Source organism: Shewanella frigidimarina (assembly GCF_003797125.1).
GTDB lineage: Bacteria > Pseudomonadota > Gammaproteobacteria > Enterobacterales > Shewanellaceae > Shewanella > Shewanella frigidimarina.
This window is the reverse complement of record NZ_RKKE01000001.1, coordinates 1,095,755-1,149,890: the sequence shown is the minus strand read 5'-3', so window position 1 is coordinate 1,149,890 and position 54,136 is coordinate 1,095,755. Positions and strand designations below refer to the sequence as shown.

Below are 54,136 nucleotides of genomic sequence, written 5' to 3'. Positions count from 1 at the left end.
CTGATCCCATTCCGAACTCAGAAGTGAAACACAGTATCGCCGATGGTAGTGTGGGGTCTCCCCATGCGAGAGTAGGTCATTTCCAGGCGCCTAATTGACTTGCAAGAGTCGTGAAACAGCCCGCTATCATGTAGCGGGCTTTTTTACGTCTGTTATTTGTTGAATTACGGTTTGGTTAATATGAGCATAATGCTTGTGTGGACGATATGCCCATGCGAAATAGGTCATTTTCAGGCGCCTAATTGACTTGAAAGAGTCGTGAAACAGCCCGCTATTATGTAGCGGGCTTTTTTACGTCTGTATTTTGAGGGGCTGATTGTTGATTGCATCACATTGTTGTATAGATGGCATCAAAAAGGCTACCGCTCTCTTATACCAATTACAGTAAATATATGATCTAATTAATCGTCATTTTCTTATTTCAGTATCTATGAATAATACCAATCTTGTAGCATTAATTAAATTTGAAAAAAACGCTCGTAAACGTATCCGTTATCTCGCCTTACTTCATTTTACCGAAGGTCATTCTCGTACTGCTATTGCCAACATGTTGAAGGTCAGTAGAACCATTGTAAATGGTTGGGTTACTAACTATTTAACTCATGGCATAGTGGCCTAGATTATAAACATAATCCAGGTAGACCCGCTCAATTATCAGCGAAACAACAGTAAGTCTGAAAGAGTGTGTACAACGTCAAAGCTTGTCTGAGAGTGGGCGCGAGTGTCCGGCAACTGGCGTGATAGAGGCCATTATTACCCCGCATGCCAACAGTGAGTATATGTCAGCGCATTTAACATTAATTTCAGAGGCTACCGAATTTGGACGCTATGCTCTGGTCATCATGGACGGCGCAGGTTGGCATCAACAAGAACTGACTGAAGACTCTGATAACCTTAGTATCCTTAAGCTTCTCCCCCCTTATTCCCCAGAACTCAACCCCATAGAACAAGTGTGGCAATGTCTTCGTCAGAATGAACTCGTCAATCGTTGTTCTAGTGGATATGACGATATTGTTGAGCAGTGCTCCATTGCATGGAATCGCTTTATTGCAAAACCTGAAAGGGTGATTCAATTATGTTCTAGGCGGTGGGCAATACTGATCAATTAATGTAAATGGTATTATTTCTAATTTGAAGTGGTCAACAAAAAGAAGATCATTTTTATACTGCTATTTTAGCCGCTGTTGGACCCATGTCATTGCTATGATCTATTACCATTTATCTTGATTCAGTTTTTAATTGATTAAATAATATGGTATTCGTGGCAATGAATTATGGCTAAATGAATATACATACTAATATGCAATGAGTATTCAAAGAGAAGGAGTATTTGTGATTGTGAAAAAAAACAGGTTTAAGTCCATTACCTTATTAGCAATGGACTTATTGTTTCAAATCGTTTTTAGATAGACAGGAGCAATATCAGAGTTCAGCTAATATCTTTTCTACGATAGGTTTATTAGCTTCAGGGAAATCATATTCCGCAATTCTATCGATCTGCACCCATTCAATTTGTTGCTGCTCCATACCTTTAGCTTGGTTTGAAAACTCAGTAATTAAATGAATGTCGAGTCTGACATGTTTATCTGGATAATCATGACTGATGTCCATGAAGGGCGTTGAATTAGATACATCAAGATTAACTTCCTCTTTGAGCTCTCTAATTAACGCTTCAGTAACCGTTTCATTTGTTTCTACCTTACCGCCTGGGAATTCCCACTTTCCTCCTTGATGAAGGTGTCCGAGCCTTTTAGCCAGTAAAATGTGTTTATCTTGATTAATGATGACACCGACAGCAACATGTATTCTTTTTTGCAAGTTTTGCCCCTTATAATTTGAACTTATTGTTTGAAGAAGTCACCTTCATCAAAACCAGCATCATCCAACAGATCTAGGTCTATATCGTGCTTAACCGGAATAGCATGTTTCTCGCTGGCCCAGTCGCCAAGATCGATCAGTTTACAGCGCTCACTGCAAAAAGGTTTAAATAGGGATTCGTCTTTCCATTCAACTTTGGTACTGCAAATTGGGCAGTTTACAATTGTTAAAGGCATAATCATTCTTGGTTATTAATATTATTAGTGATGTTAAAGTGTTTATGTGCAGGTTGCTAGTGAGAACTGAACAGTTTCACTGGTATGACGGTGTAAATCGAAATCTACAAAATGAATTGCATAACGATTTCGATTTCCGCTGACGGTAGGGTAGCAGTTTTGATTGGAATTTATTTGCACTCGAATTAATGACAACGGTTGTACAGAGTTGCCTTGATAGAAACCCACTGGAGCTTGGTATAAACCAAAATCTGCTGTCGTTCGAATGAGTTCCAGAAGTAATGCTATTGGGGCGAGTAGAGGCTGGTATTGAATAAGCCAACTTTTAATATCTTGCTGTCGATGTTGCCAGTCTTTGCCAAGCCAAAAGTGCAGTTGAGGAAAGTCAAAATTACAGTATGCTCCAGTCATATTGAAACGCTGTCGTAAGGCTGAGATAAATTTGTCTTGTTTGAGGCTGCAGCCAATTCTTTCTTGTGCTTGCAGTGGCGATTTTAATGCGATTAGCTTTTGGGTGAGTTGATCCACTTGAGCGTTATCTACATTTGAGTGAGTACGCCAATGAGAAATTATCTGAATCTGTTTTTCAATATCTTTTAAAATATCGGTGCGATAATCACAACGTTCAGTTAGTTCGGCAAGAGCAAATAAGGGACTAAAACATTGATGTTGATTATCTTGTTCGGCATGCTGTTGCAACTGTAGGGCAAGGTTTTCTATACGTAAATAACTGCGTATTTTTTCATTTAATGGTTGTTCATAAATTAATTCAGTCATTGACGTTAGTTTCTAAATCGGCAGCCTGTTGTAAGTATTGTTGGTGCAGACGGAGTACTTGACTGCGCAACAGCTCATATTCTCCTTGATTATCAATAATGTTATCAGCTTTAGCGAGTCGTTGCTCTCGAGTCATTTGACTCGCCAGAATATGCTCTACCTGTTGTTTACTGACACCATCACGTTGCATCGTCCTTGAAATCTGTAACTCTGGTGCTATATCTACAACCAAAGTAGTATCAACTAAACTATCTAAATGATTCTCAAATAGCAAGGGCACTACCATTATTACATATGCAGAAGTCGATGCTTGCACTTGGTCGAGCATCTTTTGGCGGATCATTGGATGGAGTAAATTATTGAGCCACAGGCGTTGTTGAGGATTATCGAATACTTGTGCCCGCAGAGCTGCTCTATCGAGGCTACCATCGGTTAATAGCAGTGACTGACCAAAGTGTTGCGCTATTGCTTTTAATCCATCAGAGCCGATTGAGACCACTTCTCGGGCAATAACATCGGCATCCACTAAGTCTATGCCAAATTCTGCAAATAAGTTAGCCACGGTGGTTTTGCCACTGGCAATGCCGCCAGTTAAACCCACAACATACTTGTTTAAGCTCATAACGTACTAAGATACCAATTGAGAATGTCATGTCCCCATACTAACGCTATCCAGCCTGCTGCAGCAATATAAGGACCAAAGGGGATAGGGTTACCTTTGTTGAGCTGTTTAGCCATAATCATGGTAATGCCCACTACCGCGCCTACCAGTGAAGATAATAGAATAATTAGAGGTAACATTTGCCAGCCTAACCAGGCACCGAAAACGGCTAATAGTTTAAAGTCACCGTAACCCATGCCTTCTTTGCCAGTGACTAATTTAAATAACCAGAATACCGACCACAAACTTAAATACCCTGCAGCTGCGCCGATAATCGCGTCTTCCGGACTGGTATAAATGCCTTTAAGATTAATGATTAATCCTAACCAAAGGATCGGTAACGTGAGTTGGTCCGGTAATAGCATTTCATCTAAATCGATGCCTGTTAACGCCACTAACACAAACGTTAGAATGCTGGCATAAACAAATTGCCATGTTGGGCCAAAATGCCATGCTAATGCGGCAATTAATACGCCGGTTAAGAGTTCAATAATGGGATAGCGGCTTGAAATACTGGTTTTGCAATCGACACATTTACCCTTAAGCATCAGCCAACCTAATATTGGCAGATTATGCCAAGGCTTTATATTGGCCTTGCATTTAGGGCATGCAGAGCCTGGCACTACCAGATTGTATTTTTCAGGAAAGGGATCGATGGCTTTCTGTAAACGCTCACTGCCTACTTGTTTGACAATGTCAGGATGATATTCATTGAGATAAAAGTTACATTCACTTTGCCATTCACGTTTCATCATCACCGGTAAACGGTGGATAACGACGTTGAGAAAGCTGCCAATGGTGGCAGCAAAAATAAAGCTAATCGCAACAAAGACCCAAGGGTATTGAGTCATTGTGGCAATAAAAGTTGAGATAAATTCAGTCATTATTCTTCTTATACTTATGATAACTTGATCATGCTTGCTTAGCCGACAATATTACCCATTTGGAAAATTGGCAAGTACATTGCTACAATCAACCCACCGACAACAGTGCCAATAACAACCATCATAATCGGTTCAATTAGGCTCGATAGTCCATCAACAGCATCATCTACTTGCATTTCATATATGTTTGCTACTTTATTGAGCATTTCATCCAAACCGCCAGATTCCTCGCCAATCATGACCATTTGAATTAACATATCAGGGAATAATTTGGTCGTGCGCATTGCTACATTCATCTGCATACCCGCCATCACTTCTTGGCGAACCTTCAACAGCGCACTACGATAAACATAGTTACCAGATGCACCCGCTGCAGATTCTAAACCATCTATTAATGGTACGCCTGCTGCAAAGGTAGTTGATAAAGTGCGTGCGAAACGAGCCATAGCTGCTTTATGGAGAATATCCCCAATAGCTGGGATTTTTAAAACCATTTCATCTATTCGATTACGGAATGCCTGAGAGGTTCGATGAGCCCTTTTGAATAGCCAAATACTAACAACAATAGCTATAGCAAAAAAATACCAGGAGGCTTGTAACCCTCTAGAAAGACCTACAACAATTTGGGTAAATGCAGGCAGTTCAGCACCAAATCCTTTAAAAATATCTTCAAATTGTGGTACTACAAAAAGTAAAAGCAGAACAGTAACAGCAATAGCAACTATAACCACAGCAGCTGGGTAAAACATGGCTTTTTTGATTTTAGATTTTAATTGTTCAGCTTTTTCGCGATATGTTGCTATACGATCAAATACTGCATCGAGAGAGCCGGAATGCTCACCCGCTGCAACTAAGTCAACATATAAATCATCGAAATATAGTCTATGCGGTCTTAATGCGTCTGAAAGCGGAATGCCGGATTGAACATCAGATAAAATCGTACCTAATAATTCGCGTACTTTGGCTTTCTCATGACCGCGGCCAAGAAGTTCAATAGTGGTTACTAATGGAACGCCAGCCGCAAGCATAGTTGCTATTTGGCGAGTGATCATAGCAATGTCCATTGCCGTTATCTTTTTTTCAGACTTAAATAATGGTGGAGATTTTTTGCGTACAGCTTTAGGGGTTACACCCTGAGATTTTAATACACTGCGAACTTCAGCAATAGTAGATCCTTTCAACTCACCAGAGGTGCGTTGTCCATCACGGTTAATACCCTTCCATTGATAGGTGAATACCTTAGGTTGATGTTTGATTTTTTTTTTCGCCTTTGGCTTTTTTCTTGCTGTTATTGTGGCCATTTAACCAATCCTTTTATTTTTTCGCTGCACCACGTTAACCCATTATTGTTAATAGAGAATAATCAATTAAATAGTAGATTTACTATAATTGATTTGACTATAGCTGAATTAAAAGCTGGTTACACGGTTAATTTCCGCGATGCTAGTTACGCCGTGAATGACTTTGAGCAATCCTGATTGACGTAAATCCCGCATACCTTGCTGCTTGGCAAGGGTGGCAATTTGGAGTGAGTTACCGCCTTCCATAATTGTACGCGCTATTTCATCGCTCATTTTCATCACTTCGTAAATACCGACTCGGCCTTTATAACCACCTGAGCATAGCTCACAACCGATTGGTTTGAATACGGTAAAACCTTTGGTGATATTAGCTTCACTAAAGCCTAAGCGCTGCATCTCAGCAACAGGAATTTCTTCTTCATGTTTACATGCAGGGCATAGGCGCCTGGCAAGTCGTTGGGCAATAATTAAATTGACTGAGCTAGCAATGTTATAACCTGGTACACCCATATTGATTAAACGAGTTAAGGTTTCCGCTGCCGAGTTTGTATGCAGTGTCGATAACACTAAGTGACCGGTTTGGGCAGCTTTAATAGCAATTTCGGCAGTTTCTAAATCGCGGATTTCACCGACCATCACCACATCAGGATCTTGACGTAAGAATGAGCGTAGTGCAGATGCGAAAGTTAAACCGGCTTTTAAATTAATGTGAACCTGATTAACCCCTTCAAGGTTAATTTCGACAGGGTCTTCAGCGGTAGAGATATTACGCTCTTCAGTATTAAGAATATTGAGGCCAGTATATAAGGAGACTGTTTTACCAGAACCAGTGGGACCAGTCACTAGGATCATACCTTGAGGTTTGGCGAGCATTTCTTCGTACAATAGTCGTTGGTCATCTTCATAACCGAGCTTTTCGATCCCTAGTTGGGCGGAAGATGAGTCCAATATACGCATCACAATCTTCTCGCCCCAAATTGTAGGCAAGGTACTGACACGGAAATCGATTGACTTGGTTCGCGACAGTTTCATTTTAATGCGGCCATCTTGTGGCACTCGACGCTCAGCAATATCGAGTTTAGACATTACCTTTAAACGAGCGGATATTCGATTTGATAAATTAACCGGTGGTTCTGATACTTCATGCAAAATACCATCGATACGAAAACGAATCCGATAACGCTTTTCATAGGGTTCAAAATGTAAGTCTGAGGCGCCTTTACGTATGGCATCGGTAAGAATTTTATTAATATAAATAACAATCGGAGCATCATCACTGCTATCTCCGCTTGGTTCGTCACGCCTTTCATTATCAGCAACTTCCATATTGGCCAGTGCTTCTTCATCTGCACCACCTAAGTCTAGGCCAGAAATATCATCTTCGATTATTTTTTCTAGTACCTTTAGGAGTTTGTCATCCTCAACTAAAATGGCTTCAGCATGTAAACCTAAACTAAATTGAAAATCTTCAAGGGCTGCAATGTTAGTGGGATCTGATGTCGCTATATAGAGGCGATTACCGCGTTTAAATAAAGGCAAGCATTTATGCTTTTCAATCAGTTTTTTATTTAGAATATCTTCTGGAATACTGAGTATATCGAATTCAGCTAAATCAAGTAAAGGAGTACCATACTCTTCATAACATAACTCTGAAATTTCGCGCGATGATAAAATTTTTGATAGCACAAGCGTACTTACTAAAGAACGTTTTGATTTTCTCGATTCTGAAATCGCACTCGACAGCTGCTCTTCGCTAAGCAGACCTTTGCGAATAAAAAGTGTTGATAATCCCAAATGTAGGCTAGTAGAAGACATGGGGGCTCCAGTTGTACCCAAATGCTAAAATGATCACTTATTCTTAGAAAAAGGTGATTTTAGTCGATTTAGTAAATTATCATTTGTAGCACTAAATAGATATGTGCCAGAATTAGTTTTTAAGATGACATACTTAAAAAGTTGCTAAATATTAACAGTATAACAATTAGTTTCGGTCCTTAATTATCATTGTCTATAGCTTAGTTGTATATCTACTGGCTCTTTTTATCAATATATTAAATGCACGCATATTAAAAGTTTGATTTCATACTCACGAGCATGGAATCTTGGAATCACTTGGCCGTAAAGATTAAAGTGTGAAAAAGTGGATAATTTGAAATGGATAGCGAGGAATGAGCGTGCAATTAAAAACATATTCTAGAGGGCTGTTAATTGTCAGTACATGCTTTTTTCTACTTGGAACTGTGTTTGCCGTCAAATTTGCTCGTCTTGTTGGTGTTGAGAGTGAATACGATATAAAGCGCATTATTTTGATTGGTTGTGTTTGGTTGTTCTCATTGGGCCTATGTTTTGTAAAGGATATTGAATTTATAAGGTTTTCAACTGCGACTAAAGCGTTTGTCGGCATTTTTTTCACATTGGCGGTTTGCTCTGCATTACTCAGTAAACATCCATTTTGGAGTGGAATTGAAATTGCTAATATCGCACTCCTAATTTGCGCTTTTATCTTTTTCGTAATCAGTATGAGAACTTTCGAAAAGGATATTATCTACTTTTGGGTTTATACCAGCTTCTTATTATTTTCTGTATTTACGTTTGTTAAGTACATTCTTTTTTTGTTGTTTTCTTATGCTGATGCGCAAAGCTTTGACATTCACGGGCTCATTTCTGGTTATGTTAATGTGCGATTTTTTAATCAATTACAAGTGATGGTAATACCACTGCTATTTTTGCCATTCTTTAAGCAAGACTTAGCTAAGTTCAGAAGTGTTTCTTTTATCGTCATATCATTACATTGGATGGTGTTGTTACAGACAGAAGCGAGAGGAGGATTTCTGTCTCTGATTCTCGCATCGAGCATGATCATGTTATTTTTAGGTAAAGCTAGTCGTAGACAATTTATTTTTACTCTATTACGAACCATATTACTGGGGATTTTTTTGTGGTTAGTGTTTATTATTGCTATTCCGTATTGGCTTATGGAGAGTGCAAACTTCCAGTTTAGAACAACCAGTTCGGGACGTTTAGATTTATGGCTTTTTGTTTTAAAAAATATTCCAGAAAACCTTTTACTTGGATTTGGACCGATGAGCTTTACGTGGGCAGAAGGTAAACCATTACCGAATGCTCACCCGCACAATGCAATTATTCAATTACTTTATGAGTATGGGATTATAACATGCTTAGTCACTAGCTCATGGGTAATAACTAGAATTTACAGTAGATTACGAATGTTAAAGTTGGCTGGGAATTCTTCGGGAATATCGATTGTTTGTGCTGTTTTGTCAGGTCTAATTTACTCATTATTTAGTGGTGTTGCTGTGATGCCATTTGCGCAAATCCTGTTTATATTTTTGCTTTCTATGATGATGCAATACGGAGGGAATGATGTCTATAAGCTTGGAATACTTACCAGAATAGGGTTGTTTTTGCTGATATCTGCTATCAGTTGTTTACTACTAGCTACATATCAGTATCAAGAGTTGCTACCAGGCATGTTTCCCAGAATTTGGGTTCATGGGCTAATAAGTTACTAATAATATTAGCTTAGTTAATATTATTTTTTAATGATTAACATCATGAACTTATTTAAAAGTTTAGGTGGATTTGTACTTAAGCTATGGTTTGCATTCGTTTTGAGTATTATGAGTAAAAAAAACACCCTACGAGGAAGGTGTTTTTTCGATAATTAAATTGTACTTATTTAGCTGCCAGCTTTACATGTGGAAGTTGTCATATCACAAGTAATTGTTGTAGGTTTTGCATCTAATGCAGTGAATGTAGCATTGCCTGTTAATTTGGCTAGTCCTTCAGCTTTAGTAGGAAGTTCAGAACCAGATCCAGAAGCACAAGCAACTGGTGCGTATAATTTAACTGTGTCTAACTCTGCAATGATAGCCGCTGCATTTGCTTTGGTCGCAGCAGCAGCTTCACCTAAACAAGAGTTGATTTTACTTTTGTTTACATATTCTTGATAAGCAGGCAATGCGATTGCTGCAAGAATACCGATGATCGCAACTACGATCATTAATTCGATAAGAGTAAAACCCTTAGCGTTTTTGATTTGGTTAATACCTTTCATTTTTCTCTCCGTAAAATAGGCTGTGGCAATTTCAATCCTAGATGTTTAGCACACTTGTTTATAGTTGAGTGTGCTAAGTGGCAATCCATATGCCTAACGCCTTACAGACACAAATATGTGACATTAATTGTCACGATGTCGTTTATGTCGTCGCTTGTGCATATTACTTATACCACTGCGTGCAATGATTTAAGCTTTATGTGTCCATGATGACAAGGTTTGTTAATGCTTTCTTTCTAAAATGTGCTTTAGAGGACTAAACCTATGAAACATATTCAGTATAGCAAGTTTTATAGTTTAGCCATCGCTATGTTTGTTATCCATTTGACAGTGAATTCTGTCATTTATGGATAATAACCAGCTACTTACTTTATTGTGTCAGTATAGCATTTCGGCTGAGCTGCGATACTAGTGTAAAACGCATGTTTTATTAATTCGTAATATCGATATCAATAAGAAAGCGTTGAATCAATGTTACACAATTGATAAAGCATAGATGTTTTTTACAACTTTATTATTGCAGTACATGACCGAAAGGCCAACTCGCCTACGCTAAACGTTAGTATAAAAGGCTTAGGAAAGGAATAGTTTTATGATACAAATTAAAAATAAATGTCTAAAAAGGCTCTGTTTTCACATTTTCCGCACATTATACCCTATATGTATTTTGACGTGTTAGGTGTGTGGGAGATTTTATTTGACAATACTGCAACAAACGCCATTTTGCTGGCGCTTTTTTGATGGCCAATGTGACTGGTTTATACCCAAATTATTTCAACATCTCTGCTTTAGCGTTGTCGCAGGATAAAAACTAAAAGGCCTAGGTTCTAGAACGCTGCGCTGTTAGATGCTATAAAATCTTAGCAGCAAAGCGCTTGCATACGGTGACGAGAGATAGCAAGCTGTGGCAAGTGATGAGATACGAGTTAAAAGCCTAGGTTCTAGAAGCGCAGCGACCTAGCAGGACGAAGTCCGCTCTAGAACCTAAAAAATATAAGTATTAAGCCTTTAATCTCAACGATAAATCTAATGCTTTGACATGCTTCGTCAAGGCACCTACTGAAATATAATCAACGCCAGTTTGTGCAAAGGTGGCTAGGGTGTCTAAAGTGACATTACCTGAAACTTCTAACTTAGCGCCTTTATCTTGATCTTTATAACGATTATTAAGGCTCACTGCATCGACCATCATGGTGACGTCAAAGTTGTCGAGCATAATGATATCGGCTCCGCCATCGAGTGCTTGGGTTAGCTCTTCAAGTGACTCTACTTCGACTTCTACCGGCTTGTTACTATCTAAAGCGCGCGCTGCTGTAATGGCTTGTGAGATACCGCCACAAGCCATAATGTGGTTTTCTTTGATTAAGAACGCATCGAATAAACCAATGCGATGGTTTTTGCCGCCACCGCAGGTTACTGCATATTTTTGGGCCGTGCGAAGACCTGGAATAGTTTTACGGGTATCGAGCAATTGAGTATGGGTACCTGCAAGTTTATTAACGTACAGTTTGGTTAAGCTGGCTACCCCTGACAAGGTTTGAATGAAGTTCATTGCTGTTCGTTCGCCAGTTAAAATGGCGCGTGCTGGGCCAGATAGTTCGCATAACAATTGATTGGCTACAATTAAATCACCGTCATCAACATGCCAATGCAGCACGACTTCACTGCCTAGTTGATTAAATACTTGCTCTGCCCACGCTTTACCGCAAAAAACCCCATCTTCGCGGGTGATTAACGCACCGGAAACGTGTTTGTCTGCTGGGATAAGCTGAGCGGTAATATCAGCATTGAGCATATCGTGAATGGTATTATGGGCTGTGTGACCTAAGTCTTCATCAAGCGCTGTTTGCACTGCATGGCGGATGTCGTTTTCTAACATAAGCAAAGTCCTTGCTAAAGAGTGTGATAAGGCTAAACAGTATCTGCATTCAACGGAGTGTTTGTTACAGAAAGCATTTGTTAAAGATTACCATAACTTGGCTATATACTGACACTATCAAGTCGGCAATTTTCAGCGTTGGTTTTTCTATTTTATGCTGTTAAATTCAGATTGAGAATGGTTAAAGATGCTTAACTCGGGATATATAGGTGGTGATCAAATAATTCTTTGCTCCGCTAACTGTATTGCATTGACTTACAATAAGCTTAGTACTCACATTACGAGTGACAAGTGGTCGCACCTAGTTAGCAAAGCGAATGACAAGTTTGATATCCAATAGGCCAAACATTCTGATTTTGGCTTACAATCTCATCTCTTCACTCTTGTTGAAGTTATCTAGTTATGTTTAGAAGGATGGATATGCCAAAAGGCTTATTAAAACAAGGCTGGTTAGCCAGCGCTAGAAAGTGTATTTCGCCACATTTTAATTCACGGCCAACAGATGAGGTGAGTTTGTTGGTGATCCACAATATTAGTTTACCGGCGGGTTGTTTTGGCTTACCGCACATTGATGCACTTTTTCAAGGCTGCTTAGATACTGAGGCTGACGACAGTTTTGCTGAGTTGGCAGGCTTGCAAGTCTCGGCACACTTTTTAATTCGCCGCGATGGTGAAGTAGTGCAGTATGTGAGCTGTGATGATAGAGCATGGCATGCTGGTATCTCTGAATTCAACGGGCGTACGGGCTGTAACGACTTTGCGATTGGTATTGAGCTGGAAGGCACCGATAGTAGTGGTTATACCGATGAGCAATATCATCAATTAATGCTGTTAACATTGGAGTTAATGGCGCAATATCCTATGATTAACATAAATAATATTGTCGGCCATTGTGATATCGCACCAGGGCGTAAAACTGACCCCGGGTTTAGCTTTGATTGGCCTCGATATAAGCAAGCCATTGCCGTGGCTTAGGCTAATCTTGTGGCCATAGCTGTAGTTGGATTGTATTTGTTGATCGCATTTGCTGAGAGCATTTGTAGCTATCGCCCACGTAAGCACTGTTCTTTAATGGCGACAGCAGCAACTGAATAGAAGTTAAAAGGATATTCATGGCGTTATTTTCATTATTAGTGGCAATTCTAGTTGAGCGTATGAAACTTCTGCCGAGTGGTTGGCAGTTCGATAGTGTGATGATGCGTTACCAAAAGCAGTTTTGGGATAGCCAATCATTAAAGTCAGCAGTTGGTGTCGTGATTGCAATCGTGTTGCCTGCCTTATTAGTCCTGTTAATCAGTTTTCTGCTTGATGGCATTTTTTTTGATTTATTGAGCTTATTATTTTGGGTGTTGATATCGATTATTTGTTTTAGTCACCAAACATTACGAAGTGTGTTTAAGCAGTATATTCAAGCGGCATGCCGCGGCGATGTGCAAGCCTGTTATCGTTACGCTAGCGAGTTGGACCCTACAGAGTCTTTAGATGTCGTGGATGAACAGGATTTAGGCCGAAAAGTAGGCCAAACGGTGGCGTGGATTAATTACCGCTATTACGGCGCTGTGGCATTATATTTAATTTTTTTAGGTCCTGTTGGTGTAATTTTATATTGTACGGTGCGTTTTTATAGTGAGTACAACAGTAATAATAAGCTTGAAATGCCATTGGTCGATCGTTTACAGATAATATTTGATTGGTTGCCAAGTCGGGTGTTTAGTTTTGGTTATGTGTTAAGCGGCCAGTTTAGTGAAGGGTTAAGTGCTTGGCGACAATATGGTTTAAGTGTTAATACTGAAGCTAAAACAATAGTGACCCATACTGCGGTTGCCGCAGAGTCTTTACCTGAAGCAGGAGATGCGCCGTTGAGTGTGCAATCTACTTTGGCATTACTGGCATTGAGTAAGCGTAATTTTGTGTTATTGCTAACCATGGTTTCTGTATTAACTATTTTTGGTTTTGTTAGCTAGACTTTAGTGCGCTGCGCTTCTAGGGCGGACTACGTCCTGCTAGGACAGCTTCGCTGCTGAGATTTTATAGCTTCTAACAGCGTAGCGCCCTAGTTTCTAGGATTTTTCGGATAAATGGTCTGACCCCTTATGCATAAATTTCAGTTATGCTCTGGGCTTGAGCGTTTTAAACAAAGCGGTGTTCTTTTGTCGGTATGCTGATAACTAGACATGGCTTGTATGATTTGATAAAGTGCGCTCTCTCATATTAATTGGTAAGACCAATTGACAATTGCTTGTTTAGGGAGCAGAGCGCTACATGGCTTATATTAAGATTAACCAGCCAAAAATTTCTGATGTGATCATGGAGCAATTGGAGCGGATGATCCTTGAAGGCAGTTTGCAGCCTGGTCAGAAACTACCTCCTGAACGCGAACTCGCGGTACAATTTGAAGTGTCTCGTCCTTCATTACGTGAAGCGATTCAAAAATTAGAAGCTAAAGGGTTGCTCATGCGTCGTCAAGGCGGTGGCACCTATGTTAAAGAACAACTGTGGCAAAGTCTTGCCGATCCTATCGTTGAATTAATGCATAACGACTCAGAAAGTCAGTATGACTTACTCGAATTCCGTCACGCCACAGAAGGCATGATGGCGTATTATGCTGCGCTGCGCGGCACCGATGCGGATATGCAGAATATTCAAAAACGAATTATTGAAGTAGAAGCTGCGACGAATATTGAGGCCAAAGCTGCTGCCATTGTACGTTTTTATCGTGCGGTTGCTGAGGCGTCACACAATGTTGCTATGTTGCATTTAGTATTAAGTTTAACCCCTGTGCTGCACAAAAATGTCGCACAAAATTTGGAGCTTTTAAGCATACGCGAAGAAGCTTCCACCATGGCAAATGATCACAGACGCGCGTTACTGGCTGCGATTATACGCCGGGACCCAGACGCTGCACGTGAAGCTTCGAATGAGCATTTAAGCTACATCGAAGAAGTCATGTTGTCAGTAAGAGAAGAAGACAGTCGGTTGCAACGTAGTTTGCGCCGTTTAAAGAGCGGCGTGTAACACTTGTCACTTTGAATAAGAATACACTTTTGCTGTGTCAACAAGCAGCAAAAAGCCGAAATATAATCCGTATATAGAGAAGGACTGCGAGATGTCTGAAGATATGCTTCAAGATTTAGACCCATCAGAAACCCAAGAGTGGGTTGATGCTCTACAAGCTGTGTTAGAGCAAGAAGGGCCTGAACGTGCACACTTTTTACTCGAAAAATTAATCGACAAAGCTCGCCGTAACGGTACTCACTTACCGTATAACGCGACTACTGCGTATTTAAACACGATTCCAGCAGGCCAAGAGCCAAACATGCCTGGCAACCAAGAAATGGAACGCCGTATTCGGGCGATTATTCGCTGGAATGCATTGGCGATGGTGTTACGCGGTTCTAAGAAAGATTTAGAGCTTGGTGGCCATATCTCAAGTTTCGCGTCTAGTGCGACAATTTACGATGTGTGTTTTAACCATTTCTTCCGTGCGCCTAACGAGCATGACGGTGGTGATTTGGTGTATTTCCAAGGCCATATCGCACCCGGTATTTATGCGCGTTCGTTCCTTGAAGGCCGTATTACTGAAGACCAAATGGCCAACTTCCGTCAAGAAGTTGATGGCAAAGGTCTTTCTTCGTACCCACACCCTAAGTTAATGCCTACTTACTGGCAGTTCCCGACGGTATCGATGGGTCTAGGTCCTATTCAAGCGATTTACCAAGCGCGTTATTTGAAGTATTTAACTGACCGTGGTTTAAAAGATTGCTCTAAGCAGACTGTTTACTGTTTCTTAGGTGACGGTGAGTGTGATGAGCCAGAAGCATTAGGTGCTATTGGTTTAGCTGCACGTGAAGAATTAGATAACTTAGTATTTATCGTTAACTGTAACTTACAGCGTCTTGATGGTCCTGTTCGTGGTAACGGTAAAATTATCCAAGAACTTGAAGGCGAATTCCGCGGCGCAGGCTGGGAAGTGGTTAAAGTGATTTGGGGACGCTATTGGGATCCGTTATTGGCTCGTGATACTAGCGGTAAATTATTGCAGTTAATGGAAGAAACCGTAGACGGTGAATACCAAAACTGTAAAGCCAAAGGCGGCGCGTACACGCGTGAGCATTTCTTTGGTAAGTACCCAGAAACTGCCGAAATGGTTGCTAACATGTCAGATGATGACATTTGGCGTTTAAACCGTGGTGGTCATGATCCTGTTAAAGTTTACGCTGCACTTGAACATGCACAAAAAACCAAAGGTCGCCCAACCGTTATTTTAGCTAAAACAGTTAAAGGTTACGGTTTAGGTGATGCAGGCGAAGGTAAAAACATCGCTCACAACGTGAAGAAGATGGGCGCTGAGTCTATTCGTTACTTCCGCGATCGTTTCAATATCCCGATCCCTGATGACCAGCTAGAAGATTTGCCTTTCTATCATCCAGGTCCAGACTCTGAAGAAGTGAAATACTTAAAGAGTCGCCGTGAAGCATTATTAGGTTATTTACCGCAACGCCGTGAAAAATTCACTGAAGAGTTAGAAATTCCTTCATTGAAAATTTTTGATTCGATTTTAAAAGGCTCTAATGGCCGTGAAATCTCGTCAACGATGGCGTTTGTCCGAGTATTAACTGCGTTATTGAAAGACAAAGGTATTGGCAAGCGTATTGTGCCGATTATTCCTGATGAAGCACGTACTTTTGGTATGGAAGGTTTATTCCGTCAAGTGGGTATTTATGCTCACGAAGGCCAAAAATATATTCCACAAGATTCTGATCAAGTGGCGTACTACCGTGAAGATAAAACCGGTCAGGTTTTACAAGAAGGTATTAACGAATTAGGCGCAATGTCATCTTGGGTATCAGCTGCAACCAGCTACTCAGTCAATAACATGCCAACAATTCCGTTTTACATCTACTACTCTATGTTCGGTTTCCAACGTATTGGTGACATGGCATGGGCTGCTGGCGACATGCGCGCACGTGGTTTCTTAGTAGGTGGAACTTCAGGTCGTACAACATTGAACGGCGAAGGTTTACAGCATCAAGATGGTCATAGCCACGTATTAGCTAATACTATTCCAAACTGTATCTCTTACGATCCAACTTACGGTTATGAAATTGCGGTTGTAGTGCAAGATGGTATTCGTCGTATGTATGGCGAAAATCAAGAAGATATCTTCTACTACCTAACCACAATGAACGAAAACTATGTTCAGCCAGAAATGCCAGCCGGTGCCGAAGAAGGTATTGTCAAAGGTATTTACAAGCTTGAAACAGTTGCCGGTAGTGGTAAAGGTAAAGTGCAGTTAATGGGTTGCGGTACGATACTTGAAGAAGTGCGTAAAGCAGCACAAGCATTAGCAAAAGACTTTGGCGTAAGCGCTGACGTATTCAGTGTGACTAGCTTTAACGAGTTAACTCGTGACGGCCAAGCTGCTGAACGTTGGAACATGTTGCATCCAACAGCTGAACCTAAGCAAGCGTATATTAGCCAAGTATTATCTGCAGACGCGCCAGCGATTGTGGCGACTGACTATATGAAGATATACGGCGAGCAATTACGTGCTTTCGTACCGACAGACTATAAAGTACTTGGTACTGATGGTTTTGGTCGTAGCGATAGCCGCGCAAACTTACGTCATCACTTTGAAGTAGATGCTAAGTTTATTGTTATTGCGGCACTGAAGTCTCTTGTTGAGCGTAATGAAATGCCTGTTGATGTGTTGACTAAAGCCATCGCTGAATATGGTATTGATGCTGACAAGATTAACCCACAGTTCGCGTAAGGGGATACAAAATGGCTGAATTAAAAGAAGTTTTGGTTCCTAATATCGATACTGATGCAGTACAGGTTATTGAAATTTGTGCTGCGGTTGGTGATTATCTTGAAAAAGAAGCATCAATCATTACAGTTGAAAGTGATAAAGCGACCATGGACATTCCAGCACCTTTTGCTGGTACGTTAGCAGAATTAAAAATCGCTGTCGGTGATACCGTTTCTGAAGGTACCTTAATTGCTATGATGAGTGCAGCTAACGCTGCACCGGCTAAAGCAGAAGCTGCTGCGCCAGCACCTAAAGCTGAAGCGCCAGTGGCACAAGCTGCAGCTCCTGCACCAGTGACGCCTGTTGCCGCACCAAGTGTTGGTAGCTCAGAAGTCATTGAAGTTAAAGTACCTGATATCGGCGGCGACACTGATGTGTCTGTCATCGAAGTATTGGTTGCTGTTGGCGATAGCATTGACGTTGATACGGGTTTAATTACCTTAGAAACTGACAAAGCAACAATGGATGTACCATCACCTAAAGCAGGTGTGGTTAAATCAGTGACAGTGGCCGTTGGCGACAAAGTGTCTGAAGGTTCATTGGTTATCACGCTAGAAGTAGCCGGTTCAGCACCTGTTGCATCTGCGCCACAAGCTGCCGCTCCAGTAGCACAAGCAGCTCAGGCTCCAGCAGCACAAGCCGCAACGACAACTCAAGTACAAGAAATTCATGTGCCTGATATTGGCGACGCCAATGATGTTGATATTATCGAAGTGCTGGTTGCTGTTGGTGATGAAATCACTGCAGATCAAGGGTTAATTACCCTTGAAACAGACAAAGCGACAATGGAAGTACCAGCACCATTTGCCGGTAAACTTGTGTCGTTAACGGTTAAAGTGGGTGATAAAGTGTCTCAAGGTAGCTTAATTGCGACTATTGAAACCGCTAGCTCAGCACCAGTGGCACAAGCTGCGCCGACTCAAGCAGAGCCTGCTGCAGCGGCAGCCGCACCAACTATGGCTGCCAATCGTCCATCAACTCCACCAGTGCCGTTTCACCCAAGTGCTGCTGTTACTGCGTCAACCGGCGTTGTTCATGCATCGCCTGCGGTACGTCGCTTAGCGCGTGAGTTTGGTGTTGATTTAACCAAGGTTTCTGGTACTGGCCGTAAAGCGCGTATTTTGAAAGAAGATGTGCAAGCGTTTGTGAAATACGAATTATCACGCCCTAAAGCAACGGCTGCTACAGCGGTTTCTGGTGGTGCTGGTGGCTTAAACGTGATTGCAGCGCCTAAAGTTGATTTCAGTAAGTTTGGTGAAGTGGAAGAAATACCACTAAGCCGTATCCAGAAAATATCTGGTCCTAACTTACATCGCAACTGGGTAACCATTCCACATGTTACTCAGTTTGACGAAGCTGATATCACTGAGATGGAAGCATTCCGTAAGCAGCAGAACGACCTTGCTGCCAAGAAGAAAGCGGATTACAAGATCACTCCATTAGTGTTCATGATGAAAGCCGTCGCCAAAGCATTAGCTGAGTTCCCAGTATTTAACTCTAGTTTGAGTGCTGATGGTGAGTCGCTTATTCAGAAGAAGTACTTCCACATTGGTGTTGCTGTTGATACACCAAACGGCCTAATGGTTCCGGTTGTACGTGACGTTGATAAGAAAGGCATTGTTGAATTGTCGCGTGAGTTAACTGACATTTCTATCCGTGCTCGTGACGGTAAACTTAAGTCTGCTGACATGCAAGGTAGCTGTTTTACTATTTCAAGTTTAGGTGGCATTGGCGGTACGGCATTTACGCCGATTGTTAACTACCCAGACGTGGCGATTTTAGGTGTATCAAAATCTGAGATTAAGCCAAAGTGGAACGGTAAAGAGTTTGAACCTAAATTAATGTTGCCGTTATCGTTGTCATATGACCATCGCGTTATTGATGGCGCAATGGCTGCACGCTTTAGTGTGACCTTGTCTGCGATACTATCAGACATTCGTACATTGATTTTATAACCCAAAAGGTCGCTCATATGAGCGACCTTTTTATTGTGATCGGTTTCAAACAAATTGATTTGAGTATAAAATGCGCCCATCCCAATTTTTTAGTCCACAATTGAAAGAAATTGGAAGTGAAACGTAAGTTTCAAGCTGGCGACATCGACATTTGGGCCGATCCGTCTTTCACACGGAATGAACAAGATTAGAGGAAATCATGAGCAACGAAATCAAAACTCAAGTAGTCGTACTAGGAGCAGGCCCAGCAGGTTATTCTGCGGCGTTTCGTGCTGCTGACTTAGGCTTAGACACCATAATTGTTGAGCGTTTCAGTACCCTTGGTGGTGTGTGTCTGAATGTTGGCTGTATCCCTTCAAAAGCACTATTGCACGTAGCAAAAGTCATTGAAGAAGCCAAAGCTGTTGCTGACCATGGTGTTGTTTTTGGTGAGCCAAAGATTGATTTAGACAAATTACGTGGTTTTAAAAACAAAGTAATTAGCCAGTTAACGGGCGGATTAGGCGGAATGTCTAAAATGCGTAAAGTTAACGTGGTTAATGGTTTTGGTAAATTTACTGGTCCTAATAGCTTAGAAGTCACTGCGGAAGATGGCACTGTGACCGTTGTTCAGTTTGAACAAGCGATTATTGCTGCCGGTTCACGTCCAATTAAATTACCATTTATTCCACATGAAGACCCACGTATTTGGGACTCAACTGATGCACTTGAACTGAAAGAAGTTCCAGGTAAGTTATTAGTAATGGGTGGCGGTATTATCGGTCTAGAAATGGGTACTGTGTATTCATCTTTAGGAAGCGAAATTGACGTGGTTGAAATGTTTGACCAAGTTATTCCTGCTGCAGATAAAGACGTTGTCCGTGTATTCACTAAGCAAATCAAGAAGAAGTTTAATCTTATTCTTGAAACTAAAGTGACCGCAGTTGAAGCAAAAGACGACGGTATTTACGTAACAATGGAAGGCAAGAAAGCACCTGCTGAGCCAGTTCGTTACGATGCTGTTTTAGTGGCAATTGGTCGCTCACCAAATGGTAAGTCTCTTGCTGCTGAAAAAGCAGGTGTTAATGTTGATGAGCGCGGCTTTATCAATGTTGATAAGCAGTTACGTACTAACGTACCGCACATTTATGCTATCGGTGATATCGTTGGTCAACCTATGTTGGCTCATAAAGGTGTGCATGAAGGTCATGTTGCCGCTGAAGTTATTGCTGGTATGAAGCATTACTTTGACCCTAAAGTGATTCCTTCAATTGCTTATACTGACCCAGAAGTAGCATGGGTAGGTCTAACTGAGAAAGAAGCAAAAGAGCAAGGTGTTGCTTATGAAACTGCTACTTTCCCTTGGGCTGCTAGCGGCCGTGCAATTGCATCTGATTGCAGCGAAGGCATGACCAAGTTAATTTTCGACAAAGAAACTCATCGTATCATCGGTGGTGCTATTGTTGGTGTTAACGGTGGCGAATTATTAGGTGAAATTGGCCTAGCGATTGAGATGGGTTGTGATGCTGAAGATTTAGCATTAACGATCCATGCTCACCCGACTTTATATGAATCAATCGGTTTAGCTGCTGAAATGTATGAAGGTTCAATTACTGACTTACCTAACCCTAAAGCGGTTAAGAAGAAGTAATTTACGCGAACTAAATAGCCTTAAAAAAGCATTCCATTTCGGGATGCTTTTTTTTGTCTTTTTTTTTGATATTTTAGGCTAGTCTTAATCATAACTGTTTGTAAGCCCTATTCAGTTATAGGGACATTTTGCAGCATGCCGATTTAGTCTGATTGAAAGTGAATCTAATTATGATTAGCTCGGGGGTGACTTTCCTATTAAAATAATGTTAAAACATTAATATTATTTATAAAAATCTCATTTTAATCGTCCAGAATAACGACAACAACCTATGTTGATTTTGGCGGCAGAAAAAAATTATCACAACACCAAGATGATTAATGTGTGGATGACGATAAACCTGTTTTTACTACGTGTGGGGCTTGCCTGCATTTGATCACGTAAAGGATAAATTGAATTTATGACCAGAGCTGTATTGGTAAGCCTAGGCTGTTTTATATTATCCTTATTTACGGTATTACCTGCATGTAGTGCAGACATTGTTCAGCGAGTATTTAACGCCAAAGATGGTTTAGCTAATGCGACTATTCAAGACATTAGTTTTGACGGTTATGGTCACGTATGGCTGGCGACTCAACAAGGTCTTTATCGCGTTAGTAATAGTAAGGTAAGGCGCATTGATAAAGTGGGGTTTGACTCGGTACTTGATGATGAACTGATTACAACAGTAGTTAATTCTGGCCAAGACCATTTGCTTGTTGGTACTAATTCCTCGTTATATCTTTACAGTATTTTAGACAATCACTTCAGCTTATTGCTTAAACCTGAAGATAATGATGCGACTAATATCAATAAAAGTATTCGCGTGGCGGCAACTCAGCGTCAGCTTGATGGACGGTTGCTGATGCTCGCTTACTCTGGCCAAGTGTATTATTTTGATGATGCTTCTCAGCAATTGTCTTTATCTCCAAGCCATTCATTAGACCACAATTTACCTTGGCGCAATGCGCTTGAGTTACACAACTCCCAGTATTTGTTTTCGACTAATCACGAACTTCAGCTGCACCAGGCCGATGGAACCTTCATTGGCACATTTCCGTGGTCTGATAAAAACGATTCCATCAGAAAGTTGTTCCAAGATAAACAACAAAGAGTGTGGATGCTGACATCGAAAGGGTTATTTAAGGTCGATATTGAGACGCTTACCGTGCAATCGGTGCCTGAAATTCCCTATTATGTTGATCAAATGGAACAAGATCTTAATGGTGATTTGTGGATTTCAAGCCGAGCAGGATTGATATTTTGGAGTCCAGAAAATAACAAATTAACCGTATATCGAGACGAGCTTAAGCAGCGAGCCAACATTGATTACATTCATGATATGGCGGTGGATTCTAATGGTTTATTGTGGGTTGGTGGCTCAGGTGATGGGTTGGCGGTGATTGCTGGTAAACCTCATTTTTTAATTGAAGATTATTCTAAAAAGCCACCCTATCAACTTGATAATGAAATGGTGTGGTCGGTATACAGCGAAGGCGATAAGGTGTGGCTAGGTACCGATGGTGGTTTGTCTGTAGTTAACACTCAGAACCAAACTTCAACCATGGTTATTCCCACAGGTTTTGCACTGAGCGACAGTATTTACAGGATTGAATCCTTGAACGCGGAGCATCTTGTGTTGGCCACTACCAGTGGTTTATATGTAGTCAATAAAAAGACTAATGTCAGTACCAATTTTGCTACATGGAGCGGTGGTAGCGAGTCACTAAACGATAGAATTGTTATTGGGATTTATCGTGATGAACTACACAAAGATGTCATTTGGTTTACCACCAATAAGGGTCTGTATTATTGGCAAAATGGTAATGCTGATTTAACGTTACAAGTTTTATCAGATGGGCAGCAGTCATTGAGTAATACCTTTTATAAAGCTTTATTAAGGGATGATGCTGGGCATTTATGGATTAGTGGCGGTAAACATTTTGGCTATTTGACGACCTCTGGCGAATATATTTCTAAAGTGGATGTATTTGCTGATTTTACTAATGTCCCAACCATGAATAGTCTTATGCAAGTGTCACCGGGTGTTATCTGGTTAGGTACGTCCCAGCAAGGGATTTATCAATTTAATACTCAAACCGATGAGGTTATTTCGCTGGATCAACAGTGGAAGATCGATTGTAAAGTGGTGTTCTTTTTACAAGATACTGAAACAGATCATATCGTTGGCTGTGCCAGTGCCATTATTAAGGTTAATAAGGCGACAGGCAAAGTCAGTTCGTATAGCCATAAAGACGGTTTTATTTCCGATGAATTTAATGAGTCGGCAAAATTTTATGATCCTGATAAAGGCTTTTTTGTGGGTACGCCAGACGGCGCAATGTTAATCGACCTCGATAAACTGGCGCCGCGCACTGTTAATGACAAAGTGATACTTGAATCTGTATCGGTGTTTTATGAAAACAATACCGAGGTTTATCTCATTCCAAGTCAATTGTCGCAAGTAGAACCCGGTGCCAGTTTAATTAGCTTTCAAATTGCCGTACTCGATTACCTTGATGATAAGCCGATGACCATACAGTATCGTTTGGTTAAAGATGGCGCAGACTCTGGCAATTACGTGCTATTAGAGGGCCAGTCACAGATTAATATTACCGGTTTAAGCGCTGGGGCGTATGCACTTGAGCTTTTATATAAAAGAAATGGTGTGTGGTCGAATGAGCCATTTCAATATCGATTTACGGTAAAGCAGTTTTGGTGGCGCTCGCAACAATTTACTGGTGCATTGATTTTTAGCATTTTGCTGATAGCCGCCATTATATTGTTATACAGACAGAGACAAATTCATCGTTTTAAGCAAATGAATCATGCATTGATTGAAAGTGACGAACGCTTACGTCAATCGTTAAAAGGCAGCGACTCTGACCTATGGGAATGGCATGCATCAACACAAGTGCTGTCACTCGATAACCGAGGTGGGGTATTAGGACCAGACACGCACATTAACGTTAAATTAGAAGATATCCCAGTACATCAAGACGATGTTGAGAGAATCACATCTGTGTGGCAGGACCTTGTTAACGGTAAAGTGGAGATGATTGATGCCGAGTATCGATATCGTAATCAGCATGATCATCAGTGGCATTGGTTACGCATTAAAGGCCGTGCTATTGAGGTAGATATTAACAATGGAAGGTTAATTTATGCTGCAGGGATGTATACCGATATTACTCAACAAAGAACCCTTGAAAGTGAAGCCAATTTATTAGCCCAAGCATTTGAAAATACCTCCGAAGGCATGTTGATATTAGACATGAAAAAGAACATAAAAATTAGCAACGCAGCGGCTAATTTAATTCTAGCGGCTAAAAAGAGTGATTTAGCTGGCAAACCTTTTTCCGATTTAGTGTTTGAGACTATAGAGCCTTTTGACATGGAAGAGGTGTTCGATAAGGAACGTTTTTGGACTGGAGAATGTGAGTTTAATTGCAGTGATGGTAGCCGATGCCCTGTTTGGATAAATGTATCGACCATGTTTAATATGAATGGTTCGGCATTACATTATGTGGTGGTATTTTCAGATATCACTGAACGTAAGCATAATGAGTTACATCTGCGCCGTTTAGCAAACAATGACATGTTAACTGGCTTAGCTAATCGAGCGATGTTTTCGCGTCGATTGGGCCAAGTTATTGAAACGGCAAAACAGCATAAAGAAACCTTAGCGTTATTATTTTTAGATCTCGACAGATTTAAACATGTTAATGACTCATACGGCCACAGTATGGGTGATGCATTACTCGTTGAAGCTGCAAGTAGGCTGCAGTCTTGTTTGTCTGAAGAGCATTTGTTGTGTCGCTTTGGCGGTGATGAATTTGTTATTTTGCTGCGTGATGCAAAAGACGTCGACACCATTAACCACATTGCAAAACAGTTATTAAAACAAATAGAAACTCCTTTTAAATTATACGGACGAGAATTTTTCATTTCGACCAGCATTGGTATTAGCATTTGGTCTGATGATGATCAAACGCCTGAAACCTTGATTAAAAACGCCGATTTAGCCATGTACCATGCTAAAGAAGAAGGCCGTGGTAATTTTCAATATTATTCAGCAGAACGTAATGCAGAAGCGTTGTATCACTTGCGCATAGAGGCTGATTTACATCGAGCGATACTGTGCAATGAATTTGAATTGTATTATCAGCCTCAGATAGATGTTGACCAACAAAATAGTATTGTTGGCGTTGAAGCATTAATTCGTTGGAAACACCCAAAAGATGGCATGGTTAACCCCGATGTGTTCATTGGTATTGCAGAATCTTGCGGCTTGATTGTTGAGATTGATCGTTGGGTACTTACCCAAGCTTGTCTCGACGGTGCAGATTGGCATCAGCGATATCAAAGCGAGATAACAGTGTCGGTTAATGTGTCTGCAATGCATTTTAGACAACCAGATTTTATCGACTTTTTGACTGCGACATTGCATCAAACTGGTATGCCTGCTAGATGTTTGTCGGTAGAAATTACCGAAGGCGTATTGATGAAAGAAATTGATATTGCCAGCCAGCATTTACGCGCGTTAGAGCAGTTAGGTATTGATGTTGCCATCGATGATTTCGGTACCGGTTATTCGTCGCTTGCGTATTTACGTTCATTCCAAGTCAATATTCTGAAAATTGATCGCTCGTTTTTAATCCATATTGACACCCATCAAGCCGATCAAGCCATTGTGAGCAGTATTATTGAATTAGCTCGTAACCTATCCCTTGAGGTCGTTGCTGAAGGCGTGGAAACATCTGAACAGCTTGCACAAGTCGTTCAGCGTGGTTGCCACATTATTCAGGGATATTATTTTGCCAAGCCGATGCCCAAAGCCGAACTTGAGCTCGATATTAAGCGACAAATGGGGATTAATGAATGATGTGTTCATTGATGATGCCAAGGTAATCTTCTTGCTGCTATCCATTAGTATGGGTATTGGTTAAATTTTGTTAGAATAAGTTGTTTTTACTTACTTTCGGAATGATTTATGCAACAAATTTTGCGCCTTAACTTATCTACCTGGTTTTTGGCTAGCTGTATTTGCTTTAGCCTAGCAGTGCAACCTGTCTATGCTGCGAAAAAAGCCGCTAAAGAAAGACCCACTATTGGCTTAGTGCTGAGTGGCGGTGGGGCAAAAGGGGCTGCACATATTGGTGTGTTGAAAGTACTTGAGAAATATCATATTCCGGTCGATTACATTGCGGGTACCAGTATTGGCGCTTACGTTGCTGGTATGTACGCGTTAGGCTATAACGCCGACCAAATTGAAGAAATCATGCTCAGTGGTGAATGGTCTAAAGGCTACTCAGACACCATTCCGCGCGATAAGTTAAGCTATCGTGATAAACAGCAACGTGATCAGTTTAATATTCCACTGACTGTGGGTTATAACAATAATAGCTTAACCTCACCTAGTGGTTTGTTACGTGGTCAAAGCATGTCTCAACTATTACGTCACTCGACAGGCTTAGTCGAACAGTTTGGTGACTTTGATGAACTCGCGATTCCGTACCGAGCGGTAGCGACGGATTTGGCAACCAGTGAAGCGGTGGTGTTATCCAGCGGCAGTGTAGTACAAGCCATGCAAGCATCTGCCACAGTACCAGGAGCATTGCAGCCAGCACTGATTAACGGTCGTTTACTGGTTGATGGCGGAATTGCCAATAATATGCCTATCGATGTGGTGAAAGCCATGGGGGCAGATATCATTATTGCCGTCGATATTGGTTCTGCACTCACCAAACAAGAAAACTTGGACAGTACTATTGCCGTACTAGAGCAGCTCTCAACCATTTTGACTCAAGCGAGCACCGCCCGCCAAAAGACCTTACTGACGACTGGTGATATTCTCATTCGTCCCGCCATTGATAGCCTAAGTACCACTGATTTTTCAATCATGCCATTAGCGCTTAAATTAGGTGAAGATGCCGCTATATTAGAGTTGGTGAAGCTAGAACCGCTTGGTATTGGTGAGCAAGACTATTTGGCTTATCAAGCGGATAAATTACAACAAAGCTTAATGTGGATCGATCCACTTAAAAAACCCATCTATAAAATTGCTTTTGATAATCAATCAAAAGTCAGCGAAAAATTACTGCGCGATCGTTTAGGGATTACCGAAGGCGTTGTACTAACCAAAGAAGAGTTAAATTTAGCCTTAAACCGAGTGTATTCATTGAATAAATTCGAGCGTGTCGATGCTGAGTTTGAAGATGTTGAGCAAGGCCGAATTTTAACCATTACCACCCGAGCAAAATCATGGGGGCCGAATTACTTTCAAGCAGGCTTTAACTGGGAAGATGACTTCACCTTAGATTCAGCTATTACGTTAAGCTTGGCTTACACCATGACCGACTTAACCGAAAATGGTGGTGAGTGGCGTAATGAATTAGAACTTGGGTATAAAAAGTTAGTCGGCACTGAGTTTTATCAGCCATTAGATCGTGATCAAACATTTTATAGCCTAGCGCGATTCCAGTATGAAATGAAAGATTGGGATTTAATTGATCAAGATAGCCGTTATGTTGAACTCGAAAATAATGTCGCTCAAATCGTTTTAGGTATCGGCTATAACTTTAATTCAGATGGAATTATCGAATTAGGCTTTGTCGGCGAAGATGGTCGGGTTAGCAGTGAATTTGGCTCGGTTGATTCACTAGATTATCATTCAACGGGTGGCTATTTTAAAGTGGCCTACGACAGCCTAAACAGCATTAGCTTCCCGACTGAAGGTAATCGAATTACCTTTGTCAGCTACTTAAGAGACGAATCCTACAATGGATTAAGCAATGTCGATACGACCTTTAGTGATGATCTTGCTTGGCAATTTGAAGCGGATTGGAAGGGTGCGTTGAAACTCGGAAATCACGCCATTGTAGGTAAGGTGGAGCTGGCGACCGTAGAGAATGACGGTAACTTTACCTTGCATGTGGCAGATTTAGGCGGTTTCTTGAATTTGTCGGGTTTCCGTAAAGACACCTTAATTGGTGCACATAAAGTGTTTGGGGCAGTGATCTATCAATACGATCTCGGCCGTGATGTATTGATCACCGACTTGCCTTTGTATTTAGGAACCAGTCTTGAAGCCGGTAATGTGTGGTTTGATCGTGATGATGTCGATTTAGATGATTTAATTTATGCCGGTAGTTTCTATCTCGGAACCGACACCGATTGGGGCCCTGCAGCATTAGGTTTTGGTTTTACCGACCGCGGTGAAACAGCATTTTACTTATTTGTTGGTAAAAACTTTTAGGCAGTCTATCTAAGCCAAAAGCCTAGAGCGCTACGCGGCTAGAGGCTATAAAATCTTGGTGACGAGCGGTGGCAAGCGATAACAATCGAGCTAAAAGCGCTCTATCCGTGAGCGCAGCGTTCGCTGTTATTGATTGTTATCGTCCTCGCAGCTTAGCAACTCTAGCAGGACGCAGTCAGCTCTAGCAGCGCAGCGACCTTGTTAAGCAGCGCGGGTAATAATCCGGCATGAGCAAGTTGGTTATGGGCAATCACCCATTTAGTTTGTGTGGCTGTGTGGGGCGCAGGAATGGCTACGGTTTGCATACTGGCAGCCCGCGCGGCAATTAAACCATTAAACGAATCTTCAATTGCGATGCATTGTCCTGGCGCAATGCCCAGTCCTTTAGCGCAATTTAAATATACTTCAGGATGTGGTTTGCCATAATCGAGATTTTCAGCGGACTCAATCGCATCAAAATAATGGCCAATGGCCAACTTATGCAGCACAGCTTCAATAATTAATGATGATGACGATGTGGCTAAACCTATTTTAAGCCCTAAACGTTTGCACGTCTCTAGCGACTCAATAACGCCTCGCATTGGTTCACCATTGGCTTTTATTTGGCTTACAACTTCATTAACTATGGTATTGGCCGTAGCTGTATTGTCGTAATTTGGCCAAGGAAAACGTTGGTGCCAATAGCTAACAACATGATCAATACGCAAGCCTGTGGTTTGCTCCACTTCTTCAAGGCTGAGATTAAGTCCAAAGCTATTTAGGACAGTCTGCTCGGCCAACTGCCAAGCCGGTTCGGAATCGATTAAAATCCCATCCATATCAAAAATAACGGCTTTTATTTGGTTCGACACAATACTGACTCCATAAACGGCACAATGTTAAGCGCTAATTATCACGTTGTTGTTGATTGGACACAATCAAAACACACTTTTTAAAAAATATTTTATTTAAAAAAGGGGATATTTTTTTGTATATAGTTTAATCAGTGGGTACTGTATAAGTTAATGTATTTAAGAGAATTTCCGCCTGTTTCAAACTATTGTCTAATTTTATTTTATTCAACTTGGCGTTAAATTGATTTTTAGGTTGATAAATCGCATTGATTTCATACCTCTGAGAGTGTGAGCTGATTCATACTTTTATAAAGCTGTAGTATACTGGAGGTCGGATTTCAAGCCCGAACCAGTGGAATTATCAGCGTAACCATAGTGGCGCTGAGTTTCGCCGTTAGGCGTCAAACAAAGAGGAATGTTGCCGTGCTAGAAGCATATCGTAAACACGTCGCAGAACGTGCTGCAGAGGGCGTAGTCCCTAAGCCATTAAATGCACAACAAGTGGCTGAACTGGTTAAGTTATTTGAAACACCCCCAGCAGGTGAAGAGGCATTCATCCTCGACTTGCTCGAAAATCGTATTCCACCAGGAGTAGATGAAGCTGCTTACGTTAAAGCCGCTTTCCTTGATGCAGTCGCTAAAGGCACTGTGTCATCTCCTATCTTAAGCGCAGAACACGCTGTTAAACTGCTTGGCACTATGCAAGGTGGTTACAACATTGAGCCGTTAATTGACCAACTAGATAATGCAGCATTAGCACCTCTATCGGTTACCGCACTTTCAAATACATTGTTGATGTTTGATTCATACCACGATGTTGTTGAAAAAATGCAAGCGGGCAATGATTTTGCTAAGCAAGTAGTTGATGCTTGGGCCAATGCAGATTGGTTCTTAAATCGTCCCAAATTGGCTGACAAAGTTACCTTAACTGTTTTCAAAGTGTCTGGTGAAACTAACACTGATGATTTGTCTCCTGCGCCAGATGCATGGTCTCGTCCAGATATTCCACTACACGCATTAGCAATGCTAAAAAATGCGCGTGACGGTATTGTGCCTGATGAATCAGGTGTTGTGGGTCCAATCAAAGAAATCGAAGCGTTAAAAGGTAAAGGTCATCCTTTAGTTTACGTAGGTGATGTTGTTGGTACGGGTTCTTCACGTAAATCTGCCACTAACTCAGTGTTATGGTTTATGGGTGATGACATTCCTTTTGTACCTAACAAGCGTGCTGGTGGCTTCTGTTTAGGTAACAAAATTGCGCCAATTTTCTTCAACACCATGGAAGATGCGGGTGCATTACCGATCGAACTAAACGTTGATCAAATGGACACTGGCGATGTGATCGATATCTACCCTTATGAAGGTGTAGTTAAGCGTCACGGCACTGATGAAGTTATCTCTACATTCGAGCTTAAAACCGAAGTATTGTTAGATGAAGTTCGTGCTGGTGGTCGTATTCCATTGATCATTGGTCGTGGTCTTACTGACCGTGCGCGTGAAACCTTAGGCCTTGAAGCATCAAAAGTATTCGTTCGTCCACAAGATATCGCTGCATCTAACAAAGGTTTTACTTTAGCCCAAAAAATGGTCGGTAAAGCATGTGGCGTATCAGGTGTTCGTCCTGGTCAATACTGCGAACCTAAGATGACCTCTGTTGGTTCACAAGACACTACCGGTCCTATGACACGTGATGAGTTAAAAGACTTAGCATGTTTAGGCTTTAGTGCTGATTTAACCATGCAGTCATTCTGCCACACTGCGGCTTATCCAAAGCCAGTGGATGTTACCACTCATCACACACTACCAGATTTCATTATGAACCGTGGTGGTGTTGCTTTACGTCCAGGTGACGGGGTTATTCACTCGTGGTTAAACCGTATGTTATTACCAGATACCGTAGGTACTGGTGGTGATTCACATACTCGTTTCCCTATTGGTATTTCGTTCCCAGCCGGTTCTGGTTTAGTGGCATTTGCTGCTGCAACAGGTGTCATGCCTCTTGATATGCCAGAGTCAGTGCTAGTGCGCTTTAAAGGCGAAATGCAACCAGGTATTACCTTACGTGATTTAGTTCATGCTATCCCATTAAAAGCAATTGAAATGGGTCTGCTAACGGTTGAGAAGAAAGGCAAAATCAACGCTTTCTCTGGCCGCGTATTAGAAATCGAAGGTCTTGAAAAACTTAAAGTTGAACAAGCATTCGAATTATCTGATGCATCTGCTGAGCGTTCAGCTGCAGGTTGTAGCATTAAGCTAGACAAAGAGCCAATCATTGAATATCTAACCTCTAACATCGTCATGTTAAAGTGGATGATTGCAGAAGGTTATGGCGATCGTCGTACTATTGAACGTCGTATTACTGCGATGCAAGAATGGATTGCTAACCCACAGTTGATGGAAGCAGATAAAGATGCAGAATATGCTGAAATTATCGAAATCAATCTAAACGACATCAAAGAGCCAATCCTTTGTGCACCAAACGATCCTGATGATGCTGTATTATTATCAAGCGTTGCACAAACTAAGATTGACGAAGTGTTTGTTGGTTCTTGTATGACTAACATCGGTCACTTCCGTGCGACTGGTAAGATGTTAGAAAAGTTTGCTACTACGTTACCAACTCGTTTATGGATTGCACCACCAACTAAGATGGACCGCGATCAATTAACTGAAGAGGGTTACTACTCAATCTTCGGCCGTGTTGGTGCTCGCATCGAGATCCCTGGTTGTTCTCTATGTATGGGTAACCAAGCACGTGTTGCAGAAGGTGCTACTGTAGTATCAACGTCTACACGTAACTTCCCTAACCGTTTAGGTACTGGCGCAAACGTTTACTTAGCATCAGCTGAGTTAGCAGCAGTAGCAGCGTTACTAGGTCGTTTACCTTCAGTTGAAGAATATCAAAACTACGCTAAAGAATTGGATGCAACAGCAGCTGATACTTACCGTTACTTGAACTTCGACCAAATCGATTCTTACACTAAGAAAGCCGACAGCGTGATTTTCCAAGCCGCGCTTTAAGCTTAAACGAGTTAACAATTGATCAAAAATGCCAGCAGAAATGCTGGCATTTTTATTGGTGTTATATTGTTTAACTTGTAACTTATTTCAGGATAAAAATGAGTTTCAACCTATCTTTTTATAAAGATTTACCCTGATCCCACTAAATTAATCAACGGCTAAAACCAATGCGAAAATTAGCCATATCTATGTTCTTATGGCCTGAGGCCACTAACGTCGTGGCGCTTCACCCACACCAGACCAAGAGGAAACCAACGGCTGTTCCCTCTTGGAACTCCCAGCCGCCCCGCAACATTTTCAAACAGCGAAAAGGTCGCCATGGGGATTGATCCAGCTTTTAACTTCGTGTTGGTGTTCTTCAGCCTTATTCGAAAATGCTAACGCTTACGATGGGGCGTCCCTTCCCCTCGAAAGCTAGCGGGCCATCCATGGCCAGCTCACGCTATTTTCTTCAACGGCCTCAAGTTCAGAGTTGAATTTAGGCTTTTTCAATCAAGGAATCTAACTCATTTATGGACAGAAATACGTTTAAGGGACAAGTATTTGAACTTGTTTTTATAAAAATTTACCATGACCCACTAAATTTCTAAAACCCTCAATGTGTTTTCTGGTGTCATATATAGCCACGATCTCTCTTTGAGTGTTAACCCCGTTCTTTGCGAAATTTGATGTAGTCTTTCCCGTAGCTTGCGCCTTGTTATGAGTTATTATAAAAGACCTTCGCTCTTAGCCTTAGATAAGAACGCCAATTTAGTATTATGAGAAGCTGGCTGAAAAGTATTTGCTGCTTTAGCGCTAACCTTTAATGTCGACAATATTGCTCCAGCTACTGTCGCAATTGGAATTGTCATTCCTGTTGCAAAGAAGTCAATTATTGCTCCTGACGCAGCACCAACAGATATATCTTTACCATTTAAATTGAGCTCTGCAGTAATGTCATACTTCTTAGTATTCTCAAAGCGCTCTTTGAACACGGTATCCAAATCATTTATAGCATTGCTTAGATCTGATATGGCTTTTCTGTGTGCCAACTCTTGATCCGGAGCAGACAAAACCAATTCATAAACTGAATCAAGGTACGCGTGAAGTTGCTTTAATTCATCTTTCCTGCGATTTTTGAATTCAAGAATTTCATATATATTTATATTTTCCGCTGGGACTGGCAAAACACCAGACAAATCAACTCTGATTACATTCCGTCGCTGGTTGAAGCCATCTGGAAATAAACTATCACCTCCAAATTGATGTATAACCCAGTCAACAGATTTGTCTTTAACAAGTTCTTTTGCAACAAGACTTTGGCAGGACATAATAGCATCAGTAACTTGATCGCCTTGGAATGATCCCTGAAACCCAACTCTTGGTCGCTCAATTGCGCCCGCTTGTAATAGAAGATCTTCTTCTGGCAAACCTATATATACAAGATTGTTACCAGGAATCACTATTTTATCCCAGTACAGTATATAATATTGAAGCTCTTCAATCGTTAAGCTTCGCTGCATCTGAAAGCCCTGCTGCAGCCTATTAATTATTCCTGGTGAAGCGATAATTCCCCTTTCCAAATTAAACTCCTTACCTGAAGAACTCATAACGTTTTAGTCTTTATGCGTTGCGCTGTTTGCAAGGTGTAAATCGCTTGTTGGATTTGGCCTATGCCACATCTATATTAATCGGTAACTATTTATCTAACGTAGATGCTATAGGAATTTGCTTTTTGGTGATAGTGGTGTTTTGTACAATCTTTCGGCTAATTGCTTGTTCTGACTACACCTTTAAGGTGACTTTTATAGTGCATCATCTTTTTTATTGATCGATTATTGTCTTGGCTCTGATATACCTTGTTAACTCGCAATGGGAAAAAATGAGTTAGTTATACTGACTTTAAAAGTGCTGATTCAACTCTGAACTTGAGGCCGTTGAAGAAAATAGCGTGAGCCTGACAGGACGTCAGGCTAGCTTTCGCGGTACAGGATGTACCATCGGAAGCGTTAGCATTTTCGAATAAGGCCGAAGAACACGAAAATGAAGTCAAAAGCTGGATCTATTTCCGTCGCAATTTTTTCGCTGCTGTTGTTTGGTTAAATAGCGAAAATGTTGCCGGAACGGCAGGGGTGATTCAAGAGGGGATTGCTGTTGATCCCCTTTTGGCCGGTGCAGGGTGGAACCTTGCGATCTTAATTCAAACGAAGTTTGAAAAATCCGGCGTGGGCGAGGCGCTACGACCTTAGTGGCCGTATGTCATCATAAGCATTAAGCATAAAGAAACACCTGGATCCCGGCTCAAAAGCATTGCCGGGATGACGAGGTTAATGAGATTTATTGCCAGAAGTGCAACTTTGGCACTTAGTCTGGTGTGGGCGAAGCGCCACGACGTTAGTGGCCGCAGGCCATTGTTAAAAAGAATGAATATTTAATATTCATCGATAATTAACTATACCCATCATTCAAAAATGCCAGCAAAATCGCTGGCATTTGTAGTAGAGTCATTTAACGTTTGCGAATGATGACAACATCCTTTTGATGAACGTTATTAACATTAACGACGCGATATGCCGCGGGTTTAACAACGACCACTTTAGTTACTGTCTTTTTATTAGTAGGCGCTTTTGCGTGTCCATGATGAGCACGTGGGGCACAAGCACTCAAACTGATAATAGCGAATCCGACCAATAACACTTTAATGACAGGAAATTGAATTGACTGTTTCATACACACCTCGGTACGAGTGAAGACTATAACTAAGCATAATCGTTTGAATGTCAATTGCTGATCGCGATGAGTAAAGTTATGCAAATATAGTATTGAAATTAACGACTATCGTTAAAACGTACCGTAATCATGAATACTTAATATTCATCGAAATCAGTGGTTCTCGTGAGCCTTTCTCTGCACGCAATCTGGCTAAATACTGTTGCCATAATTCAGTTTGATTACTGCACAAGTTATGTAGCACCTGCCAAGAATACAAGCCGGTATCATGACCATCATCAAAGGTGATTTTTACCGCATAATGACCAACAGGTTCGAGCGCTTTAATGTTTACGGCTTTCTTATGGGTAACCAATATTGGGTCGCCATGACGTTGTACTTCAGCCGAGGGTGAGAAGACTCGGAGCATTTCACAACTGATGTTGTAAGTTTGGTCATTATCAAATGTCACTTCGAGTAACTTAGATTGGCGTTTAAGTTTAATGCCGGTGACGGTAGGCGTTGATTGGGTCATGGGAATACCTATAAAAAAAAGGATTAACGCTAAATCGCAGATTATCATCATACGCGATTTTGCTGTTAATCCTATTGTTGTAACCTGCATTCGTGATGTTTATTCATAAACCAAAAAGTCACGAGACCTCCCATCAATAATAATCAAATGGGAGGGCGCTTGATTCAAATAATGGTTATAAAATAAAGCGGCTTAAATCTTCATCTTGTACCAAGGTATCAAGGTGATCATTGACATATTCAGCGTCAATGACAAATTTAGAACCTGACTTTTCAGAAGCATCGTATGAAATCTCTTCCATCAATTTTTCCATCACGGTATGTAAACGACGTGCACCAATGTTTTCGGTGCGCTCATTCACTTGCCATGCCGCTTCTGCAATGCGTTCAATACCTGACTCTGTAAATTCGATGGTGACGCCTTCGGTGTTCATTAGGGCGACATGTTGCTCAGTAAGTGAGGCAAATGGCTCTGTTAGAATACGTTTAAAATCAGCTGCGGTAAGGGCGTCTAATTCAACACGAATAGGTAAACGGCCTTGAAGCTCTGGAATTAGATCAGACGGTTTAGACATCTGGAATGCACCAGAAGCAATAAACAAAATGTGATCAGTTTTAACCATGCCGTGTTTAGTGGAAACTGTGCAGCCTTCGACTAATGGCAGTAAGTCACGTTGCACACCTTCACGAGATACATCGGGACCTGAGCTTTCACCGCGTTTACAAATTTTGTCGATTTCGTCTAAAAACACAATACCATTTTGCTCAACCAGCTCGATGGCTTGTTCTTTTAAGTCTTCTTGATTGACTAGTTTTGCCGCTTCATCTTCAACCAACTGCTTGTAAGCATCTTTAATTTTAAGCTTTTTACGTTTAGAGGTGCTTTGGCCAAGGTTTTGAAATAAGCCTTGTAACTGATTGGTCATTTCTTCCATGCCTGGAGGGGCCATGATTTCAACACCAACTTGAGGCGCAGCAACATCTATTTCAATTTCTTTGTCGTCTAATTGACCTTCGCGCAGCTTTTTACGGAAAACCTGACGGGTAGTCGAGTCATCTTTTTGGTCGGTATCCCAGTCATCTTTTGGCTTAGGCAATAACGCATCTAAAATACGTTCTTCGGCCATTTCTTCGGCGCGATGACGGCATTTTTTCATTTGCTGTTCGCGAGTCATTTTCACTGCTGAGTCGGTTAAATCACGGATGATTTGTTCCACTTCTTTACCGACATAACCTACTTCGGTAAATTTGGTCGCTTCAACTTTGATAAAGGGGGCGTTAGCCAATTTAGCTAAACGACGGGCGATTTCAGTTTTACCAACGCCGGTAGGGCCAATCATTAAAATATTTTTTGGAGTCACTTCATGGCGAAGTTCTGGCTCAAGTTGCATCCGGCGCCAGCGGTTTCGCAATGCAACGGCTACTGAGCGTTTGGCATTTTGTTGGCCAATGATATGTGCATCTAGTTCGTGAACAATTTCACGTGGAGTCATTTCAGACATAACTGTTCCTTTATTAACGCTCGAATTAGTAGTCTAACTTTTCGATAGTTTTGAATTGGTTGGTGAATACGCAAATATCGCCCGCAATCGTCAGTGATTTTTCTGCTATTTCTTCCGCGCTTAACTCAGTATTTTGCAGTAATGCTAAGGCTGATGCATGAGCATAGTTTCCGCCAGAACCAATCGCAATTAAGTCATATTCCGGTTGAACGACGTCGCCATTACCGGTAATAATTAATGATGATTCAGTATCAGCCACAACCAACATAGCTTCGAGCTTACGCAGCATTTTGTCGCTACGCCAATCTTTGGCAAGCTCTACGGCAGATTTTAATAAATGGCCTTGATGCATTTCGAGCTTGGCTTCAAAACGCTCAAAAAGAGTAAATGCATCGGCAGTACCGCCAGCAAAACCGGCTAATACTTTATTGTGGTATAGGCGACGCACTTTACGTGCATTACCTTTCATCACGGTATTGCCTAGAGACACTTGGCCATCACCAGCGATGACAACTTGATTATTACGGCGTACGGATACGATAGTAGTCACGGTAAATCCTCTTCACTAATACATCAACGGGTCATTAGGGTGAATGCAATTGTTGATTGATAAAATGGATATGGGGACAAAATGACAGATATCAAGCGATGGATAACAAAAAGCCCTGTTACAGAGAACAGGGCTAAAGTGATTTATACAGCAATATCAGACGAGCAGCGTTATTCCCACAACCAAATTAAGCAGCCATTTAAACCTGCGTTCTGCATCTTATGACGATTATGTTCAGCATCGCGCTTGTTAGGATAAGGTCCTAATACCACGCGATACCACACGCCATTGGTACCTTCGCTGCGACGCACTTGTGCCTCTGCACCTTGGAAGGCAATTCTGGCCTTCATTTCATTTGCTTGCGACTCTTGCCTAAACGATCCACATTGCATTTGATAAATGCCACTAGACACTACGCCAGTTTGCGGCAAGTCTATTTCAACTTGCTTATTTTCAAGCTCTTCCAGATAAGTCCATTCTTCCTGTGGCTTAGGTGGTAGTGCATTAGGATCTTTCTTGATCACTTTTTTTGGTGTTTCTACAGTCGCGGTTGATACCGTTTTCTTTTTGGGTTGTTGAGCTGGCTCTGATACGACGGATGAGTCGGAGCTGCCATTAATGGACCATAAGAAATAACCAAAACCTATGACTAAGGTGAGTATCACAAAAACAGCCAAGTAAGGAAAAGAGCGTTTAGGTGCTTTTTTTCGTTGTGGCGCACGGGCTTTAGCGCCCGCACGAGGTTTGCGATTTGCGTAGTCACGACTCATGATTACATCCGCTCTAGGGTTTCAATGCCAAGCAGCGACAAGCCCGTTTTTAAGGTTTTAGCGGTTAATTGTGCAAGCAATAAACGGCTTTGCTTTTGCGCTTCAGTTTCGGCAGCAAGCACTGGGCAAGCTTCATAGAAACTCGAAAACTCACTCGCTAGTTCATAAAGGTAACCACATAATACATGCGGCAAGCCTTTGTCTGTCATGCGAGTTAACACTTCACCAAATTGCGCCAGTTTAGTACCTAAGTCTTTTTCTTTTTCATGCTCAAGTACAATCTTAGCTTGGCTAAGATCTATATCCGTTGCACGTTTAAAAATACCAGCTACTCGGGTGTAGGCATATAGTAGATAAGGTGCAGTATTACCTTCAAAACTAAGCATTTGCTCAAAACTAAAAATATAATCACTGGTACGGTTCTTGGACAGATCGGCATACTTAACTGAGCTGATACCCACTACGCGAGCAATTTCAGTGAGGGTTGCTTCATCCATATCTGGGTTTTTACTGCGAACCAGCTCAAGTGCGCGAACATCGGCTTCATCCAGCAAATCAACTAATTTAACCACTCCGCCTGAACGGGTTTTAAATGGACGACCATCTTCACCATTCATGGTGCCAAAGCCTGTGTGCTCTAGCGACATTTCAGGGCGAACAAATTTAGCGAGTTTTGCAAGGCTAAACACTTGTTGGAAATGCAGGGCTTGGCGTAAATCGACAAAGTACATGGCGCGGTCGGCTTTTAGTACGTTTGAGCGGTAACGCATAGCCGCTAAATCTGATGTTGCGTATAAATAGCCACCATCTGCTTTTTGAATAATAACCGGTAAAGGCTCGCCTTCTTTATTACGAAATGCTTCTTGGAATACCACTTTAGCGCCATTGCTTTCGCTTAACAGGCATTGGGCATCTAAATCTTTAACCACTTGGGCTAAGTCGGCATTGTAGGCACTTTCGCCGTGAACATCTGCACGGGTTAAGCTAACGCCTAAACGCTTATATACATCATGACAATGGCTTAAAGAGATGTCGTTAAATTCGCGCCATAGCTTATTGCAGTATTCATCACCTGATTGTAATGCGACGACAAGTTGACGGGCACGAGTAGCAAATTCAGTAGACTCATCAAAACGTACTTTAGCCGCACGATAAAAACTTTCTAAGTCAGACAGTTCCATTTTGGCTTGTTCGCCATTGGCTGCACGTAACTCTTCCATTAACGCCAGTAGCATACCAAACTGAGTGCCCCAGTCGCCGACGTGGTTTTGGCGAATGACGTTATGGCCTAAATACTCGAGTGCGCGCACGACGCTGTCACCAATGATGGTTGAGCGTAAGTGGCCTACGTGCATTTCTTTGGCTAAGTTTGGCGAAGAATAGTCGACAACGATGGTTTGCTTAGTCGGTAAAGCCACCCCTAAATGGTCACTGGTCAGCGCTTGTTGTAGTTGATTAGCTAATGCATTGTCATCAATGAAAAAGTTAATAAAACCCGGACCGGCAATTTCTACTTTGGCCACATAAGATGATGCTGGCAAGGTATCAATAATTAGCTGTGCTAATTCGCGCGGGTTCTTTTTAGCTACTTTGGTCAGCATCATTGCAAGGTTAGTCGCTAAGTCACCATGACTTTTATCTTTAGTGCGATCGACCTGAATGCGAGCTTGAAAATCAGCTGGCACAATTCCTTGCTGTTTGAAGGATTCGATGGTTTGTTCAAGTAAAGATTCAATATGTGATTTCATGGGCGTTTTCTTGCACTAATTCGTTAAATGAATGACATGACGGAACCGCATATTTTAGCCGTTTATGGGGGGTGATTGCTATCTGCTTTAGCGGAAATATTGGTTTTTTTATGCTGATTATCAACCTAAGCGAAGTTTATGACAGATATAGGGTCCGTTGGCTTAGTAAAAATACAGCTTTACATCAAATCCTGCGGATCTCGATCGATGCTCCAACGGCATCGCTTACTTTCAGGTATTTGTTCAATGAGTGCTAATACGCGTTCGAATTCGGTTTGCAAGCGCTGACGACTTTTGGCTTGCAGTATTAATTGGCGTCGATATTTTCCTGCTTTACGATCTAGCGGCGCAGGAATAGGGCCAATAATTTCAAAGTCTTTATCTTGCGGTAGTAGCTCGCTAGTGCGCGCTAGAAAAGCATCAGCATCTTCGGCTAAATGTGCTTCTGCGCGAATTAATACCATGTGCCATGCGGGTGGTAATAATGCTTGTTGGCGCTCTTTTAGCTGGCTGCGAGCAAACTCGCCATAACCGCGTTTTAACAGATCACGTAAAATGGGGTTATCACTTTGATGGGTTTGCAGTAGTACTTTACCGGGTTTGTCTGCACGGCCAGCACGACCTGAAACTTGAGTGTATAGTTGCCCAAAACGTTCTGGTGCTCGAAAGTCTGCGCTGAACAATGCGCCATCGACGTCAAGTAAACCGACTAAGGTGACATCGGGAAAGTGATGTCCTTTGGCGAGCATTTGGGTGCCGACTAAAATTTTATATTTACCCATGTAAATCCCTTTGAGCTGCTGTTCAAGGGAGCCTTTACGTCTGGTGGTGTCTCGGTCAATGCGGACAACCGGGTATTTGGGAAACAGTTTAATCAATTCTTGTTCAAGTTGTTCAGTACCCAAACCGTGGCCCATTAGCATGGTACTACCACATTGATGGCATTGGCGCGGGATAGCGTATTGATTGCCGCAGTGATGGCAACAAATCTCGTTTAAGCCTTGATGGACGGTAAAAAAAGCATCACAACGATCGCACTCATGTAAATGGCCGCATTCATGACAAAGCAAGGCCGGAGCAAATCCGCGGCGGTTTAGAAATAGCAGTACCTGATTACCCGCATCAAGGTGCATACGCATTTCATTAATTAATGATGTCGACATGCCAGCTTTTAATGGTTGCGAGGTAATATCGACAATACCTTGCTTAACCTTTTGCGCAGCACCAGCGCGTTCACTCAGTTCCAAGTGATGATAGCGGCCTGATAGCGCATTTTGTAAGGTTTCTAATGATGGCGTTGCGGAGCCTAATACCACTTGAATATCTTCAAGATGCCCACGCATTACCGCCAAGTCACGCGCGTGGTAACGCACACCTTCCTGTTGCTTAAAGCTGCTGTCATGCTCTTCATCAAGAATAATTAACCCTGGGTAAGCCATTGGAGTAAAGAGTGCTGAGCGAGTGCCGATAATAATTGCTGCTTCACCGACACGAGCCTGACGCCAAGCTTCTAAGCGTTGATTATCAGTTAATCCGGAATGTATCACGGCAACATTGACTTCAAACCGACGCTTGAAGCGATTAATGGTTTGCGGTGTTAAACCAATTTCAGGCACGAGGATCAGTGCTTGTTTACCTTGTTTTAAAATTGTCTCAAGCAAGGTGAGGTAGACTTCGGTTTTACCCGAACCAGTAATGCCTTCTAATAAGGTGCAATGAAACCCTTGTTGTTGAGTAAGCACTGAAACTGCGACGGCTTGCTGTTTGTTCAGCTTATGAGGTGACTCATTCATAATAAGCTGTTGGCGCCAGCTTAAATCATGACTAAGTACTTTTTGCTGCCGTTCAATCCATTGTTTTTGTTCTAATGCTTTTAATGCCGCTTTGCTTAATTGTTGGGTGGTGAAATCATCTTGGCTGATAGGGTTTGCAAGCAATAACTCGTACAGTTTTTTCTGTGCTGGAGCACGTTTTAATACGCTAGAATCAGCATTGCGCCCTTCGGGGCTTAAATGATATTCAACCACCGCTTGCGGCGCCGCTTCGAGGCCTTTTCTCAATGCGACAGGCAACGCTTGGCTGAGCATTTGTCCTTGAGTCGTAAAGTAATACCGGGCGGCCCAGAGGGTTAATTTATATAGCGAATCGGGTAACAATGGGGCATCATCTAGTACTGCAGTTACCGATTTTATTTGTTGCGGTGCTAAGTCACAGCTGTCAGTAATAGCAGTAATTAAGCCGATGAGTTGTTGAGGGCCAAAAGGGACTTTTACTCGAAGACCGATTTGCAATCCTGCTTGTTGTTCGTCTTTTACGCGATAGCTAAAGTTTCTGCGTAATGGGACGGGTAAGGCGACTTCAACAAACACGGGCATAAGACTTCATCATTTTTCAATTCGATAGTGGATTGCGGATCAGTTTACCTCTAAGTGTCATCAAAGAGATAGGGCAACATATATATGCGTAAAGGACTTATTGAGGTCATCATCCTAGTATTTGGGGTATTGGGCTATATTGCTACGCCAATGGCTCAAGTGAATCATGTCAGTATCAATAGTCGTCAATTTGAATTGAATAATGAACCGCAATTAAAAATCAATATTGTGGCACAAAATGATGATGCATCGCGGTTAAGGTTTTATATTCGTCAGCTGGATGGCAACTTGGGTGGTAGGAACGTGCTGCAACAGAAGTTAGTTGTGCAGAGTATTAATCGTTTTTTGTTGCAGCTCAAGGGTACAGATATTGTCAGTGATTCAAATGCACAGTTAATCGTTACCGAAAACACTGAGGCGGGAGCGGTTACGTTAGCAGTAATAGCGTTATTTGATGCACCTTATTCAGTTAATAGTGCAACCTTAGTCCCTTATATTGAAAAGCCTCGAGTACTGCCAGTAGCAAAAGACACCGCTAGTGCAAAAGCATCCAAAAGTCGCCAAGATGATAGCGGTTTGGATCAGGCTACATTATTAGCAGAACCACAATCCGCCCCATCCAAAGCCGAAGCCTCTCAACACGCGGGATGTTTAATTGAGCGAGATAATAGTGACACATTATGGCGTATAGCGAACCGTTACAAAGAGCAATGGCATACCAGTGTTTATGGTGCGATGTTAGCTATTTTTGAGGCTAACTTGTTGGCTTTTTCCAAGCAAAAAATTCATTTATTACTCAAAGATGTTTCGTTGAATTGCCCATCAACGGCTATTTTGGCCGAATACAATAATAAAGCAGTAGATAAAAAAGTCTTTGAGGTTATTGAAGCAAAACATGCAGCTAAATAAGGTTTCTGATCATAATTAGTGATAAAAAGTAGTACTTAATCGAGTATTTACTTTTGTTTATCAGTAATTAGTTGCAGCTGGTTATGTTAGTTTATATAGTTGCCCGTGTTAATACTTATGATTTGGCTCTATGATAAGGTTAAAAAAGTAAACAATAATAATAAATTACAGTGCTGACGAGCTAAGCATGAGCATTTTATTTGTTGGTGTATAAGTGAATTTAACATCATGGTTTTACGGCGTGTTTTACGCTGTGCTGAAGCGGTTTATAATCGAAAGGATTGATTTAATGAAAAGCTTTAAGGTGCTAGCAGTATTAGCATTATTGGCCGTTGATAGTATTTCAACTGCTATTGCACAAGTCAGTCATATCAGTATTGATACTATTCCATTTGAAAGTGGACAATCTCCTCAGTTAACTGTGAACATTATAACCGATCACCATGATTTATCGCGGCTGACATTTTATTTACGCCAAATTTATCAAGATAATATTGTGTTAGAAAAGCTTGAAGTTGAACAGCGTGATCGTGATGTATTTGTATTAAGTGGTACCGAGAAAATACGCGATCAAGATGCGGCACTCATTGTTTCTGAATACCGTAATGCTAAATGGCTACAATACTCACCTGTACCTTTATTTTCTCAAGCCATTGTTCAGAGCCAATACCAGCCTGTAGCCATTAAAACCATGAAGTCAGCATCGGCATTATCGACTTCTATGCCAACAACAATAAGTCGCAAGGCCATTGCTATACCTCAGGTAACTACAACGCAAAAAAATCTGAATAATTGTCAGATAAATCAGTTACCGAATGATACTTTATGGAAAATAGCGGTGCGCTACCGTAAACAATGGAATTCAAATATTTATGGTGCAATGCTTGCGCTTTATCAAACGAATCCCTCTGCATTCTATCAAGATAAAATTAGTCTACTGCAATTAGGCAGCTCGTTACGTTGTCCATCAATGGCGACTCTTTTGCGCTATCAAAATGTCGCTGTAGATAAGATAACATTCGACAATTTAGTCGCCAGTCAACGCGGTAAGTCTCAAGTAGTACCAATGCCTACTCTACCAGTGCCAGCAACTGTTATCGCCACCCAGCCGGTATTGAGCAATGGTTCGATGAATGATATGGACAGTAAAAAATCTGAAAGTAATGAGTTATTGGCGGCTATTCATGAAACGAAAATATTGCCTCAGCCATTGCCAATTAAGAACGTAGCCAAGCTATCTCTACCGACTTATGGCCAAGATAACATCTGCGTAATGGATAAATTCCCTCAAGACACTTTATGGCGAGTTGCTGATCGTTATTATCGACAATGGCAAATCAGTGTCTATGGCGCAATGCTGGCGATTTATGAGGCAAACCCAGATGCGTTTGCCAATGGTAAAATCTACTTATTGATGTCTGATAGCCGTTTACAATGCCCATCAGGTGAGATGTTAAAGCAACATCAAAATTCATCTAAGGCACAAATCACCTATGAAGCACTAGAGCGCACGCATCGCCAATAATAGTATCGATTAGAAATTCTACTTGTTTGTGTATTAGAGACACTGTATTATCTCGCGCCTAAAACATATTGTTATTAACTGCATGTGGTGCTCAACTTCGGGTTGGGAGAGCGACATGGCCTTCAATTTAAGGTAGCCCAAAATGAAAACAGGTATTCACCCAAATTACGCTGAAATCACTGCAACTTGTACTTGTGGTAACATCATCAAAGTGAACTCAACTGCAGGTAAAAACCTACACTTGGACGTATGTGGTGCATGTCACCCATTCTACACTGGTACTCAGAAAGTTGTTGATACTGGTGGTCGTATTGACAAGTTCAACAAGCGTTTTGGTATGCTTGGTAAAAAGTAATTGCATTGCAATTTACTTGAATAAGGCGCCTTTGGCGCCTTTTTTGTTTTTTGATATTACTATTGTATTGTGCTGTGAAGAAAACTAATTTTTTAGTGGTAAACAATACAAAAAAACACAAACCTCACTTTATTGTTATTTAGACAAAATAAACTGCAAATATCGGCGTCTATATCCGATTACTATCGTAAATCTTGTTATTTTCCTACATTTTTAACTTATTGATTTATATATATTCATGTTCGATTAGTTAGAATAATAAAACGTACCCTCTGTTTTGACTCACAACACCTCCTATCACTTAGTTTTTGATTTATATAATCTCTGTATTAGCGTATTGTTATTAAAATTTTAGATGGCCAGCAAGCTCACTGTTAATGTGGACAGCGGATCATACTTTCCTTCATAGATAGCGCATTTCAGGATGTATAAAATGTCAGATATTCGTCAACAAGCTCTCGATTATCATGAGTTCCCAGTACCAGGTAAAACAGCTGTTTGCCTGACGAAACCGGCTCAATCAAGCCATGATCTAGCATTGGCCTATAGTCCTGGGGTAGCAGAGCCTGTTAGAGAGATTGCATCTAATCCTGAAAACGCTTATCGATATACCAATAAAGGTAATACAGTAGCGGTTATTACCAACGGCACGGCTATTTTAGGTCTAGGTAATTTAGGCCCATTAGCGTCAAAACCGGTTATGGAAGGAAAATCACTTCTGTTTAAACGGTTTGCGAATATTGATTCGATTGATATTGAAGTGAAACACCGCACAACGGAAGATTTTATTAATACCGTCGAATCTATTGCTGATACCTTCGGCGGGATTAACTTAGAAGACATCAAGGCGCCTGAATGTTTTGAAATTGAACAAGAGCTGATTAAGCGATGTAATATTCCGGTATTTCATGACGATCAACACGGCACCGCTATTGTCACGGCAGCAGGCATGTTGAATGCTCTGGAAATTCAAGGTAAAAAAATTGATGATGCTATTTTTGTTTGTTTAGGCGCTGGTGCAGCTGCTATTGCATGTATGACGATGATTGTTAAATGTGGCGCCTTACGTGAAAATGTTTATATGTTAGACAGGCAAGGGGTGATTCATACGCGTCGTGAAGATCTCAATGAATATAAAGCATTATTTGCTAACAATACAGACAAACGCACCCTGCAAGATGTGATTAAAGATGCCGATGTATTTTTAGGACTGTCGGGTGCAGATTTATTGGCTGCCGATGATATTGCGTTAATGGCGCCTAATCCGGTGATCTTTGCCTGTTCAAATCCTGATCCTGAAATTAAACCTGAATTAGCTCATAACATCCGTAAAGACTTAATTATGGGTACTGGTCGTAGTGACTATCCAAATCAAGTGAACAATGTATTGTGCTTCCCGTTTATTTTTCGAGGCGCACTCGATGTTCGCGCAGCGGTCATTAATGACGAAATGAAGCTAGCTGCTGTATATGCTATTGCTAACCTCGCTAAAGAGCCTGTTCCTGCTGAGGTGTTAGCGGCTTATCCTAACGTGTCATCATTGAGTTTTGGCCCACAATATGTGCTGCCTAAACCAATGGACCCAAGATTACTGCCGCTGGTAGCTCGCGCAGTATCGCAAGCGGCTATCGATTCAGGGGTGGCAAAAATCACCACATTACCGACTGAATACAAAGTGTAATAAGCAAGTATAAATAATCAGGTTTATTAATCTGAACAGGGATTAATGAGGTCTGTTGTCATTAGTAAAAGGGGCTTTTGCCCCTTTTTTATAGGCCTGAGATAAGCGTGATTAAAAACGATTAGTGAAGTTGTGTAGCACAATCGTTATACTGGATAGCATTGGAGTCATTAATAAAATAAATAAATCCAGCAGGATAGCGGATAAATGAAACTCACCAAGATCCTTACTAAAAAACTGACCAGCTTTTGGCTGCTTTCATTAGCTGCGGTGGCATTTGTATTTTTACTGTGTGCGGTGATGGGTTTTACTCAATTGACCTACAATTTCCAACAGCAGAAAGTGGCTGAGTTAGAAACCATGTTAGCTGACGACTATCAACAACATGGCAGTAGTCAATTTTCTACTTGGTTACCTCCTTTATTGACGGCTTATAAAGCGGTTGAATTCTCCCTGTCGCAAGACAACCAATTAGTTTATCAACTTTATCGTGACCAAGCCGATATCGTTAAAAGCAGTTTAACGCTCTATAAGACCGAATTAAGCCATGGAAAATTATCCATGACGTTAATTATGCCACCGCCATTTTCTCTACATGATCTTGGCTGGCACGAGCTCATTATTCTTGTTATTGGTTTTATCAGCATCGGAATTTTTGTGCGTTTTGGTTATGGCTGGTACTCCAGAGAGTTAGATGGAATTGAACAACTTGCTCAACGAAGTAAACTCATTTTAGAGGGGCATTTAAAGCAAGCAGCCGATATGCCGACAAATGGTAAACCACGGATGATCAATCGTGCTATCAGTAAATTGCTTGCAGAGTTGGATGATGCTCATAAAGAACGTGGTCGCTTAGATCAATTTATTCGTAAAGATACTTTTCTTGATAAACAAACTCAGATTGGTAACCCGATATTCTTTCAAAATCGTCTCGATGGATTAAGCCATAATCAAAAAATGGTAGCTCATGGCGTATTGATGTTAATTGAATTTGATGATGTTGACTTAGTGGAAGACCAATACGGTGAAAGCGGCGTTAAGGCAATGCTGTCATTAACAACGGAAGCCATTACAGCCGCACTCGTTCAATACGAAGACAGTATTTTTGCCCGCCGCAGTTACTCACAATTAGTCATTATCGTGCCACAATTGTCGCTAGTAGAAGCCGACCAACTAGCGCAACGAATACTCAAAACCTGCCTTGCATTACCTTTTTATGGCATTGGCAATCCGGATAATTTTTTACATTTAGGCAGTGCTTTTTTTAACGCTGGAGATTTACAAGTTCAGCTTATTGAAGAGGCCGAAATGGCACTTCGAGCTGCGCAACTGCAACGTGTTAATAACTGGTTTATGTACGATAAAGGCGCGTTAGATGAGGAAATCGCTAAAGGGTCTGTTCGTTGGCGTAGTTTTATTGAAAATGCATTGGTGTCCAAACGCTTTTTTACCTTACAACAAGCCATTATCGATAGTGATAATCAAATTATGCACTATGAAATATTTAGCCGCGCTCGTGATTTAAAAGGTAATGATGTTCGCGCTACATTGTTTATTCCCATGGCTAACAAGTGTGGGTTAATGCCGCAGGTTGAGAGGCAAGTGCTGGAACAAGTACTCTTTAGGTTAATGTCCGATAATGAGTCTATTTACAGTATTAACTTAAGCCTTGATAGTTTAACCAGTAGGGCATTTGTACGTTGGGTACAATCTACCTTATTAGAGCATCGCCCTTTAGCCGCACGACTTATTTTTGAAGTTTCTGAAGACATTATTGTCAAAAATCAGAAAAATATTTTGTTAGTTAAAACTCTCGATATGTTGAGAAAAATGGGCGCAAAATTGGCAGTAGATAACGTTGGTCAATCTGTTGTGGGTACTCACTATATCCAGGAGTATCACTTTGATTTAGTAAAACTACATCGCTCTATCGTGCGCCGGGTAGATCAACGTTCAGAAAATCAATTATTTATACGAAGTCTCATTGGTGGCCTTTATAGAGCCGAAGTGAAAGTGATTGCCGAGGGCGTTGAATGTTTTGAAGAATGGCAAACGTTAAAAATTCTTGGTGTGAGTGCAGCCCAAGGCGATTTTTTGGGGCAAAGATCTGAAGTTTAAGTCATATAATGCTATGTTTGTTTAAGTTAGATCTTGTTTATCAATAGATTGCACTCTATTTTCAATCAATATGCGCTATATTAATGATCAGTTATAACGTTAACGCATCAGTAACAAAGTTTAATCGTTATGGGCTTGACCAATAATACTAGTAAAGACAATGCAGCTTATTCGAATCATCTTGATGTTATATGCTTGTACATTGGCTTAAAAATGTCATTTTTGCTGATATATTTATCATCAGTAATCTTAAATAATTAATATGTTAGCGAATATGGGCCACGCAATGGACAATGGTTTTTTGAGTAAACTAGCCTTTTGGCAGACATCGCAATTTATGGGTAATGTAGGTGTATTTATCGCCAGTAATTCCCTGTGGGTGTGCAAGCCACAACAAGGTCAATTAGCACCTGTTATCAGCCAGTTTCTGGTACAAAAAAACAATTGGTCTCAAGCCTTTGAAGCATTAAAGAGTCAGTTTGGCCGTGTTCGTGTTCAATTAGTGCTATCGCAGCAGTATTATCAATTATTACAAGTTGAAAAACCCAATGTTGAACCTGGTGAAGTCACTCAAGCGTTAATTTGGTCTGTTAAAGATATGGTGTCCGAGCCAGTCACTGATATTCATTTAGATTATTTCGAGTCCAGTTTCATTTCCAGTTCAAAAGTGAATGTGGTAGTCAGTAGTCGTCAATTTTTAATGCAATTGGCCAGTGCTTGTGATGCCAATGGATTAGATATTGCTGGGATCAGTATTGAAGAATTGGCATTAAGTCATGTATTAGCCCACGATAATATGGCGCATATGTTAGTCGCTCACTTGCCGCAACAAGAATTGTTATTGCTAGTTGTTAAAGCGGGCGAAGTGCTAATGCAACGTCGCGTTAGAGGATTTAACCATCTAAATAAAGCGACTCTAGAAGAATTAAAGCAGGGCTTAGCCGATAATCTCAGTTTAGAAATTCAACGTTCTATGGATTATTTTGAAAGCCAATTACGTCAAGCTCCAGTAGGATCAATTAGCATCTTGGTTGAAGGTGATAGTTCATCATTGGCCAATCTCGTTAGTGCTAACTTTAATCAAAAAGTGGTTGCGGTTAATCATGATGGCGTATCGAATTTACTCGCGCAGTTAGCGTTGCAAGAATTAGCTCGAGGTGAAGTGTGATAAAAACCAGTGTTAATTTATATACCGCAGATTTGTTGCCGAAAAAGCAAAGGCTGACCTTTGCAAGAATGATGCTGGCATTGGCTTTTTTCACCGGAGGTTGTGCAGTTCTTTATGTTGTAGGGCTGTGGCATACCGATGAATTGCAAAGGTTAAATCAACAAGCAAACAGCACAAAAAGTCGGTTAACTAACCAAAAGACACAGCTAGAACAACAAATTGCTTTACGTAAACCTAATGCAGATTTGGTAGCAAAGGTTGAACTTGAACAACAGCGATTAGATCTTAAAAAACTACTAAAAGATGAGCTTAGTCAGCGCAAAACGATGATAAGCCAGGGTTACTCGCCAATGTTGACCGACTTGGCTGCCGTGGCAGATAGCAATGTGTGGTTGAGTCATATTACTATTGAGCAACAAAACACTAGCGCTCAGCGAATTGAGTTTGAAGGTTATGGTCGTAACCCTCAAAGTATTCCACTGTGGATTGATAAATTAAAAACTACTTCAACGTTAAAAGGTTATGCATTTTCAGCGATGACAATGGACCGCGGTGAAGCACAGCCGTTGGCGTTTAAATTGATAAGTCAGCCCGTTGCTAAGGAGCTCGCACAATGAAGCAACAATGGCTGGTGTGGTCGTCAAAATTTAATGAACTAAGTCCACGAGAGCGGATATTGATTATGGTTGCCTTATTCGTTGTCATTGGTATGTTGCTGTTTATGCCACTAGAGTCATTGTGGAAGCAACAACAAAGTGTCCAGAATCAACTAAAGGGACTCGAACAAGAAAATTCGATTTCATTACAACAAGTGGCGCTTTATGAAGAGCGTTTACAGCTCGATCCCAATCAAGATTATCAACAACGATTACAGTTGATTACTGAACAGATGCAATTGATGGATGCCGAACTCGCTAATCAAATGGTTGATATGGTTCCTGCGGATTATATGCCGACAGTATTAGCCAACTTGCTGGGCAATGTGAAGGGCGTCTCGCTCATTTCGTTTGCCTCTATTGCGCCCAAAACCTTATTGCAAGTGGTTGATGGTAGTAAAGTTAATCTTTACAGCCATGGTATTAAGTTGACGTTACAAGGCGATTACTTTTCTATTTTAGCGTTTATTAAAGCTGTGGAAAGTATGCCCGATAAATTGTATTGGAAGCGTTTAGATTACCGTGTTGAATCACATCCCGATGCGTTAGTTGAATTAGAACTTTACACACTTAGTGTGAACAAGGACTTTATCAGTGTTGCGAAACAAGATTAGTGCCATGGCGTATGCATCCTGCCTAATGATGCTATTAATGTCGGCTGCTAACGCCCAAACATTACGAGATCCAACCTTACCGGGGCAGGGCTTTATTGCTGTGCAAGCTAAAGCAGATAATCAATCTTTGGTATTAAACAGCATTGTTAACGGACAGAATACCTATGCGGTTATTAATAATATTATTCTTTCAGCAGGTGATGCTATTAGCGGTAGTGGATTACGAGTATCAAAGATTAGCAAGGATTATGTAATCTTGTCAGATGGAAGAAAACTTCAGCTATTTCAGTCGATAACAGAGCGATAGGATAAGAATAAAAATGAATGTGATTAGATATGTTACTCCTCTGATGTCGCTGTGCTTAATTGCTTGCCAAACGACAGATAGACCCGACCCACAAACGGCGAAAGCGGCCTTGAACGAATCAAGACAGCAAGCAGAGACGAGTCAAGCCATTACGCCCCCTCCAGCGGCAATGCCTGAAGATGTACAGCGTGAGCTAAATGGTAATAACGTGTTGAGCCAGTCGGCAAGAACGTTGCCTGCAGAGCGTCGTTTTGATGTGTCAGCAAATGAAGTTGATGCGAGAGTTTTTTTCCCCAGTTTAGTGAAAGACACCCCATTAAGTGTCGCGGTACATCCAGATGTACAAGGTAAAATTTCGTTATCTTTAAAAGCAGTAACTTTGTCTGAAGCCATTCAAGTTGTTGAAGACATTTATGGTTACGAAGTGAATCGAGAAGGTCGGATTTTGCGCGTATTTCCGTCGGGCATGAGAACCGAAACTTTCCCCTTGAATTATATCTACATGCAACGAGAAGGGTTGTCCTTAACCTCCGTTAGCTCAGGGCGCATTTCAGACCAAAACAATAATTCAAGCAATGGCAGTAACAATAGTAATAGCAACAGCAGTAACAGTAGTTCGAATAGCAATAGTAGCAATGGAAATTCGAACAGCAGTGACAATACCAATGGTACGTTTATTCGTTCAACAACCAAGACCGATTTTTGGGGCGAGCTACAAGCCACATTAATGTCAATAATGGGTGAAACCGGTGGCGGACGACAAGTTGTGGTAACCCCTCAAGCTGGGCTTGTTACTGTTCGAGCTTTCCCTGATGAGTTACGCCAAATTCGAAGTTTCTTACAAATAGCCGAAAGCCATCTACAGCGCCAAGTGATTTTGGAAGCGAAAATTATAGAAGTCACTTTATCTGATGGTTACCAACAAGGGATCCAGTGGGAAAATGTCCTAGGTCATGCAGGCAGTACCAACATTGATTTCAGCACTTCTGCAGGACAAGGGTTAAGTAATGCGATTACGTCTGCAATTGGCGGTGTAACCTCGATTAATTTCACCGGAAGTGATTTCAGCACCATTATTAACTTGCTCGATACCCAAGGTGATGTTGATGTACTTTCAAGCCCTCGTGTTACCGCGTCTAATAACCAAAAAGCGGTAATTAAGGTGGGCAATGACGAATACTTTGTTACCGATGTATCCTCAACGACTGTAGCGGGTACCACTCCGGTAACGACGCCGCAGGTTGAACTAACGCCATTTTTCTCTGGTATTGCGTTAGATGTAACCCCGCAGATTGATGAATATGGCAATGTAATATTGCATGTTCATCCGTCGGTAATTGATGTGACCTCACAAACTAAAGAAATTAAAATTAGTGATTCAACATTAGAACTGCCTCTTGCTCAAAGTGAGATCCGTGAGTCGGATACCGTTATCCGCGCTGCATCTGGTGATGTGGTTGTTATTGGTGGCTTAATGAAGAGTGAGAACATTGAAACTGTATCAAAAGTACCGTTATTAGGTGACATTCCTTTTCTGGGTGAAGCGTTTACCAGCCGTACTAAATCTAAAAAGAAAACTGAATTGATTATTATGTTGAAACCGACTGTTGTTGGTGGAGACACATGGAAGGATGAATTAAAGCGTTCACAAGATTTAATCGAGCGTTGGTATCCTTCTAAATAGCGACCGTTGGCGGTAGATAATTGACGATTAAAAATAGCGGTCGAAATTGATAAGGGATAGCCAGTAATTATGTATTTGCAGCATTTTGGCTTAAGTCAGTTGCCGTTTACGCTTACCCCAAATACAGGTTTCTTTTTTGGGTTATCACCGCATGTGGAAGCGTTGCAAGTACTGCAAACAGCATTACAAACAGGCGAAGGTTTTATTAAAGTCACTGGTGAAGTGGGTACAGGTAAAACCTTAGTTTGTCGTAAACTGTTGAATGATTTACCGACTCAATATCATTGCGCTTTCTTACCTAATCCCTATTTGAATCCTAAAGAGTTACGCTTGGCTGTAGCGGGCGAACTCGGTTTAGCATTGCCGAACAAATTAGATCAACAACAACTGACAAGGCTGATACATGAGCGTTTGTTAGCGTTAAATCATCAAGGCTTTCACGTAGTGTTAGTGTTAGATGAAGCGCAATCGCTACCAGATGAAAGTATTGAGGCGTTAAGATTATTTACCAATTTAGAAACCGAAAGTCGTAAATTATTGCAAGTGGTGTTGTTTGGCCAACCAGAATTAGATCAACGTTTGGCACAACCCAAGTTTAGACAGTTAAGACAACGTATTACCTTCAGTTATGACTTACGTCCGTTAACATGGGATGAAATACAAGCTTATATTCATTACCGCCTTGCTGTTGCGGGTTATCAAGGGCCTGAGTTGTTTTGTACCGCGGATATTAAACGCATTGCCAAAGCCGCTCGAGGCATCCCGCGTTTGGTGAATATATTAGCGCATAAGAGCTTATTGCTATGTTATGGCCAAGGTAAAAAAAAGGT

General features: G+C 41.3%; 39 protein-coding genes, 1 rRNA gene and 1 pseudogene (1 of these 41 only partly in view). 23 read left to right on the top strand and 18 right to left on the bottom strand.

Features of this window, described 5'->3' with window-relative positions:
- A 5S ribosomal RNA gene (gene rrf / locus EGC86_RS05025) occupies positions 1 to 88 on the top strand; the annotation flags it as partial.
- A 342-nt stretch (positions 89 to 430) separates the two neighbouring features.
- Positions 431 to 1,109, top strand: a pseudogene (locus tag EGC86_RS21210) (transposase).
- 313 nt (positions 1,110 to 1,422) lie between these two features.
- Here EGC86_RS21210 and mutT read toward each other — a convergent pair.
- The 7 genes from mutT to pilB form a co-directional block, all read right to left on the bottom strand.
- Positions 1,423 to 1,818 carry an 8-oxo-dGTP diphosphatase MutT gene (mutT, locus tag EGC86_RS05015; protein WP_123776815.1) on the bottom strand — a complete coding sequence of 132 codons (396 nt, stop codon included), beginning with the start codon at positions 1,816 to 1,818 and terminating at the stop codon, positions 1,423 to 1,425.
- A gap of 23 nt (positions 1,819 to 1,841) precedes the next feature.
- Positions 1,842 to 2,054 carry a DNA gyrase inhibitor YacG gene (gene yacG, locus EGC86_RS05010; RefSeq protein ID WP_123776814.1) on the bottom strand — a complete coding sequence of 71 codons (213 nt, stop codon included), beginning with the start codon at positions 2,052 to 2,054 and terminating at the stop codon, positions 1,842 to 1,844.
- A 42-nt stretch (positions 2,055 to 2,096) separates the two neighbouring features.
- Positions 2,097 to 2,831: a cell division protein ZapD gene (zapD, locus tag EGC86_RS05005; RefSeq protein ID WP_123776813.1), complete on the bottom strand. Its 735-nt coding sequence runs from the start codon at positions 2,829 to 2,831 to the stop codon at positions 2,097 to 2,099.
- Entirely contained in the window at positions 2,824 to 3,453 is a 630-nt protein-coding gene (gene coaE / locus EGC86_RS05000) for a dephospho-CoA kinase (protein ID WP_123776812.1), read from the bottom strand. Before coaE ends, zapD begins: the two co-directional genes overlap by 8 nt.
- A complete protein-coding gene (locus EGC86_RS04995) occupies positions 3,450 to 4,376 on the bottom strand; it encodes a prepilin peptidase (RefSeq protein WP_123776811.1) in 927 nt (308 codons plus the stop codon). Before EGC86_RS04995 ends, coaE begins: the two co-directional genes overlap by 4 nt.
- Before the next feature lie 38 nt (positions 4,377 to 4,414).
- Complete coding sequence (locus EGC86_RS04990; protein ID WP_123776810.1) at positions 4,415 to 5,677, bottom strand: type II secretion system F family protein; 1,263 nt, start codon at positions 5,675 to 5,677, stop codon at positions 4,415 to 4,417.
- Positions 5,678 to 5,785: 108 nt separating this feature from the next.
- A complete protein-coding gene (gene pilB / locus EGC86_RS04985) occupies positions 5,786 to 7,492 on the bottom strand; it encodes a type IV-A pilus assembly ATPase PilB (RefSeq protein ID WP_123776809.1) in 1,707 nt (568 codons plus the stop codon).
- A gap of 353 nt (positions 7,493 to 7,845) precedes the next feature.
- Between pilB and EGC86_RS04980 the strand changes: the two genes are divergently transcribed.
- The gene (locus EGC86_RS04980) at positions 7,846 to 9,210 is read left to right on the top strand and encodes an O-antigen ligase family protein (RefSeq protein ID WP_245423101.1); all 1,365 of its coding nucleotides are present in this window, start codon (positions 7,846 to 7,848) and stop codon (positions 9,208 to 9,210) included.
- A gap of 167 nt (positions 9,211 to 9,377) precedes the next feature.
- On the opposite strand, the gene EGC86_RS04975 is transcribed toward EGC86_RS04980, so the two are convergent.
- The gene (locus EGC86_RS04975; RefSeq protein WP_123776807.1) at positions 9,378 to 9,755 is read right to left on the bottom strand and encodes a prepilin-type N-terminal cleavage/methylation domain-containing protein; all 378 of its coding nucleotides are present in this window, start codon (positions 9,753 to 9,755) and stop codon (positions 9,378 to 9,380) included.
- Positions 9,756 to 10,755: 1,000 nt separating this feature from the next.
- Positions 10,756 to 11,634 (bottom strand): carboxylating nicotinate-nucleotide diphosphorylase, encoded by an 879-nt coding sequence (nadC, locus tag EGC86_RS04970; protein ID WP_123776806.1) that lies wholly within the window; start codon positions 11,632 to 11,634, stop codon positions 10,756 to 10,758.
- A 420-nt stretch (positions 11,635 to 12,054) separates the two neighbouring features.
- Between nadC and ampD the strand changes: the two genes are divergently transcribed.
- The 8 genes from ampD (at position 12,055) to EGC86_RS04930 (ending at position 28,268) form a co-directional block, all read left to right on the top strand.
- The gene (gene ampD, locus EGC86_RS04965) at positions 12,055 to 12,609 is read left to right on the top strand and encodes a 1,6-anhydro-N-acetylmuramyl-L-alanine amidase AmpD (protein WP_123776805.1); all 555 of its coding nucleotides are present in this window, start codon (positions 12,055 to 12,057) and stop codon (positions 12,607 to 12,609) included.
- A 137-nt stretch (positions 12,610 to 12,746) separates the two neighbouring features.
- Positions 12,747 to 13,598 carry a beta-lactamase regulator AmpE gene (gene ampE / locus EGC86_RS04960; protein WP_123776804.1) on the top strand — a complete coding sequence of 284 codons (852 nt, stop codon included), beginning with the start codon at positions 12,747 to 12,749 and terminating at the stop codon, positions 13,596 to 13,598.
- Between the two features lie 298 nt (positions 13,599 to 13,896).
- Positions 13,897 to 14,649, top strand: a complete 753-nt coding sequence (pdhR, locus tag EGC86_RS04955; RefSeq protein WP_011639192.1) for a pyruvate dehydrogenase complex transcriptional repressor PdhR — start codon at positions 13,897 to 13,899, stop codon at positions 14,647 to 14,649.
- Between the two features lie 91 nt (positions 14,650 to 14,740).
- Entirely contained in the window at positions 14,741 to 17,407 is a 2,667-nt protein-coding gene (gene aceE, locus EGC86_RS04950) for a pyruvate dehydrogenase (acetyl-transferring), homodimeric type (protein ID WP_011639191.1), read from the top strand.
- 11 nt (positions 17,408 to 17,418) lie between these two features.
- On the top strand, positions 17,419 to 19,401 hold the full coding sequence (gene aceF / locus EGC86_RS04945; RefSeq protein ID WP_123776803.1) for a pyruvate dehydrogenase complex dihydrolipoyllysine-residue acetyltransferase: 1,983 nt from the start codon (positions 17,419 to 17,421) through the stop codon (positions 19,399 to 19,401).
- 199 nt (positions 19,402 to 19,600) lie between these two features.
- Entirely contained in the window at positions 19,601 to 21,031 is a 1,431-nt protein-coding gene (lpdA, locus tag EGC86_RS04940) for a dihydrolipoyl dehydrogenase (protein ID WP_011639189.1), read from the top strand.
- A 400-nt stretch (positions 21,032 to 21,431) separates the two neighbouring features.
- Positions 21,432 to 25,895: an EAL domain-containing protein gene (locus EGC86_RS04935; RefSeq protein ID WP_123776802.1), complete on the top strand. Its 4,464-nt coding sequence runs from the start codon at positions 21,432 to 21,434 to the stop codon at positions 25,893 to 25,895.
- Positions 25,896 to 26,003: 108 nt separating this feature from the next.
- The gene (locus EGC86_RS04930) at positions 26,004 to 28,268 is read left to right on the top strand and encodes a patatin-like phospholipase family protein (RefSeq protein ID WP_011639187.1); all 2,265 of its coding nucleotides are present in this window, start codon (positions 26,004 to 26,006) and stop codon (positions 28,266 to 28,268) included.
- A gap of 161 nt (positions 28,269 to 28,429) precedes the next feature.
- On the opposite strand, the gene hxpB is transcribed toward EGC86_RS04930, so the two are convergent.
- The gene (gene hxpB, locus EGC86_RS04925; protein ID WP_123776801.1) at positions 28,430 to 29,122 is read right to left on the bottom strand and encodes a hexitol phosphatase HxpB; all 693 of its coding nucleotides are present in this window, start codon (positions 29,120 to 29,122) and stop codon (positions 28,430 to 28,432) included.
- Between the two features lie 402 nt (positions 29,123 to 29,524).
- Between hxpB and acnB the strand changes: the two genes are divergently transcribed.
- Entirely contained in the window at positions 29,525 to 32,122 is a 2,598-nt protein-coding gene (gene acnB / locus EGC86_RS04920; protein WP_011639185.1) for a bifunctional aconitate hydratase 2/2-methylisocitrate dehydratase, read from the top strand.
- A 707-nt stretch (positions 32,123 to 32,829) separates the two neighbouring features.
- On the opposite strand, the gene EGC86_RS04915 is transcribed toward acnB, so the two are convergent.
- The 8 genes from EGC86_RS04915 to priA all read right to left on the bottom strand — a co-directional run bounded on the left by EGC86_RS04915 (position 32,830) and on the right by priA (position 42,289).
- A complete protein-coding gene (locus EGC86_RS04915; protein ID WP_243638310.1) occupies positions 32,830 to 33,711 on the bottom strand; it encodes a DUF6236 family protein in 882 nt (293 codons plus the stop codon).
- Between the two features lie 898 nt (positions 33,712 to 34,609).
- On the bottom strand, positions 34,610 to 34,831 hold the full coding sequence (locus tag EGC86_RS04905; protein ID WP_041413245.1) for a hypothetical protein: 222 nt from the start codon (positions 34,829 to 34,831) through the stop codon (positions 34,610 to 34,612).
- Positions 34,832 to 34,958: 127 nt separating this feature from the next.
- Positions 34,959 to 35,345 (bottom strand): gamma-butyrobetaine hydroxylase family protein, encoded by a 387-nt coding sequence (locus tag EGC86_RS04900; RefSeq protein WP_011639181.1) that lies wholly within the window; start codon positions 35,343 to 35,345, stop codon positions 34,959 to 34,961.
- A gap of 175 nt (positions 35,346 to 35,520) precedes the next feature.
- Positions 35,521 to 36,846 carry an ATP-dependent protease ATPase subunit HslU gene (gene hslU, locus EGC86_RS04895; RefSeq protein WP_011639180.1) on the bottom strand — a complete coding sequence of 442 codons (1,326 nt, stop codon included), beginning with the start codon at positions 36,844 to 36,846 and terminating at the stop codon, positions 35,521 to 35,523.
- Positions 36,847 to 36,871: 25 nt separating this feature from the next.
- Positions 36,872 to 37,396, bottom strand: coding sequence for an ATP-dependent protease subunit HslV (hslV, locus tag EGC86_RS04890; RefSeq protein ID WP_011639179.1), 525 nt, complete (start codon positions 37,394 to 37,396; stop codon positions 36,872 to 36,874).
- A gap of 170 nt (positions 37,397 to 37,566) precedes the next feature.
- On the bottom strand, positions 37,567 to 38,166 hold the full coding sequence (locus EGC86_RS04885; RefSeq protein WP_123776800.1) for an SPOR domain-containing protein: 600 nt from the start codon (positions 38,164 to 38,166) through the stop codon (positions 37,567 to 37,569).
- A 2-nt stretch (positions 38,167 to 38,168) separates the two neighbouring features.
- Positions 38,169 to 39,914 carry an arginine--tRNA ligase gene (argS, locus tag EGC86_RS04880; RefSeq protein WP_123776799.1) on the bottom strand — a complete coding sequence of 582 codons (1,746 nt, stop codon included), beginning with the start codon at positions 39,912 to 39,914 and terminating at the stop codon, positions 38,169 to 38,171.
- A gap of 179 nt (positions 39,915 to 40,093) precedes the next feature.
- Positions 40,094 to 42,289, bottom strand: a complete 2,196-nt coding sequence (gene priA, locus EGC86_RS04875; RefSeq protein WP_011639176.1) for a primosomal protein N' — start codon at positions 42,287 to 42,289, stop codon at positions 40,094 to 40,096.
- Positions 42,290 to 42,373: 84 nt separating this feature from the next.
- On the opposite strand from priA, the gene EGC86_RS04870 reads away from it, so the two are divergent.
- The 11 genes from EGC86_RS04870 to EGC86_RS04820 form a co-directional block, all read left to right on the top strand.
- On the top strand, positions 42,374 to 43,198 hold the full coding sequence (locus EGC86_RS04870; RefSeq protein WP_123776798.1) for a FimV/HubP family polar landmark protein: 825 nt from the start codon (positions 42,374 to 42,376) through the stop codon (positions 43,196 to 43,198).
- Positions 43,199 to 43,487: 289 nt separating this feature from the next.
- Positions 43,488 to 44,723, top strand: coding sequence for a FimV/HubP family polar landmark protein (locus tag EGC86_RS04865; protein WP_123776797.1), 1,236 nt, complete (start codon positions 43,488 to 43,490; stop codon positions 44,721 to 44,723).
- A 142-nt stretch (positions 44,724 to 44,865) separates the two neighbouring features.
- The gene (gene rpmE / locus EGC86_RS04860) at positions 44,866 to 45,078 is read left to right on the top strand and encodes a 50S ribosomal protein L31 (RefSeq protein WP_011639173.1); all 213 of its coding nucleotides are present in this window, start codon (positions 44,866 to 44,868) and stop codon (positions 45,076 to 45,078) included.
- A gap of 433 nt (positions 45,079 to 45,511) precedes the next feature.
- Positions 45,512 to 46,759: a malic enzyme-like NAD(P)-binding protein gene (locus tag EGC86_RS04855; RefSeq protein ID WP_011639172.1), complete on the top strand. Its 1,248-nt coding sequence runs from the start codon at positions 45,512 to 45,514 to the stop codon at positions 46,757 to 46,759.
- Between the two features lie 207 nt (positions 46,760 to 46,966).
- Positions 46,967 to 48,877: an RNase E specificity factor CsrD gene (gene csrD / locus EGC86_RS04850; RefSeq protein ID WP_123776796.1), complete on the top strand. Its 1,911-nt coding sequence runs from the start codon at positions 46,967 to 46,969 to the stop codon at positions 48,875 to 48,877.
- 301 nt (positions 48,878 to 49,178) lie between these two features.
- A complete protein-coding gene (locus tag EGC86_RS04845; protein WP_245423100.1) occupies positions 49,179 to 50,045 on the top strand; it encodes a biogenesis protein MshI in 867 nt (288 codons plus the stop codon).
- Positions 50,042 to 50,662 (top strand): fimbrial assembly protein, encoded by a 621-nt coding sequence (locus EGC86_RS04840; RefSeq protein WP_123776794.1) that lies wholly within the window; start codon positions 50,042 to 50,044, stop codon positions 50,660 to 50,662. Before EGC86_RS04845 ends, EGC86_RS04840 begins: the two co-directional genes overlap by 4 nt.
- A complete protein-coding gene (locus tag EGC86_RS04835; RefSeq protein ID WP_123776793.1) occupies positions 50,659 to 51,315 on the top strand; it encodes an MSHA biogenesis protein MshJ in 657 nt (218 codons plus the stop codon). Before EGC86_RS04840 ends, EGC86_RS04835 begins: the two co-directional genes overlap by 4 nt.
- A 4-nt stretch (positions 51,316 to 51,319) precedes the next feature.
- Positions 51,320 to 51,622, top strand: a complete 303-nt coding sequence (locus tag EGC86_RS04830) for an MSHA biogenesis protein MshK (protein WP_041413799.1) — start codon at positions 51,320 to 51,322, stop codon at positions 51,620 to 51,622.
- A 13-nt stretch (positions 51,623 to 51,635) separates the two neighbouring features.
- Positions 51,636 to 53,306, top strand: a complete 1,671-nt coding sequence (gene mshL / locus EGC86_RS04825) for a pilus (MSHA type) biogenesis protein MshL (protein ID WP_123776792.1) — start codon at positions 51,636 to 51,638, stop codon at positions 53,304 to 53,306.
- 69 nt (positions 53,307 to 53,375) lie between these two features.
- Positions 53,376 to 54,136, top strand: partial view of an ExeA family protein gene (locus EGC86_RS04820; RefSeq protein ID WP_011639165.1) — the 5' portion only. 184 nt of this gene lie beyond the right edge of the window; 761 of the gene's 945 nt are visible here — the first part of the coding sequence; it begins with the start codon at positions 53,376 to 53,378; its stop codon lies beyond the right edge, outside the window.

Bases quoted from the DNA above. Each gene is read 5' to 3' on its own strand.
- rpmE (WP_011639173.1), top strand. From the start codon at position 44,866: ATGAAAACAGGTATTCACCCAAATTACGCTGAAATCACTGCAACTTGT.
- lpdA (WP_011639189.1), top strand. From the start codon at position 19,601: ATGAGCAACGAAATCAAAACTCAAGTAGTCGTACTAGGAGCAGGCCCA.
- mshL (WP_123776792.1), top strand. From the start codon at position 51,636: ATGAATGTGATTAGATATGTTACTCCTCTGATGTCGCTGTGCTTAATT.
- EGC86_RS04995 (WP_123776811.1), bottom strand. From the start codon at position 4,376: ATGACTGAATTTATCTCAACTTTTATTGCCACAATGACTCAATACCCT.
- nadC (WP_123776806.1), bottom strand. From the start codon at position 11,634: ATGTTAGAAAACGACATCCGCCATGCAGTGCAAACAGCGCTTGATGAA.
- EGC86_RS04930 (WP_011639187.1), top strand. From the start codon at position 26,004: ATGCAACAAATTTTGCGCCTTAACTTATCTACCTGGTTTTTGGCTAGC.
- EGC86_RS04865 (WP_123776797.1), top strand. From the start codon at position 43,488: ATGAAAAGCTTTAAGGTGCTAGCAGTATTAGCATTATTGGCCGTTGAT.
- EGC86_RS04870 (WP_123776798.1), top strand. From the start codon at position 42,374: ATGCGTAAAGGACTTATTGAGGTCATCATCCTAGTATTTGGGGTATTG.
- zapD (WP_123776813.1), bottom strand. From the start codon at position 2,831: ATGACTGAATTAATTTATGAACAACCATTAAATGAAAAAATACGCAGT.
- ampD (WP_123776805.1), top strand. From the start codon at position 12,055: ATGCCAAAAGGCTTATTAAAACAAGGCTGGTTAGCCAGCGCTAGAAAG.
- pdhR (WP_011639192.1), top strand. From the start codon at position 13,897: ATGGCTTATATTAAGATTAACCAGCCAAAAATTTCTGATGTGATCATG.
- EGC86_RS04935 (WP_123776802.1), top strand. From the start codon at position 21,432: ATGACCAGAGCTGTATTGGTAAGCCTAGGCTGTTTTATATTATCCTTA.
- ampE (WP_123776804.1), top strand. From the start codon at position 12,747: ATGGCGTTATTTTCATTATTAGTGGCAATTCTAGTTGAGCGTATGAAA.
- EGC86_RS04975 (WP_123776807.1), bottom strand. From the start codon at position 9,755: ATGAAAGGTATTAACCAAATCAAAAACGCTAAGGGTTTTACTCTTATC.
- EGC86_RS04885 (WP_123776800.1), bottom strand. From the start codon at position 38,166: ATGAGTCGTGACTACGCAAATCGCAAACCTCGTGCGGGCGCTAAAGCC.
- argS (WP_123776799.1), bottom strand. From the start codon at position 39,914: ATGAAATCACATATTGAATCTTTACTTGAACAAACCATCGAATCCTTC.
- yacG (WP_123776814.1), bottom strand. From the start codon at position 2,054: ATGCCTTTAACAATTGTAAACTGCCCAATTTGCAGTACCAAAGTTGAA.
- hslU (WP_011639180.1), bottom strand. From the start codon at position 36,846: ATGTCTGAAATGACTCCACGTGAAATTGTTCACGAACTAGATGCACAT.
- EGC86_RS04855 (WP_011639172.1), top strand. From the start codon at position 45,512: ATGTCAGATATTCGTCAACAAGCTCTCGATTATCATGAGTTCCCAGTA.
- EGC86_RS04830 (WP_041413799.1), top strand. From the start codon at position 51,320: ATGGCGTATGCATCCTGCCTAATGATGCTATTAATGTCGGCTGCTAAC.
- EGC86_RS04915 (WP_243638310.1), bottom strand. From the start codon at position 33,711: ATGAGTTCTTCAGGTAAGGAGTTTAATTTGGAAAGGGGAATTATCGCT.
- EGC86_RS04990 (WP_123776810.1), bottom strand. From the start codon at position 5,677: ATGGCCACAATAACAGCAAGAAAAAAGCCAAAGGCGAAAAAAAAAATC.
- pilB (WP_123776809.1), bottom strand. From the start codon at position 7,492: ATGTCTTCTACTAGCCTACATTTGGGATTATCAACACTTTTTATTCGC.
- aceE (WP_011639191.1), top strand. From the start codon at position 14,741: ATGTCTGAAGATATGCTTCAAGATTTAGACCCATCAGAAACCCAAGAG.
- coaE (WP_123776812.1), bottom strand. From the start codon at position 3,453: ATGAGCTTAAACAAGTATGTTGTGGGTTTAACTGGCGGCATTGCCAGT.
- priA (WP_011639176.1), bottom strand. From the start codon at position 42,289: ATGCCCGTGTTTGTTGAAGTCGCCTTACCCGTCCCATTACGCAGAAAC.
- EGC86_RS04835 (WP_123776793.1), top strand. From the start codon at position 50,659: ATGAAGCAACAATGGCTGGTGTGGTCGTCAAAATTTAATGAACTAAGT.
- EGC86_RS04900 (WP_011639181.1), bottom strand. From the start codon at position 35,345: ATGACCCAATCAACGCCTACCGTCACCGGCATTAAACTTAAACGCCAA.
- aceF (WP_123776803.1), top strand. From the start codon at position 17,419: ATGGCTGAATTAAAAGAAGTTTTGGTTCCTAATATCGATACTGATGCA.
- csrD (WP_123776796.1), top strand. From the start codon at position 46,967: ATGAAACTCACCAAGATCCTTACTAAAAAACTGACCAGCTTTTGGCTG.
- EGC86_RS04905 (WP_041413245.1), bottom strand. From the start codon at position 34,831: ATGAAACAGTCAATTCAATTTCCTGTCATTAAAGTGTTATTGGTCGGA.
- EGC86_RS04980 (WP_245423101.1), top strand. From the start codon at position 7,846: ATGAGCGTGCAATTAAAAACATATTCTAGAGGGCTGTTAATTGTCAGT.